43 protein-coding genes (2 of these 43 only partly in view) are annotated in these 57,671 nt (G+C 67.0%); 12 read left to right on the top strand and 31 right to left on the bottom strand.

The features are described 5' to 3' along the window. The 13 genes from C3E99_RS01295 to C3E99_RS01235 form a co-directional block, all read right to left on the bottom strand. On the bottom strand, positions 1-6,573 hold the 5' portion of the coding sequence (locus tag C3E99_RS01295) for an autotransporter-associated beta strand repeat-containing protein (RefSeq protein WP_104959312.1). It extends 1,149 nt beyond the left edge of the window; 6,573 of the gene's 7,722 nt are visible here — the first part of the coding sequence; its start codon is at positions 6,571-6,573; its stop codon lies off the left edge, out of view. 58 nt (positions 6,574-6,631) lie between these two features. Beyond that, positions 6,632-8,332, bottom strand: a complete 1,701-nt coding sequence (locus C3E99_RS01290) for an N-acyl-D-amino-acid deacylase family protein (RefSeq protein WP_083675187.1) — start codon at positions 8,330-8,332, stop codon at positions 6,632-6,634. Positions 8,333-8,358: 26 nt separating this feature from the next. Beyond that, on the bottom strand, positions 8,359-9,255 hold the full coding sequence (locus tag C3E99_RS01285; RefSeq protein ID WP_076073920.1) for a D-alanyl-D-alanine carboxypeptidase family protein: 897 nt from the start codon (positions 9,253-9,255) through the stop codon (positions 8,359-8,361). Between the two features lie 41 nt (positions 9,256-9,296). Next, entirely contained in the window at positions 9,297-12,371 is a 3,075-nt protein-coding gene (locus C3E99_RS01280; RefSeq protein ID WP_158682040.1) for a TonB-dependent receptor domain-containing protein, read from the bottom strand. Between the two features lie 309 nt (positions 12,372-12,680). Beyond that, the gene (gene tgt / locus C3E99_RS01275; protein WP_076073917.1) at positions 12,681-13,805 is read right to left on the bottom strand and encodes a tRNA guanosine(34) transglycosylase Tgt; all 1,125 of its coding nucleotides are present in this window, start codon (positions 13,803-13,805) and stop codon (positions 12,681-12,683) included. Positions 13,806-13,864: 59 nt separating this feature from the next. Next, positions 13,865-16,039, bottom strand: coding sequence for an EAL domain-containing protein (locus C3E99_RS01270; RefSeq protein WP_104959310.1), 2,175 nt, complete (start codon positions 16,037-16,039; stop codon positions 13,865-13,867). A gap of 133 nt (positions 16,040-16,172) precedes the next feature. Next, entirely contained in the window at positions 16,173-17,774 is a 1,602-nt protein-coding gene (locus C3E99_RS01265) for an arylsulfatase (protein WP_076077531.1), read from the bottom strand. A gap of 55 nt (positions 17,775-17,829) precedes the next feature. After that, the gene (locus C3E99_RS01260; protein ID WP_158682039.1) at positions 17,830-20,184 is read right to left on the bottom strand and encodes a TonB-dependent receptor; all 2,355 of its coding nucleotides are present in this window, start codon (positions 20,182-20,184) and stop codon (positions 17,830-17,832) included. A 189-nt stretch (positions 20,185-20,373) separates the two neighbouring features. Continuing rightward, positions 20,374-21,429 carry a tRNA preQ1(34) S-adenosylmethionine ribosyltransferase-isomerase QueA gene (gene queA, locus C3E99_RS01255; RefSeq protein WP_076073909.1) on the bottom strand — a complete coding sequence of 352 codons (1,056 nt, stop codon included), beginning with the start codon at positions 21,427-21,429 and terminating at the stop codon, positions 20,374-20,376. A 90-nt stretch (positions 21,430-21,519) separates the two neighbouring features. After that, complete coding sequence (locus tag C3E99_RS01250; protein ID WP_104959309.1) at positions 21,520-22,341, bottom strand: peptidylprolyl isomerase; 822 nt, start codon at positions 22,339-22,341, stop codon at positions 21,520-21,522. A 92-nt stretch (positions 22,342-22,433) separates the two neighbouring features. Then, a complete protein-coding gene (coaD, locus tag C3E99_RS01245; RefSeq protein ID WP_067108184.1) occupies positions 22,434-22,940 on the bottom strand; it encodes a pantetheine-phosphate adenylyltransferase in 507 nt (168 codons plus the stop codon). Beyond that, the gene (locus C3E99_RS01240; protein WP_076073906.1) at positions 22,940-23,863 is read right to left on the bottom strand and encodes a polyprenyl synthetase family protein; all 924 of its coding nucleotides are present in this window, start codon (positions 23,861-23,863) and stop codon (positions 22,940-22,942) included. The genes coaD and C3E99_RS01240 overlap by 1 nt, the downstream gene beginning before the upstream one ends. Before the next feature lie 3 nt (positions 23,864-23,866). Then, a complete protein-coding gene (locus C3E99_RS01235) occupies positions 23,867-24,217 on the bottom strand; it encodes an exodeoxyribonuclease VII small subunit (RefSeq protein ID WP_420877539.1) in 351 nt (116 codons plus the stop codon). Here C3E99_RS01235 and C3E99_RS01230 point away from each other — a divergent pair. From C3E99_RS01230 to C3E99_RS01220, 3 genes are all read left to right on the top strand, one after another. Next, the gene (locus C3E99_RS01230; protein ID WP_067181126.1) at positions 24,216-24,872 is read left to right on the top strand and encodes a hypothetical protein; all 657 of its coding nucleotides are present in this window, start codon (positions 24,216-24,218) and stop codon (positions 24,870-24,872) included. The genes C3E99_RS01235 and C3E99_RS01230 overlap by 2 nt on opposite strands. 73 nt (positions 24,873-24,945) lie before the next feature. Further along, on the top strand, positions 24,946-27,186 hold the full coding sequence (gene purL / locus C3E99_RS01225; RefSeq protein ID WP_076073901.1) for a phosphoribosylformylglycinamidine synthase subunit PurL: 2,241 nt from the start codon (positions 24,946-24,948) through the stop codon (positions 27,184-27,186). Continuing rightward, positions 27,183-27,923, top strand: a complete 741-nt coding sequence (locus tag C3E99_RS01220) for a DUF72 domain-containing protein (RefSeq protein ID WP_076073899.1) — start codon at positions 27,183-27,185, stop codon at positions 27,921-27,923. The genes purL and C3E99_RS01220 overlap by 4 nt, the downstream gene beginning before the upstream one ends. A 179-nt stretch (positions 27,924-28,102) precedes the next feature. Here the strand turns inward: C3E99_RS01220 and C3E99_RS01215 are convergent, their stop codons facing one another. Next, positions 28,103-28,927: a Coq4 family protein gene (locus C3E99_RS01215; RefSeq protein WP_076073896.1), complete on the bottom strand. Its 825-nt coding sequence runs from the start codon at positions 28,925-28,927 to the stop codon at positions 28,103-28,105. 355 nt (positions 28,928-29,282) lie between these two features. Here C3E99_RS01215 and C3E99_RS01210 point away from each other — a divergent pair, with 355 nt between their 5' ends. Beyond that, a complete protein-coding gene (locus C3E99_RS01210) occupies positions 29,283-30,542 on the top strand; it encodes a DUF418 domain-containing protein (RefSeq protein WP_076073893.1) in 1,260 nt (419 codons plus the stop codon). On the opposite strand, the gene C3E99_RS01205 is transcribed toward C3E99_RS01210, so the two are convergent. From C3E99_RS01205 to C3E99_RS01145, 13 genes are all read right to left on the bottom strand, one after another. Further along, entirely contained in the window at positions 30,536-30,931 is a 396-nt protein-coding gene (locus C3E99_RS01205) for an Hpt domain-containing protein (RefSeq protein ID WP_234002698.1), read from the bottom strand. The two genes, C3E99_RS01210 and C3E99_RS01205, sit on opposite strands and share 7 nt — an antisense overlap. Before the next feature lie 102 nt (positions 30,932-31,033). Next, positions 31,034-31,255, bottom strand: coding sequence for a sulfurtransferase TusA family protein (locus tag C3E99_RS01200; RefSeq protein WP_076073890.1), 222 nt, complete (start codon positions 31,253-31,255; stop codon positions 31,034-31,036). Then, complete coding sequence (der, locus tag C3E99_RS01195) at positions 31,245-32,615, bottom strand: ribosome biogenesis GTPase Der (RefSeq protein WP_076073887.1); 1,371 nt, start codon at positions 32,613-32,615, stop codon at positions 31,245-31,247. The genes C3E99_RS01200 and der overlap by 11 nt, the downstream gene beginning before the upstream one ends. Positions 32,616-32,657: 42 nt before the next feature. Next, positions 32,658-33,995: an outer membrane protein assembly factor BamB family protein gene (locus tag C3E99_RS01190; protein WP_076073884.1), complete on the bottom strand. Its 1,338-nt coding sequence runs from the start codon at positions 33,993-33,995 to the stop codon at positions 32,658-32,660. Position 33,996: 1 nt separating this feature from the next. Further along, complete coding sequence (locus C3E99_RS01185) at positions 33,997-34,767, bottom strand: tetratricopeptide repeat protein (protein WP_076073882.1); 771 nt, start codon at positions 34,765-34,767, stop codon at positions 33,997-33,999. 146 nt (positions 34,768-34,913) lie between these two features. Further along, the gene (gene panB / locus C3E99_RS01180; protein WP_067113598.1) at positions 34,914-35,777 is read right to left on the bottom strand and encodes a 3-methyl-2-oxobutanoate hydroxymethyltransferase; all 864 of its coding nucleotides are present in this window, start codon (positions 35,775-35,777) and stop codon (positions 34,914-34,916) included. A 379-nt stretch (positions 35,778-36,156) separates the two neighbouring features. Continuing rightward, the gene (locus tag C3E99_RS01175) at positions 36,157-37,092 is read right to left on the bottom strand and encodes an aldo/keto reductase (protein WP_076073879.1); all 936 of its coding nucleotides are present in this window, start codon (positions 37,090-37,092) and stop codon (positions 36,157-36,159) included. Continuing rightward, a complete protein-coding gene (locus C3E99_RS01170) occupies positions 37,089-38,165 on the bottom strand; it encodes a glycerophosphodiester phosphodiesterase (RefSeq protein ID WP_104959308.1) in 1,077 nt (358 codons plus the stop codon). Before C3E99_RS01170 ends, C3E99_RS01175 begins: the two co-directional genes overlap by 4 nt. Before the next feature lie 338 nt (positions 38,166-38,503). After that, the gene (locus tag C3E99_RS01165; protein WP_234002556.1) at positions 38,504-41,959 is read right to left on the bottom strand and encodes a TonB-dependent receptor domain-containing protein; all 3,456 of its coding nucleotides are present in this window, start codon (positions 41,957-41,959) and stop codon (positions 38,504-38,506) included. Positions 41,960-42,412: 453 nt separating this feature from the next. Then, positions 42,413-43,492 (bottom strand): FecR family protein, encoded by a 1,080-nt coding sequence (locus tag C3E99_RS01160; protein WP_076073874.1) that lies wholly within the window; start codon positions 43,490-43,492, stop codon positions 42,413-42,415. Continuing rightward, positions 43,492-44,034 (bottom strand): RNA polymerase sigma factor, encoded by a 543-nt coding sequence (locus C3E99_RS01155; protein WP_067107213.1) that lies wholly within the window; start codon positions 44,032-44,034, stop codon positions 43,492-43,494. Before C3E99_RS01155 ends, C3E99_RS01160 begins: the two co-directional genes overlap by 1 nt. Before the next feature lie 75 nt (positions 44,035-44,109). After that, positions 44,110-44,454: an ArsC family reductase gene (locus C3E99_RS01150; protein WP_076073868.1), complete on the bottom strand. Its 345-nt coding sequence runs from the start codon at positions 44,452-44,454 to the stop codon at positions 44,110-44,112. A gap of 76 nt (positions 44,455-44,530) precedes the next feature. Continuing rightward, positions 44,531-45,205 (bottom strand): Crp/Fnr family transcriptional regulator, encoded by a 675-nt coding sequence (locus C3E99_RS01145; protein WP_076073866.1) that lies wholly within the window; start codon positions 45,203-45,205, stop codon positions 44,531-44,533. 251 nt (positions 45,206-45,456) lie between these two features. Here C3E99_RS01145 and C3E99_RS01140 point away from each other — a divergent pair, with 251 nt between their 5' ends. Further along, complete coding sequence (locus C3E99_RS01140) at positions 45,457-46,830, top strand: class II 3-deoxy-7-phosphoheptulonate synthase (RefSeq protein ID WP_067186907.1); 1,374 nt, start codon at positions 45,457-45,459, stop codon at positions 46,828-46,830. Positions 46,831-47,065: 235 nt separating this feature from the next. Here C3E99_RS01140 and C3E99_RS01135 read toward each other — a convergent pair whose 3' ends face one another. Both C3E99_RS01135 and C3E99_RS01130 read right to left on the bottom strand, forming a co-directional pair. Continuing rightward, positions 47,066-48,565, bottom strand: coding sequence for a M28 family peptidase (locus C3E99_RS01135; protein ID WP_234002555.1), 1,500 nt, complete (start codon positions 48,563-48,565; stop codon positions 47,066-47,068). A gap of 290 nt (positions 48,566-48,855) precedes the next feature. After that, entirely contained in the window at positions 48,856-49,662 is an 807-nt protein-coding gene (locus tag C3E99_RS01130) for an HpcH/HpaI aldolase/citrate lyase family protein (protein ID WP_076073861.1), read from the bottom strand. A 67-nt stretch (positions 49,663-49,729) separates the two neighbouring features. On the opposite strand from C3E99_RS01130, the gene C3E99_RS01125 reads away from it, so the two are divergent. After that, the gene (locus C3E99_RS01125; protein ID WP_067107203.1) at positions 49,730-50,641 is read left to right on the top strand and encodes an SPFH domain-containing protein; all 912 of its coding nucleotides are present in this window, start codon (positions 49,730-49,732) and stop codon (positions 50,639-50,641) included. A 1-nt stretch (position 50,642) separates the two neighbouring features. Then, complete coding sequence (locus tag C3E99_RS01120; protein WP_234002554.1) at positions 50,643-51,089, top strand: NfeD family protein; 447 nt, start codon at positions 50,643-50,645, stop codon at positions 51,087-51,089. 239 nt (positions 51,090-51,328) lie between these two features. On the opposite strand, the gene C3E99_RS01115 is transcribed toward C3E99_RS01120, so the two are convergent. Together C3E99_RS01115 and C3E99_RS01110 are read right to left on the bottom strand one after the other, a co-directional pair. After that, positions 51,329-51,859 (bottom strand): GNAT family N-acetyltransferase, encoded by a 531-nt coding sequence (locus C3E99_RS01115; protein WP_067107235.1) that lies wholly within the window; start codon positions 51,857-51,859, stop codon positions 51,329-51,331. Positions 51,860-52,003: 144 nt separating this feature from the next. Beyond that, positions 52,004-52,894 (bottom strand): metal-dependent hydrolase, encoded by an 891-nt coding sequence (locus tag C3E99_RS01110; protein WP_076073856.1) that lies wholly within the window; start codon positions 52,892-52,894, stop codon positions 52,004-52,006. Between the two features lie 76 nt (positions 52,895-52,970). On the opposite strand from C3E99_RS01110, the gene C3E99_RS01105 reads away from it, so the two are divergent. The 5 genes from C3E99_RS01105 to sppA form a co-directional block, all read left to right on the top strand. Next, positions 52,971-53,579, top strand: a complete 609-nt coding sequence (locus C3E99_RS01105; RefSeq protein ID WP_067107232.1) for a TetR/AcrR family transcriptional regulator — start codon at positions 52,971-52,973, stop codon at positions 53,577-53,579. 68 nt (positions 53,580-53,647) lie between these two features. Beyond that, on the top strand, positions 53,648-54,691 hold the full coding sequence (gene obgE, locus C3E99_RS01100; protein ID WP_076073853.1) for a GTPase ObgE: 1,044 nt from the start codon (positions 53,648-53,650) through the stop codon (positions 54,689-54,691). 126 nt (positions 54,692-54,817) lie between these two features. Beyond that, on the top strand, positions 54,818-55,924 hold the full coding sequence (gene proB, locus C3E99_RS01095) for a glutamate 5-kinase (protein ID WP_076077523.1): 1,107 nt from the start codon (positions 54,818-54,820) through the stop codon (positions 55,922-55,924). Positions 55,925-55,964: 40 nt separating this feature from the next. After that, a complete protein-coding gene (locus C3E99_RS01090) occupies positions 55,965-56,882 on the top strand; it encodes an NAD-dependent epimerase/dehydratase family protein (protein ID WP_234002553.1) in 918 nt (305 codons plus the stop codon). A gap of 107 nt (positions 56,883-56,989) precedes the next feature. Next, positions 56,990-57,671, top strand: the 5' end (the start) of a protein-coding gene (gene sppA / locus C3E99_RS01085; protein WP_104959307.1) for a signal peptide peptidase SppA. It continues 1,298 nt past the right edge of the window; only the first 682 of its 1,980 coding nucleotides appear in the window; its start codon is at positions 56,990-56,992; its stop codon lies beyond the right edge, outside the window.

The following is a 57,671-nucleotide window of genomic DNA, read 5'->3' as shown; positions in this document are numbered from 1 at the left end:
GTTGGAGGCGCCGCCGCGGACTACCCCGCCGGCGGCCTCGATCAGCGTGTAATCGCTGGTGATCGCATAATTGCCGGCACCGGCCAGCACCTCGACCGTGCCGCCGTCGATCACGACCTGCCCCGTGGTGCGCAGCAGGTCGGCGGTGCCGTCGGGGTTCACCTCGACCGCGAACACCGATCCCGCCTCGAACGTCGCCGAGCGCGCGGTCAGCAGCCCGATGCTGTTGCCCGGGGCCAGCGTCCCGCCGCTGCGGACGACGATGTCGCCGAGCCGCCCGGTGCCGCCCAGCAGCCCGCCGGCGGCCGCGATCGCGGTTCCGCCCAGCGCGCCGTTGACGCGCAATTGCCCCGCATCGACGGTCGTGGTTCCGGTGAAGGCCGAGGAATCGGCCGTCAACGTCAGGGTGCCGGTGCCCTGCTGGCGCAGCTGCCCCTGACCGGTGATCGTGCCGCCATAGCCGATATCGTCCGACCGGTCGAAGGCCAGCGTGCCGCCGCCGATCAGGACGTTGCCGGGCAGCGCCCCGCTGGTGCCGCCCGCGCCGATCTGCAGCGTGCCCGCCAGGATGCGCGTGCCGCCCGTATAATCGTTCGCGCCGGTCAGGATCAGCGTGCCGAGGTCCTGCTTGGCAAGGCTGCCCGTGCCGGTGAGATTGGAGGCGATGGTCGCGCGGGTCGAAGCACCGCCCGCGGTGCCGTCGCCGACGCGCACGTCGACCGCGCCCGCCAGCGTCAGCGGGTCGCCTTCGACGCGATAGCCGTCGGTCGCGAACTGGATGCCGGTCGCCGACACCGCGCCCGCGGCATTGTCGATCGTGACCGTTCCGGCCGCGCCGTCGAACACGGCGAAGCGTCCGCCCCAGGCTTCGCTCGAAGCGCCGTCGGAGTCGGTCCAGTTGCTGCCGCTTCCGGCGCTCCACACGCCGTCGCCGCCCGCGATGGTGCCGTCGCCCGCGGTCTTCGTCCCGTTCCAGAACTGAATGGAAGAAAGGCCGCTGCCGTCGTCGACGACCAGATTGACCTGACCGGTGACCGAGGTCTGGACCGTCCCCGTAATGCCGGCGCCCAGCGGATCGACGTCGAGTCCGTTGTCGGTCAGCGCGCCGCCATAGGCGAAGATCCGATAGAGGCCGGCGCCGAAGCCGGTATCCGGGGTGACTGCGAGGGTGCCGTCGAGCGTCAGGTCGCCGAGCACCTCGAACAGGGTCGGGGCACTTTCGCTTCCCAGTGTCGCCGCGACGGTCGAACCTGCGCCGAGTTCAAGCGCCTGCAGCGTCAGCGTCTGGCCGGACAGGCCGGCGAGCGTGCCGTCGACGACCACATTCCCCGCCAGCAGGCCGGCACCGCCCAGCGATGCGCCGGCTTCGACGAGGACGTCGCTCGTCAGATTGCCGTCGACCAGCAAGCCGCCGCCGCGCACGGTGATACCGCCGCCGAGCGCGCCGGTGCCGCCATAGGTCAGCGTCCCGGTGCCGGTCTTGACGAGCGAGCCGTCACCCGACAGCGCGCCGGTATAGCTGGTGCTGAGCCCCGTTCCGCCGAGGGTGAGCGCGGCGCCGTTGATGTTGGTGGCGCCAACACCCGACAGACCGCCGATCTCCTGATCGAAGCCGGTGATGATATCGAGGATACCGGCGCTTTCGAGGACGACCTCGGAATTCGCCGACATCGCGTTCGTTGCGCCGCCGCGGAACGTGCCGTTCCTGACGATGGTGTCGCCGCTGTAGGTCGTGCCCGGAGCGCGCAGCGTCAGGCCGCCGGCGGCACCGGGCGAATCGACGATCAGCTGGCCGGTGCCGGTGATCGGCGCGGTGGTGAAGGCCACCACCTGGTTCGTGCGGTTGATGATCAGCCGGCCGTTGTTGGTGACCTGGCCGCTGACGCTGCCCGTCGTGCCGCCATTGCCCCAGCGCAGCGTGGCGCCCGCGTCGATCGTGCTGCCCTCGGCGGTGGCGACGAAGGATGCGGTCACGGTCCAGTCGCCGGACTGGAAATAATAGCCCTCGAAATTGGTCATGCTGGGCAGAATGGCCGAGCCACTGCCCGTCAGATAGACGCGGTCGGGTCCCGATCCGGTGGCCGAGGCCCCGCGAATTTGCCCCGTCACCGTCGCGCCGGTGTCGATATAGAGGTTGTTCGATCCGCCGAGGAAATTGACGGCATAGTTGGTGCCGCTGCCGGTGAAGGCGGTGGTGCTGCCAGCTTCCAGCCGCACCGTCGAACCCGCCGCCGCCTGGATGGCATCGCCGTTGGTGGCGGTGATCGAACCGCGGTTGATGACCTCGCCCGCATCCAGATAGACGCCCGACGCGCCCTCGATCACCCCGCCGCTTTCGTTGAGCAGCGACAGCGTCGTTCCCGCCGCGGCATCGATGGCCCGATCGCTCGCGGTGATCCGTCCCGCATTGACGAGCGTCACCGTGCTCGCCGGTGTCGAGGCGACGATGCCGACCGCCGGCGTCGTGCCGGTCGTGGCGAGCGATCCGCCCGCATCGATCCGCAGCGTGCCGTCGGCGATCCGCGTGCCCCCGGCATGATTGTTCGCGCCGGTCAGGGTCAGCGTGCCCAGATCCCGCTTCACCAGGCTGCCCGCGCCGGTAAGGTTCGATGCGATCGTCGCGCTGGTCGCCGCGCCGGCCGCGGTGCCGTCGCCGACGCGCACGTCGACCGCGCCGGTCAGCGACAGCGGGTCGCCCTCGATGCGATAGCCGCTGCTGACGAACTGCATGCCGGCGGGTGCGATCGCGCCCGCGTCATCGTCGACCGTGACCGTTCCGGCCGAACCGGCGAACACCGCGAAGCGGCCGCCCCAGGCTTCGGTCGATACGCCGTCGAGGTCGGTCCAGTTGGTGGCGGGCCCGGGGCTCCACACGCCGTCGCCGCCCGCGATGATGCCGTCGCCCGCGGTTTTCGTTCCATTCCAGAACTGGATATCCGAAACCGTCGAACCGGTGGACACGACCAGATTGACCTGACCAGTTGTCGCGGTCTGCAACGCGCCGCTCGTGCCGCTGCCGAGGGGCCCGACGTCGAGCCCGTTGTCGGTCAGCGTGCCGCCGTAGGAGAAGATCCGATAGAGACCGGCACCGAAATCGGTCGCCGGCGTCACGGCCAGCGTGCCGTCGAGCGTCAGATCGCCCAGCACGTCGAACAGCACCGGCGCGCTTTCGCTTCCCAGCGTCGCGGCGACCGTGGCGTTCGTACCGAGGACGAGCGATTGCAACGTCAGCGTCTGTCCGGAAAGGCCGGCCAGCGTGCCGTCGATGACCGCATTTCCTGCCAGCGTGCCGGTGCCGCCAAGTCGGCCGCCGCTCTCTACGAGCAGATCGCCAGTCAGATTGCCATTGAGGAGCAGGCCGCCGCCGCGCACGGTGACGCCGCCGCCGAGCGCACCGGTGCCGCCATAGGTGAACGTCCCGGCGCCGACCTTGATCAGCGATCCATCGCCGGCGAAGGCACCGGTATAGCTGGTGCTCGTCCCCTTGCCGCCGAGGGTGAGCGCGGCGCCGTTGATGTTGGTCGCGCCGACGCCCGACAGGCCGCCGATCTCCTGGTCGAAGCCCGCGACGATGTCGAGCATGCCGGCGCTTTTTAGAACGACCTCGGAAGCCGCAGACATCGCATTGGTCGCAACGCCGCTGAATTTGCCGTTCTCGACGATGGTGTCGCCGCTATAGGTGGTGCCGGGCGCGCGCAGCGTCAGGCCGCCCGTCGCGCCCGGCGAATCGACGATCAGCTGGCCGGTGCCGGTAATCGGCGCGGTGGTGAAGCCGACCACCTGGTTCGTGCGGTTGACGATCAGCCGGCCATTGTTGGTGATCTGGCCGCTGATGCTGCCCGTCGTTCCGCCATTGCCCCAGCGCAGCGTGGCGCCTTCGTCGATCGTGCTGCCTTCGGCGGTGGCGAGGAAGGACGCGGTCACGGTCCAGTCGCCCGACTGGAAATAATATCCCTCGAAATTGGTCATGCTGGGCAGCACCGCCGAACCCGTGCCGTTCAGATAGACGCGATCGGGGCCCGACCCGGCCGCCGACGCGCCGCGAATCTGGCCGGTCACCGTCGCACCGGTGTCGAGATAGAGATTGTTCGACCCGCCGAGGAAATTGACGGCATAATTGGTGCCGCTGCCGGTGAAGGCGGTCGTGCTGCCCGCTTCGAGCCGCACCGTCGAGCCGGCCGCCGCCTGGATGGCATCGCCGGCCGTCGCGGTGATCGAACCGCGGTTGGTGACCTCGCCGGCATCCAGATAGACGCCCGACGCGCCCTCGATCACCCCGCCGCTTTCGTTGAGCAGCGACAGCGTCGTACCCGTCGCGGCGTCGACGGCCCGATCGCTCGCGGTGATCCGCCCCGCATTGACGAGCGTCACCGTGCTCGCCGGTGTCGAGGCGACGATGCCGACCGCGGGCGTTGCCCCGGTCGTGGCGAGCGATCCGCCGGCGTCGATCCGCAGCGTGCCACCCGCGATCCGCGTGCCGCCGGCATGGTCATTCGCGCCCGCGAGGATCAGCGTGCCGAGGTCCTGCTTGACCAGGCTGCCGCTGCCGGTGATGTTGGATGCGATCGTCGCGGAGGTCGTTGCGCCAGCCGCCGTGCCGTCACCGACACGCACATCGGTCGCACCGGCCAGCGTTAGCGGATCGCCCTCGACACGATAGCCATCGCTGACGAACTGGAGGCCCGAGGTCGAAATCGCACCGGCGGCGTCATCGATCGTGACCGTTCCGGCCGGACCGGTGAACACCGCGAAGCGGCCGCCCCAGGCTTCGGTCGATGCGCCGTCGAGGTCGGTCCAGTTGGTCCGTCCGTCGGCGCTCCACACGCCGTCGCCGCCCGCGATGGTGCCGTCGCCCGCCACCTTCGTTCCATTCCAGAACTGGATATCCGAAAGCGTCGAACCGGTGGACACGATCAGATTGACCTCACCGGCGGTCACGGTCTGCAACGCGCCGCTCGTGCCGCTGCCGAGAGGTCCGACGTCGAGCCCGTTATCGGTCAGCGTCCCGCCATAGGAGAAGATCCGGTAGAGGCCCGCCCCGAAATCGGTCGCCGGCGTCACGGTCAGCGCGCCGTCGAGCGTCAGGTCGCCCAGCACGTCGAACAGCACCGGCGCGCTTTCGCTTCCCAGCGTCGCCGCGACGGTCGAACCGGCGCCGAGCTGGAGCGACTGCAGTGTCAGCGTCTGCCCTGACAGGCCCGCGAGCGTACCGTTGACAATCGCATTGCCGGCGAGCGAGCCGGTGCCACCAAGTTGGCCGCCATTTTCGACGAGCAGATCGCTGGTGAGGGTGCCGTCGAGGAGCAAACCGCCGCCACGCACGGTGACGCCGCCGCCGAGCGCGCCGGTGCCGTCATAGGTGAACGTCCCGGCGCCGATCTTGGTCAGCGATCCGTCACCGGCGAAGGCGCCGGTATAGCTGGTGCTCGTTCCCTTGCCGCCGAGGGTGAGCGCCGCGCCGTTGATGTTCGTCGCCCCGACGCCCGACAGACCGCCGATCTCCTGATCGAAGCCCGTGACGATGTCGAGAATGCCGGCGCTCTCGAGAACCACCTCGGAACTCGCCGACATCGCATTGGTCGCAACGCCGCTGAACGTGCCATTCTTGACGATGGTGTCGCCGCTGTAGCTCGTCCCCGGCGCGCGCAGCGTCAGGCCGCCGGCGGCGCCGGGCGAATCGACGATCAGCTGGCCGGTGCCGGTGATCGACGCGGTGGTGAAGCCGACCACCTGGTTCGTGCGGTTGACGATCAGCCGGCCATTGTTGACGACGTTGCCACTGATGCTGCCGGTCGCGCCGCCGTTGCCCCAGCGCAGCGTCGCACCCTCCGCGATGGTGCTGCCTTCGGCCGCGGCGGTGATCGAGCTGGTCACCGTCCAGTCGCCGGAATCGATGTAATAGCCGTTGAAACCCGAGATCGGCCCCAGCGTCTGGGTGCCGGTGCCGGTCAGATAGACACGATTGGCGCCCACACCGCCGGTTGCGGCCCGGATCGTGCCGTTCACCGTGGCGCCCGTATCGATGTAGATGCTGTTGCCGCCGCCGGTGAAATTCACCGCATAGCTGGCCCCGGTCGTGGCGGAACTTGCCGAGGTGACGCTCCCCGACTCCAGTCGCACGATCGAGTCCTGCCCGGCGTTGATCGCATCGCCGGTCGAGGTTCCCGTCATCGTCGATGCGATCGTGCCGCGGTTGATCAGTTCGCCGGTGGTGAAATAGACGGCACGCGCGCCCGTGATTGATGCGCCGGCTTCGTTGGTCAGGTTCAGGCTTATCGGGGAGGCCGGCCCGATGGTGCTGGTCAGGGTAGTGGTTGATGTCGACTCGATCCGCCCCCGGTTGACGAGGGTCGCGGTGCCGGTCCCGGTCGTGGACAGGTTGATCACCCTGCCGGCCGTGGTGATGCTGCCGGTCTCGGTGATCGTCACCGTCTCTCCGGCGCCCAGACCGACCTGCGTTGTCCGCGCATCGTCGATCGTGATGTCCTGCGCGGCCGCCGCGGCGGGCAGCACCCCACCGAAGACCGACGCGCACAGCAGCGCCCGTAGCGAGATGTTTGCGTGACGCTTCATCCTGATTACCCCTTGATATTCCGTCGTGACGCCGTTCCGGCGATGGTCGTGGTTGCGCCTATGCGGCGCGGGCGCCGGGCCCGCGCAGGACCTTGCCCGGCCGCGCCGGGGTCCGCTTGCGGGCCAGCATCGTCGGCGTGCCGTTCACGATCACATGTTCGATGCCCACGGGCAGCTGGATCGGATTCTCGAACGTGGCGACGTCGTCGATGCGCGCGTAGTCGAAGATGGTGACGTCGGCCCAGTTCCCCGGCTTGATCAGGCCGCGCCCGGCGAGACGAAGATTGGCGGCGGGCACCGAGGTCATCTTGGCGATGGCCTGTTCGAGCGTCAGCACCTTCCGGCGGCGGACATATTCTGCAATGATCCGCGGGAAACACCCATAAGACCGCGGATGCGGATAACCCTTGTCGCTTCCCGGTCCATAGCGGACCCCGGCATCGCTGCCGATGCCGATCCACGGAAACTTCAGCGCCGTTTCGATGTCCTTCTCGCTCATCATGAAATAGAAGGCGCTGGCGCGCTGCTTTTCCGCCAGCACGATGTCCCAAGCCGCATCGGCCGGATCCTTGCCCAAGGCCGCCGCGATGTCGGTGATCTTCATGCCGCGGAAGCGATCATATTCCTCGCTGAACGGCACGCCGAGCACCACCCGGTCCCATCCGCCGGCGTTGTAGACGAAGTTGGTCCAGTCCTTCTGGTTGCCCTTGGCGACCTCGGCCTTCAGCCGCGCGCGGATCGCCGGGTCGCGAAGCTGTTCCTTCGCGTGCGCCATGCCATCCTTGAACATCCAGTTGGGAACGGTCGTGCGCAGTCCGGTTCCCGCCGCTTCATAGGGATACATGTCGGCGAAGACGTTGAGGCCTCCAGCGCGCGCGCGGTCGATCTTGCGCCCCATCTCGCCGATCAGCTTGCCCCAGCCTGGCGCGAAGGCGGCCTTCAGATGATAGATATGGACGTCGGTTCCGGCGGCCTGCCCGATCCCGATCGCCTCGTCGATCGCTTCGAGGACGAATTCGCCCTCGTCGCGCATGTGGGTCGCATAGGTCCCCTTGTAACGGCCGACGGGACGCGCCAGTTCGATCAGCTCTTCCGTCGTCATGAAGCTGGCGGGCGGATAGATGAGCGCCGTCGACATGCCGAGCGCGCCGGCGCGCATCGCCTCGTCGACCAGGTCGGCCATCTCCGCGATCTGCGCCTTGCTCGGCCGGGCGGCGGACGATCCCGCCACGGCCCGCCGCGCCTGCGACGCGCTGTAATAGGTGCCGAAATTGACCGCCATGCCATTGGCGTCGAGATCAGCCAGATAGGCCGAGACCTGGTCGGCGGGAACCGGCGTTCCCATCTCGCCCGCGATCAGGGTGGTCAGGCCCATGCGAACCTTGCTGCCGCCCGACCCGCGATTGCGCACCGCGCGGCCGGACTGGTCCATCGTGTCGATCCAGCCCGGCGAAACCACCAGCCCGCGCGCGTCGATCTCCTGCTTGCCGCGGCGGCCGACCGCGCCGACCTCGACGAACCGGCCGCCCGATATCGCAACGTCTGCCTCGAAGCCGGGCGCGCCGCTGCCGTCGACGACGCGGCCGCCCCGAATGACGAGGTCATAGGGTTCGGTCGCCGCCGCTCCCTCGGCGCCGTCCGCCGCCAGGGCCGCATGGCTGGCGAGCAGCGCCCCCGCCCCGCCCGCGCCGAGCAGCCCCAGCAAGGCGCGACGATCGAGCGGCACCGCCGGATCGCGCGTTTCATTTTCCTTGGTCATCTTCTCGCCTCCCCGCCGGCCGGACATCAGTTGGCCAACGCCGCGATTGCCTTCGCGTCGGCGAACCGCTGCGACGAGGTTTCGCTTCCCAGCACGACGATGATGCGGTTGCTGCCCCCCTTCGACGTCGCCAGGATGATGCTCTGCCCCGACGACGGGGTGCCCGTGGTCGCGACACCGCCGATGTCCGGACCAAGCAGGCGGTTGCCGTTGTTCCATGACTTGCTGCGGGTCGTGCCGTCGGTGCCGATGATCGTCGCGCTATAGCTTTTGGCGCCGACGATCTCGCGCAGGATCGGGTCCGCCATCACTGCGACTCCCAGACGCGCGAGGTCGTGGGCGGTGCTGGCGCGTCCGTTCTCCCCGGCGTCGATATAGGCGGAACGGAAGACACTGTCCTTCATGCCCAGCTTGCGCGCGGCGCGGTTCATCTCGGCGATGAACGACCGGCTATGCGCCGGAACCTTTTCCAGCTGGCGAAAGTTCGATTCTGCGAAGCGATTGTTGAACGTCCGCGACAGCGCGAGCGCGGTGTCGCTCGCCGCCCCGACCAGCGTTGCATAGAGTGCGTCGCGCACGGTCATGCGCTCGCCGCCCAAGGCGCCCGACTTGGTCACCTGGATCTTCGTCATATAGGCCTGGATCTCGATCGTCTGATCGAGCAGCTTCGGGTCCTCCGCCGCGAGCCGCGCCACCAGAAGCGCCGTCATCAGCTTGGGAAAGCCGCCGACCTTGAGCCGTTCCTCGGCATTGTGCTGGGCGATGACCTTGCCGCTCGGATTGTCGACCATGATCCAGGACGGCGCCGAAATGCCCGCCGCATCCTGTTCGGCCGCATCGTCGGCCTGCGCCATCGCGGGGGTCGCGCAAACAGCGATCAGCCCGGCCGCCAGCGCTGTATAGAGCCCTTTGAACCTATGCATGAAAATCTCCTCTGGTAATGGGGCAGAGCGGCCGGCGGCGCTCAGAAGGACTTCGACAGCTGGGCGTAGAAGTGACGGCCGACCGAGTTGTGAAGCGAGCCGAGGTAGCCGAAGTCGGCGGCCGCCAGCGGCGGCGCCTTGTTGGCGATGTTGTTGACGCCGAACCGGACGCTCGTCCCCTTCATCGCCCCGCGCTTGAAATCATAGCCGACATAGGCGTTGACGGTGGTCCACGAGTCGACCTGCCACAGGGTGAGGTCGGCGAGCCGCGCGCCCGTCTGTTCGACCGAGCTGATGTAGCGCGCCGACATACCGGCCACGACAGGCCCGTTGCGCCAGGTCAGGCTTCCGGTCACCCGCCACCGCGGACGGCCGTTCTGGCGGAGAAGGTCGCCCGTCCCGGGAACGAGGAACTGCGAATCGATCTCTCCCGATGCCTGCGCGTCGAGCAGTTCCTGCGCCATGGCCGACGGCTCCTGCTGATATTTGAGCAGGTGGGCCGCGTTCAGCCGGACCGAAATATTGCCGATCGGCGTTCCCCGGACATCGTATCGCGCCGTGATGTCGAGCCCTTCGATCGTTTCGGGCTGAAGGTTCATGAAGCTGTCGAATATCTCGACCATCGAGCCGACCGGTTCGAGACCGGTGCCGTCGAAGGTCGCCAGCTGTTCCGGCGTCACCTCGTCGCGGATCACGGCGGGATTCGAGCTGCCGCGCAGGCGCAGGAGATAATCCAGCGCGGCGTGATTGGTGGCGCCGAACAGGCCGATCGAATTGATCTGGTGCACGCGCCAATAATCGAGCATCAGCGTCAGCCGCCCCCAGCCGCTCGGCAGCTTGGGCTGGAAGACAACGCCATAGGAAAAGGTTTCGGCATCCTCGGCCAGCAGGTCGGCGTTGGAGCGATAGTTGGTCAGCGTGGTTGCGCGGGCGCAGACGCCGAAATCGGGGATGCGGCCGGCGCGCTTGTCGGCCTCGCAGCGATAATAATCCTGATAGCCGCTGCTCGCCTGCGAGTCGGCGTTCGACACCTGCGCCAGGTCGGGCGCGCGGAAGCTCTGCGACCACGACCCGCGCACAAGCAGGCGGGGCGCGATTTCCCACGACGCCGCCACCTTGGGCTTCGCAATCCAGCCAAAGTCCGAATAGCGCTCAACCCGGCCGGCCAGCTGCACGTCGATCGCGCGGATCAGCGGCATGCCCATCTCGGGCGATACCAGCGGGATCGCCAGTTCGGCGTAGGCCGAAATGACGTTGCGGTTCGCCGCGGTGTTGGGAAGCGGCTGCGATCCCATGATGTCGCTGTCCGAATTGCCGTCGGTGCGACCGAACATGTCCTCGAACTTGATCGTGCCGTTGATCCGGTCGCCGCGGTCGTCGGCATAGGTTTCGCGCCGCCATTCGGTCCCCAGCGCGATACCGACGTCACCGGCCGGCAACTGGAACAGGTCGGGGGTCGACAGCCGGGCATCCCACGACGCCAGCGACGATTTCGAGGCACGCGTGTTGCTGACCAGGAAACTGGTCAAATCTTCCGAAGGCAGGGCGTCGGGGCCCGACGGATCGGTGGCGCTCGATCCGTTGAACGGGTTGTAGGCATCGGGCGTGGTGCGGGCCAGCGCCTGCTGGAACAGCGTCTTGCTGATCTCGGCGTGGCTGATGTCCTTCTTGTGCGCCTCGGAATAGACGAAGCCCGATTCCCAGTCGAACCGGCCGAACCGGCCGCGCAGACCCGCGACGACGCGATAATTTTCATCCTTCACCGTATAGGGCCGCGGGCCGACGTCCACGGGCGTGTAGGTCCGCAGATAGACGTCGAGCCCTTCCGCCGGCACCGTCGCTAGCGTCAGGCCGGGCAGGCGGTTCGGATTGGGGCTGCCGTCTGGCATGGTGAGCGGGCCGAACGGATTCCAGTAATTGCTCGCCGGAATCCGGATCATCGAGGTCGATGTGGTGCCGACCCGGTTGCGCTGCCCCTGATAGTCGGCGCGATAATAGTTGAACTCGGCAAAGCCCTCTAGATTCTCCGAGAATTCATGCTCGAGCGTGCTGTACAGATTGTAGCGCTCGCGTCCGCCGAGCAGCCAGCGCTGGTCGTTTTCGTTCCAGTAGAGGTTGCGGTCGGTCGTGGCCGACTGCAACCCGGTCTTCAGGCAGTTGCCGCCGGCGATGACGCTCGACCCCGAACAGCCGTTCTGCACCGGAACGATGTGGAACTGGCCGCTGCTGTTGGTCAGCGCCGTCGTGCCCTGGCGCACGGTGCGCGGGTTGACCAGGACGAGCCACGCCCAGGGGTTGGTGTTCGATCGCAGGTCGAAGTTGGTATCGCCTTCGAACGGCGTTCCCTCGACGCGCGGCCGCTGGTCCGAATTGGCCGAATAGTCGCGCTCGTCGGCGCGCATCGGGCTCGCCTTGTAATAGCTGCCGAACAGCGTCAGGTTCGTCCGCCCGTCGTTGAAGCTCCGCCCCCATTTGAAGGAAGAGCTGAAGCGATAATGGTCGGTATCCTCCGAAAAGCCGTAGCGCGCCGTCAGCTTCAGCCCCTCGTACCGCTTGTCGAGCACGATGTTGACCACCCCGGCGACCGCGTCGGCGCCATAGATGGCGGCGGCACCGTCGCGCAGAATCTCGACACGGCGGATGGCGGAGACGGGAATCTCGTTGATGTTCGCGGTCTGCACACGCACCAGATTCTCGACCTGGGTGCCGGGATGCTTGACCATGCGGCGGCCGTTGAGCAGCACCAGCGTGTTGCCCGTGCCCAGGCTGCGGATGTTGATCGACGCGACGTCGCCGCGCGAATCGGTCAGATTGCCCGACATCCGGCTTTCATTGAAACCGACGTCGCCCGCCTGCGCGACCTCGCGGAACAGGTCGTCGCCGGTATCGGCGCCGGTCGCCGCAACCTCGTCTTCGTCCATGTTCGTGACCGGAAGCAGCCCGGTCGGGTTGGCGCCCTGGATATGCGATCCGGTGACGACGATGTCGCCCGGATTCTCACGGGGCGATGCGGGGGCAGCCTGAACGTCCTCTGCGTTTGCCGAAGCATCGGAAGAAGAACTAGCTTGAGCGAAGGCCGGAGAGGACAAGAGCAGCGCGATTGCCGTACCCGTCATCAAATATCCGACAGAATTTTTCATCCCCCTCTACCCCTTTTTATTTATATATGAATTTTCATTACCTCGCACGACGTCATTCCCTCAAGGCGAACTGAGAGATTCGATTTATCGGCGGGTTTTTATCTGATCTTGTCTTGCCTATTCGCGGATCAAGCTATCAGACGAAGGAAGGTGCTCAACCCAAATCGGTTCGACAGGGTATATATTCAGGTTATGCTTCGCCTTCGAAGCGCGGCAGGGACGGGAAAGGCAGCACGCGCCGGCCGCAATTGCTCCATGCCCTCTCGAAGGGCGGGGGGTGGCGTCCTATTTGCGGTAGCGGGCCGTAAAATCGGTCCGGAAGGCGGCGAAGCGTCCGGCCGCGATCGCATCGCGCATCGCCTGCATCAGCGCCTGATAGAAATGCAGATTATGCTGCGTCATCAGCATCGCGCCGAGCATCTCGCCCGCACGGACGAGATGATGGAGATAGGCGCGCGACCAGGTCGTGCAGACCGGGCAGCCGCACGACGCATCGAGCGACCCCAGGTCCTCCGCATGCTTCGCGTTGCGGATATTGACCGGTCCATCCCAAGTGAAGGCCTGCCCGTTGCGGCCCGATCGCGTCGGCAGCACGCAGTCGAACATGTCGACCCCGCGCGCGACCGCGCCGACCAGATCGTCGGGCTTGCCGACCCCCATCAGATAGCGCGGCCGGTCGGCGGGGAGCTGGGCGGGCGCGAAGTCGAGCACGCCGAACATCGCCGCCTGCCCCTCGCCCACCGCAAGGCCGCCGATCGCATAGCCGTCGAAGCCGATTTCGATCAGCGCCTCGGCCGAACGCTTGCGCAGCCTTTCGTCGAGCGAGCCCTGCTGGATGCCGAACAGCGCGGCGCGCGCGGCGTGCGCCTCGCCCGCGTCGAACCCCGCGCGGCTGCGCGCCGCCCAGCGCATCGAGCGCTCCATGCTCGCCTCGGCGCGTTTCGCGTCGACCCCGGCGGGGGGGCATTCGTCGAATGCCATGACGATATCGCTGCCGAGCAGGCGCTGGATCTCCATCGAGCGTTCGGGGGTCAGCAGGTGGCGCGACCCGTCGAGATGGCTCTTGAAGGCGACGCCCTCCTCGCTCTGCTTGGTCAGCGCCGACAGGCTCATCACCTGATAGCCGCCGCTGTCGGTCAGGATCGGCCGGTCCCAGCCCATGAAATCGTGCAGCCCGCCGAGCCGCGCCATGCGCTCGGCCCCCGGGCGCAGCATCAGGTGATAGGTGTTGCCGAGGATGATGTCGGCACCGCTCGCGCGCACTTCGGCCGGGCGCATCGCCTTCACCGTCGCCGCGGTGCCGACCGGCATGAAGGCGGGGGTGCGGATTTCGCCGCGCGCCATGCGGATCACGCCCGTCCGCGCGGGCCCGTCGGTCGCGGCGACGGTGAAGGCGAATCTGTCGGTCATCGCGCGCGCCTATGGCGGGGGCGCCACCGAAAGTCGAGGGCGGCGGCGCCGGAGGCGCCTCAGGCAGCCTTCCAGTCGTTCGTCGTCGTGAAGGCGGGCAAGGTCATCGCCGATTCGATCTGCTGGTTCGCCGCCGCGATCAGATAGGGCGAAACGCGGTGGCGGGTACACAGCCCGCCGTTGCCGTCGCTGACGAGCGAATGCTCGAACTCGATGCCCTGCTGATGCTTCGTCGAGCGCCGCACGGTGGCGGTCACCAGCTGTCCCTCGCCGAAGTCGATCACGAACTGCGTGCCCACCGGCACGTCGAGCAGTCCTTCGATGAAGGCGCCGGTCGCCGACAGGTTGCGGATGACGACGGCATAACGATGATTGCCGTGGACCGCGCCGACCTTGCGGAACATCTGGAAACGGTCGTTGCGCTGCTTCGCCGGCCCCGACGGCTTGATCGTCCACGACCCCGCCTCGGCATGCTCGACCAGTTCGCCGTCGGCCACCGGCTTGCTGTAAACATAGCCTTGGACGTGGCTGACCCCCAGCTTGCGGATCAGGTCGAGCTGGTCGAGCGATTCGATGCCCTCCGCCGTCGTTTCCATGTCGAGCGCCTCGGCAAGTGCGACGATCGCCGCAATGATCGCCGCATTCCGAGACCCCTTCTCCGTCGCGCCGCGCACGAAGCTCTGGTCGATCTTGATCTTGTCGAACGGCGCCGACTGCAAATAGCCGAGCGAGGAATAGCCGGTGCCGAAATCGTCGAGCGCGAGCCGCACGCCGAGCCCCTTCAGCGCCTTGAACATCCGCGCAGTCTCGGCCGAATCGCCCAGGAATACGCTCTCGGTGATCTCGAGCTCGAGCCGGTCAGGCGACAGCCCCGTGGCCGCGAGGGCGTTGGCGACGATCTTGGGCAAATTCTCGTTCGCGAACTGGATCGGCGAGACGTTGACCGCGACGCGCAGCCCGCCCGGCCAGCGCGCGGCGTCCTCGCACGCCTTGCGCAGCACCCACTCGCCGAGCGGCCAGATCAGATTCGCCTCCTCGGCGATCGGGATGAACATCGAGGGGGAGATGATTCCGCGCTCGGGATGCAACCAGCGCACCAGCGCCTCGACCCCGGTCACCATGTTCGACTGCGAATGGACGACCGGCTGATAGCTGAGTTCCATCTGCCCGCGCGCCAGTGCATCGCGCAGATCCTCCTCCAGCGCGCGGCGATCCTCGGCCGCCTGATGGAGGTCGCTCGAATAGAAGCGGAAGCGCCCGCGCCCGCCCCCCTTCGCGGCATAGAGCGCGAGGTCGGCGTTGCGCACAAGGTCTTCGCTGGTCATGCCGTCGAAGGGTGCGATCGCAACCCCGACCGAGGTGCCGATGATGCAGCGGCTGCCCTCGACCGAATAGGGTTGCGACAGGTTGGCGATGATTTCGGCGGCAAGGTCGCCCAGTTTGCCGCGGTCGTCCTGATCGGGCAGGATGATCTGGAATTCGTCGCCGCCCAGGCGGCTGACCATCTCCTTGTCGCCGACGATCTTGAGCAGCCGTTCGGCGACCTGCTTGAGCAGCGCGTCGCCCGCCGGATGGCCGAGCGTGTCGTTGACCTGCTTGAAGCGGTCGAGGTCGAGCAGCATGATCGCGCAACTCCGCTGCTGCTGCGTGAAGGCGGCGAGCGTCGATTCGAGCTTCTTCGAGATGTGGAAGCGATTCGCGAGTCCGGTCAGCGAATCGTATAGGGCGAGACGCGAGGCATCCTCGGCCGAGCGGCGCTGCGCGGTGACGTCGGTGCCGCTGCCGCGATAGCCGGTGAACTGGCCCGCGGCGTCGAAGTGCGGGCGCCCCGAAACCGACCACCAGCGCTCTTCGCCATCGATCGCCGCACGCAGCGGCAGCTCGTCGAACTTCGATTGCCGGGTCAGCAGGAAAGGCAGCGTGCGCTGCCGCTCGCCATGGCTGTCGGCGGGGTGGAACAGGTCGGTGAGCGGCGTGCCGAGCAGGTCGGCGGCCCGCTTGTCCATGACTTCGGCGACGGCTTCGCTGATATAGGTCAGCGCGCCGCCGGCATCGGTCGACCAGAACCAGCCGCGACCGCTGTCCTCGTAATTGCGGAGCAGCAGCACCGCCTCGCGCGTATGCAGGCCGGGCAGCGGCGTCTCTGCGCGCTGTCCACCGAGCCGCGAACCGAGCTTGCCCAGAAAGCCGCGCTGCTCCGCAGCGCCCGCGTCCGCCGGATCGTCGGCACGCATGCGCGCGGACGATTGGGTCCCCCGATTCGTACTGATCCCCGCCATCAGACCGCTATGCCAATCAGGCCTTGCGATACGGTAAATGTCGCCACGCCGGACGAACCCGCGCAACGGCCCGCTCAGAAGCGCGGCATTACCGCCCCACGCCGGACGGTTCGGGCGATACGACGCCGTTCGCCGCCGCATAACGGCGCCAATATTCCGCCAGCCTTGCAGCCAGCGACGGCTTTGCGGCGGCGATATCCCGCGTTTCGCCGGGATCGGCGGCGAGGTCGAAGAGTCGCCACGCCGCCTGCGGCGAAGCCGGCCGACTCAGCTTCCAGTCGCCCTGGCGCATGGCGCGACTGCCATGCAACTCCCATCCGAACCGCTCCTCCTCCCGATGGACGCGCGGCTGGCGTCCGCGGGCATGAGCGAGGATGGATCGACCGGAATAGGAATCGGGCGCCTTCACGCCCGCCAACGCGAGCAGCGAGACGGGAAGATCGCGGATCGTCATCAGCGCCGCGCTGCGTTCGCCTCTGCGGATGCCGAGAGCCGGGCCGGCGACAATGGCGGGCACCTTGATACCGCCTTCGGCAACCGAGCCCTTCGACCCGCCATAGGGCGCCGCGCTCACTGCGGCCCAATCGGGCCCATAGGAAATATAGGACCCGGCGCGCCCCATATTGGCGAGGCTATTGTCGAAGGTTCGTGCGACCCACGGTGCATTACGCGGAAAGCGGTCGGGTTGGACGCCCTCCGCGCCATTGTCGGACAGGAACAGGATCAGCGTGTTCGCCAGATCGCCGCCGTCGGCCAGATGTCGGATCACGCGGCCAATTTCATCGTCCATCTGCTCGACCATCGCCGAATAGATTTCCATCCGCTTCGCTTCGACCGCACGGTCGGCCGGGGACATGTCCTGCCATGCGCGCGAAAAGTGCGCGGGCGCGGCCTGACCCGCATGCAGGATTCCCAATTGCATCATCCGCGCGAGGCGCTGGCGCCATATCGCTTCGTGGCCGGCATCGTAGCGGCCCTGCGCGCGCCGCAGATAGGCGTCCGGCGCCTGAAGCGGCCAGTGTGGCGCGGTATAGGCGAGATAGGCGAAGAAGGGCTTCCGCTCGCGCCGGCTCTCGTCGATCGCCGACAGGATATAATCGGTGTAGAAGCGGGTGGAGAAGAAGTCGGACGGCAGCCGTTCGACCATCCGGCCGTTTTCGCGGTAATGGGCGACGGGCTCACTGGCGAAGGTTCCCAGCTGGTCGGGAAAATGGCTGCCCGCCCCTTCGAGCAGGGCGAACGACCTGTCGAACCCGTTCGCGGCCGGGCTGTGCTCCTCTCCCGCGCCAAGGTGCCATTTGCCGGCCATCGCCGTCAGATACCCCGCGCGGCGGAGCAGCGCGGCGACCGAAACCGACCGCGCGTTGAGATAGGTCTCATAGCCCGGACGCCCGATCTGGTTGGGCGCGATCCGTTCCTCCATGCTGCCGAAGCCGACGCGATGATGGTCCTGCCCCGTCAGCAACATCGCGCGCGTCGGCGAGCAGCTCGGGCTGGCATAGAAATTGTCGAGCGCCAGCCCCTGCCCGGCAAGCCAGCTCAAATTGGGTGTCGGTATCTCTCCGCCATAGGGCGCGATGTCGGAATAGCCGAGATCGTCGGCAAGGATCAGCAGGATGTTGGGACGCTTTTCCGCCGCCTCTCCGGCAGCGGCAGCAGGCGCCGACAGTCCCAGAAAGACCGCCAGCATCAGCCAGCCCGCTCGGCGTGCCCCGTTTCTCTTCCGACCCCGCCGCGCCGCCATGTCAGAAGGACAGGCTGGCGCGCACGCCATAGGTGCGGGGCGCCGCATAGCGGGCCGCCAATCCATTGCCGAGATTCGTTCCCATGCTTTCGATCGCCTTGAGGACCTTGCTGTTGGTGAGATTGTTGACGAAGCCGGTGATCGACCATGCCCCGCCGGGCGCTCCATAGGTCAGCAACACATCGAGCTTCGCATAAGGCGCGCGGCGATAATGCGAGGCCGTATATTGCTGAAGATACATGGCCCCTTGGTAAGACAGGCGCGCGGTCGAGGTGATCGTCCCGCCATTGGCGAGGTCGAGCTTGTGATCGAAGCCGCCCGTCGCCGTGAAGCGCGCCGCGTTCGGCATCCGTGCTCCGCTGAGGTCCACCGTCTGCGGCGTCAGGCTGGTGGCGAGATAGGGGTCATAGGGCGCGTCGGCATAATCCTCAAACGTCGCGTCCAGATAGGCAGCGCTGCCGCTGAGCCTGAATTGCGGCGTGATCCGCGCCTGCCATTCGAGTTCCAGCCCCTTCACCTGCGCGCGCGCGGCGTTGACGATGATGAAGCCGACGAGATCGGGCATGAGCTGGCTGACCTGAAGCCCCGAATAATCATAATAGAAGGCCGAAAGGTTGAGCTGGAGGCGGCGATCGAGCCATTCGGTCTTGGCGCCCACCTCATAGGCGGTGATCGTTTCGGCACCATAGGGCTTGTCGACCGCGGTGAAGGAAATGCCGCCGGGCTTGAAGCCCGTCGAAACCGAGCCGTAGACCATGGCGTCGGGGGCGACCTTCCAGTCGAGGCCCAGCTTCCACGTGACCTTTTCGAAGGTCGCCCGGTTACTGTCGTTGGTCAGCGCGGCCGCGGGGATGGCGAAATTATTATAGTTGGTCCGCCGCGCGAACTTGCGGTCGCGATTCCACCGCAGGCCACCGGTGATATTCAGCGCGTCGGTCAGCGGATAGGTCATCTGCCCAAACAGGGCGAGCGAGGCATTGTCGATCCTTTGTCCGACGACGATCGGGCCCGAGAATTCGGGCGGCAGCGTTACCCCCGGGCCGACCAGATTTTCCAGCGGCGGATAATGGATGTTGAGGATCTGCAATCCGCCGAAATTATCGCTGAGCGGCCCGCCGGTCGGCCGGTTCTCCTCGTCGAAATAATAGGCGCCCGCGACCCAATAGAGCCGCGACCCCGACGGCGACGCCAGCCGGACCTCGAGCGTCCTTTCGCGGGTCTTGCCCCGGAAATATTTCGTCCCGGCCGCGACGTTGGTGTAGTCGCTGTCGTAATGCTGGAAGATCGAATCCTCGATGATCGCGCCCAGAACGGTCAGATTGGCCGGCCCCGCATCCCAGTTCAGTTCCGCCGACACGGTCTTCTGCGTATTGCGGATACGGCTGGGGAAATCATAGGCAACTTCCCAGGGGTCGTTGCTGATCGGGATCAGGCCGTTCCGCTGGTAATAGCCGAGGTCGTAATTGCCCGCCTTGGGAATCCGGCCGAAACCCGTACCCGGAACCATCACATAGTCGGGATTCCGATCCCCCGCGCCTGGATTGGGCGCGCCGTCGGGCAACACGGCCGCATCGGCGATCAGCTTGCTCGCGCTGCCGACGCCGCCGCGCTTGAAATAATTGCCGCGCAGCAACAGTGACAGGCGGTCGCTCGGCTCGATCAGCAGTTGCAGCCGCATCGACAGATCATCTGCGTCGTCGAGATTCGGCAGGTTGTTGCCCGCCACATTGCGGGCATAGCCGTCGTGCTGGTCGCGAAAGATGCTGGCTCGCATCGCCATGACGTCGGTCAGGATCGGGACGTTGACGGCGAGGCCGCCGACAAAGGCGTCGTAATTGCCATAGGACAGCGTCGCCTCGCCGCCGAATTCGTTCATCCGCGGCCGCTTGCCGATGATGTTGACCGTGCCGCCGGTCGCATTGCGTCCGTAAAGCGTGCCCTGCGGGCCGCGCAGTACCTCGACGCGCTCGATGTCGAAAAAGGAGGCGTTGACCCCCTGCGGCCGCGCATAATAGATGCCGTCCTGATGAAAGGCGACGCCCGCCTCGCCGTTGAGCGTCACATTCTGGGCGCCGATGCCGCGTAGCGTGACGCGCGTGGCGTTCGGCGTGCTGACGTCGCCCGCGATATCGAGATTGGGAACGCGGTCGTTGAGACCGGCCATGCCGCTGATGCCGGAGCGCGTGACGTCATCGCCCGTCAGCACCGACACCGCGATCGGAGTATCCTGCAAATTGGTCGCGCGCTTTTCGGCCGTGACGACGATTTCATCCATGCCCGGCGCCGGATCGGCCGTCTGGCCAGCGGCATTTCCCGCCACCGCAAGACAGGACAGGGGCAGCAGAATTCCCCCCAACGACGACGCCCTTACAGCCATCACAGCCTCCCCTATTCCATTTTTATATGCGTATCGGAATTGCTGGGTGGCAGACCGGATTATATCATAATAATAAAAAAACGCGTCCTCGCTATTCCTCATTTGCATAATGATGGCGGCGCTATCCGGCTTCTCGCTGGATGCGGATGCGCCGGGACGGCTTTCGCCTTATCCAGCCGGCAGCAGCAGGCTGGAGTCGCCATAGCTGTAGAAACGATAGCCTTCCGCAATGGCATGGTCGTAGGCCGCGCGCATCGCGTCGAGCCCCATCAGGGCGCTGACCAGCATGAACAGCGTCGAGCGCGGCAGGTGGAAATTGGTCATCAGCCCGTCGATCGCCCGAAAGCGATAGCCGGGCGTGATGAAGATCGAGGTGTCGCCGGTGAACGGCTCGATCGTCCCGTCGGCGCGCGCCGCGCTTTCGAGCAGGCGCAGGCTGGTGGTGCCGACCGCGATCACCCGGCCGCCAGCGGCGCGCACCGCGTTGAGTCGCGCCGCGGCGTCGGCGTCGATGCATCCCCATTCGGCGTGCATGACATGGTCCGCCGTGTCGTCGGCCTTCACCGGCAGGAAGGTGCCCGCGCCGACGTGCAGGGTCAGCGTCTCGCTGGCGATCCCCGCCTCGCCGAGCGCGGCGAGCAGCGCCGGGGTGAAATGCAGCGCCGCCGTCGGTGCCGCGACCGCGCCGTCGGTCCGGGCGAACATCGTCTGATAATCGGCGCGGTCGGCCTCGTCGGTCGCGCGCTTGCCCGCGATATAGGGCGGCAGCGGCATCGTCCCGGCGCGGTCGAGCAGCAGTTCGACCGGCTCGTCCCCCTGAAAGGCAAGGACGAAGCTGCCGTCGGGCAGGCGCTGCTCGGCGACGGCGATCACGCCCGCGCCGAAATCGACCGTTTCCCCGACATGCAGCCGCTTCGCGTTGCGCACGAAGGCCTGCCAGCGGCGCAGGTCGACGCGTTTGTGCAGCGTCGCGCCGATCTTCGCCCCGGCGGCGCCATCTCTGTCACGGCCGCCGCGCACGCCTTCGAGCCGGGCGGGGATGACGCGCGTGTCGTTGAAGACGAGGCAGTCGCCGCGGCGCAGCCACGCCGGCAGGTCGCGCACCCCCGCGTCATGCAACCCCCTGCCCGCGACGACCAGCATGCGCGCCGCATCGCGCGGACGCGCCGGACGCAGCGCGATGCGATCGGGCGGCAGTTCGAAATCGAAGGCATCTACGCGCATCGGCTAAAGGCCGACAGCTTCGGAAGGATTCCCCTGTCCGTTCGTGTCGAGCGAACGGAATAAACCGGAGTCATCCTTCAAGGAAGCAGCTCAGCGCCCGATCGGCGCGTTGAGCTGGTCGGGCGTGATCTCCGCCGCGGGGGCAGAGGCGGGTGCCGGATCGGTCAGCATCGAGGCGGGCGGCATCGGCCGGTTGTCGGCGGCGACCGACGCCTGCACCATGCGCGACATCACCGCGGGCGGCTCGCCCTTGTGGATCGCGTCGACATATTGCATCCCCGACACGACGCGGCCAAAGACCGTATAGTGGCGGTCGAGCGCGAAGCGCGGCTGGAGCATGATGAAGAACTGGCTGTTCGCGCTGTCCTCGCTCTCGGCGCGCGCCATCGACACGGTGCCGCGCAGATGCGGCATCGGATTGAATTCGGCCTTCAGGTCGGGAAGCTGCGAGCCGCCCTGCCCGGTCGCGGTCGGATCGCCCGTCTGCGCCATGAAGCCGTCGATCACGCGGTGGAATTTCACCCCGTCGTAAAACCCCGCGCGCGCCAGTTGCTTGACGCGCTCGACATGCTGCGGGGCAAGGTTGGGATACAGCTGGATCACCACCCTGCCGCCGGTCGAAAGGTCGAGGTTCAGCATATATTCGGGGTTGCCGATATATTGATCGGGGGTCATCGCCGGTGCGGCCGGCGCTTCCGCCGCCGGGGCCGCATCGCCCTGCGCGGGTGCGGGAGCGGGGGCCGGCGTCGGAGCGGGCGCGGGGTCGATGGGCGGAACGGTTTCGCTTTCGGTCGGCGCGGGGGCCGGGGTTCCGTCGGGCGACGGCGCGGGCGGCGCCTCCTGCGCGACAGCCGACACCGCGAGACCGAGCGCCATGGCCGACAGGATCAGGGGGCGGAATGTGATGGTCATGCTGGATCGGCCTCTATCGTGGAATATCTGTGCGCCCCGCTTGCGCGCGACCTAGCGGGTAAAAGCTGAACGCTCAATGAGGAAGCGTTGCGTCATCCCTCACCCTGGCGCAGGCCGCGCTCGGCGATGCGCGCGACGACCGCATCGCGCACCGCGGGGGTGACGAACTTGTGGATCGCGCCGCCGAAGATCGCGATCTCCTTGACCAGCCGCGACGCGATCGGCTGCAGGCTGACATCGGCCATCAGGAAGACGGTCTCGACACGGTTGTTGAGCTGCTGGTTCATCCCCGCCATCTGATATTCATATTCGAAGTCGGCGACCGCGCGCAGCCCGCGGACGATGACGCTCGCGCCCTCGCGCTCGGCGAAGTCCATCAGCAGCGAGTTGAAGCCGACGACACGAATGTCGCCGCCCAGCGCCGCGACCTCGCCCCGGACCATCTCGATCCGCTCCTCGTCGTCGAACAGCGGCGATTTGGCGATGTTGGTGGTCACGCCGACGACCAGCCGGTCGACCAGCTTCGCCCCGCGCCGGATGATGTCCATATGCCCGAGGGTGATCGGGTCGAAGGTTCCGGGATAGACCCCAATCCGCATCAACGGTCCCTTTCCACAATATAGTGCGCGATTTCACGCAGCAGCCTGGCCTCGTCGCCGAAGCCCGCCAGATGGGCGGTCGCCTGATCGACGAGCAGGCTGGCCTGCGCCCGGGCGCGGTCGATTCCCATCAGGGTCACGAAGGTCTGCTTGCCCGCCGCCGCGTCCTTGTTCAGCGCCTTGCCCGCCAGTGCCTCGTCGCCCTCGACGTCCAATATGTCGTCGGCGATCTGGAAGGCGAGCCCGATGTCGCGCGCATAGGCGCGCAACGGTTTGCGCCCCTCGGGCGGAACGCGCGCGAGGATCGCGCCCGCCTCGACCGAAAAGCCGATCAGCGCGCCGGTCTTGAGCTGTTGCAGCCGCGTCACCGTCGGCAGGTCGAAGCTGATCGTCTCCGCCGCCAGGTCCATCATCTGCCCGCCCGCCATGCCCGCGGGGCCCGCCGCCAGCGCGAGTTCGCGCACCAGTTCGCTGCGCACGAAGGGGTCGGCATGCGTCGCCGGATCGACGAGCCATTCGAAGGCGAGCGCGTGCAGCGAATCGCCCGCGAGCACCGCCGTCGCCTCGTCATAGGCGCGGTGGACCGTCGGCTTCCCGCGCCGCACGTCATCATCGTCCATGCACGGCAGATCGTCGTGGATCAGCGAATAGACGTGCATCGCCTCGACCGCCGCGCCGACGCGCAACGACAGCGCGCGATCGACATGGAACAGGTCGCCCGCGGCACGGACGAGCAAGGGGCGCAGCCGCTTGCCGCCGCCCGTCGCGGCATGGCGCATCGCGCGATAGAGCCGCTCGCGCGGATCGGAGGGAATGGCCAGACGCCGGTCGAACAGGGCGTCGATCCCCGCCGCGACCTCTGCCTGCGCGGCGTGCAACAGCGACGCCTCTACCACGGTTTCGCCATCGGCGCGCGCGGCCATGGATCAGCTCTCGCCGAAGGGCGTGGTTCCCGCCGGCCGGCCGTCGGCACCGAAGCCGACCTGTTCGATCCGCGCCTGCGCGGCGGCAAGGCGCGCCTCGCAATGCGCGCGCAGCGCATGCCCGCGCTCGTAGAGCGCCACCGATTCCTCGAGGCTGACGTCACCGCTCTCGAGCCGCCGCACGATCGTTTCGAGCTCGCCCATCGCGGCCTCGAACGACAGCGACGCGATCTCGGGGGCCGGGGCCGGCGCGGCAGCGGGGTCGGGCGTGTCGGTCATCCCCCTGCTTTGGCGGCTCGCCCCCATGCGGTCAAGCTTGACGTCGCCCGGCACCGCGATAGGGTCGGGCCGCATGTTCGTCGGCCATTTCGCCCCGGCGCTGATCGTCGCCGCCCGCCCGCGCGCCGCCGGGCTCGGAACGCTGTTCGTCGCGGCGCAGCTTGTCGACATCGGCTTCGCGGCGCTGCTGATCCCGGGGGTGGAGGCGATGCGGATCGCGCCCGGCATCACCGCGATGAACCCGATGGACCTTTACCACATGCCCTATACGCATAGCCTGCTCGGCGCGGGATTGTGGGGATTGCTGTTCGGCCTGATCGTCTGGGCCGCGACGCGGCGGCGCGAGGCGGCGATCGGCGCCGCGATCGTCGTCGTGTCGCACTGGTTCATCGACCTGCTCGTCCACATCCCCGATCTCACGCTGTTCGGCGCGCCTCCGAAGATCGGGCTTGGCCTGTGGAACCATCCGCTGGTCGCGATGCCGCTGGAGGTCGCGCTGGTCGGCGGCGCTCTCGCTTATTACGCCAGCCGCACGCGCGACCCGGCCGGAAACGGCCGCCTGTGGGCGCTCGCCGCGCTGCTTGCGCTGGTCCAGGCCATCAACTGGTTCGGGCCGCAGGAAAGCGCCTATTCGCTCGCGATCCCCGCGACGATGCTCTTCGCCTACGCGCTGCTGTCGCTCGCCGCCTGGTGGGCGGGACGGACCCGCGCGCCGCTTTCCCATAGCTGAGGCGGCATCTTGTGAGCGGTGCCGGCGATATTGGGGTCTGTTCCTATCGCGCCGGCCCGGCTAAAGGCGCGCCATGACCCAGTCCGCCGTAGCCCCCTCGCCCGCTATCACCCCCGAAATCGTCGCCGAGCACGGCCTGTCGCCGGAGGAATATCAGCGTGTCCTGAACGCCCTCGGCCGCGAGCCGAATCTCGTCGAGCTCGGCATCTTCTCGGTCATGTGGTCCGAGCATTGCAGCTACAAGAGCTCGCGCATCCACCTGAAGAAGCTGCCGACCGAAGCGCCATGGGTGATCTGCGGTCCCGGCGAGAATGCGGGCGTGATCGACATCGGCGAAGGGCCGGGCGGCAAAAAGCTCGCCGCCATCTTCAAGATGGAGAGCCACAACCACCCGTCGTATATCGAACCCTATCAGGGCGCGGCGACCGGGGTCGGCGGCATCCTGCGCGACGTCTTCACGATGGGCGCGCGGCCGGTCGCGAACCTCAACGCGCTGCGCTTCGGCCGTCCCGACCATCCGAAGATGAAGCATCTAATATCGGGCGTCGTCCGCGGTATCGGCGGATACGGCAATTGCGTCGGCGTCCCCACGGTCGGTGGCGAGGTCAATTTCCACAAGGCCTATGACGGCAATATCCTGGTCAACGCGATGACCGTCGGCGTCGCCGAGCAGGACAAGATCTTCTATTCGGCCGCAAGCGGCGTCGGCAATCCGATCGTCTATGTCGGGTCGAAGACGGGCCGCGACGGCATCCACGGCGCGACGATGGCATCGGCGGACTTCGGCGAGGATGCCGAGGAGAAGCGCCCGACCGTTCAGGTCGGCGATCCGTTCACCGAGAAGCTGCTGATCGAGGCGTGCCTCGAACTGATGGCGTCGGACGCGATCGTCGCGATCCAGGACATGGGCGCCGCGGGGCTGACCAGTTCGTCGGTCGAGATGGCGTCGAAGGGCGGGGTCGGCCTCCACCTCAGGATGGACGACGTGCCGCAGCGCGAAGCCGGCATGACAGCCTATGAGATGATGCTGTCCGAAAGCCAGGAACGCATGCTGATGGTGCTGAAGCCCGGCAAGGAAGCCTTCGCGGAGGCGATCTTCCGTAAGTGGGAACTCGACTTCGCCGTGATCGGCACCGTCACCGACACCGGCCGCATGGTGCTGGAGCATCATGGCGAGATCGTCTGCGACATCCCGCTCGCGCCGCTCGCCGACGACGCGCCGCTCTATGACCGGCCGCACGTGCCGACGCCGAAGCAGGCCGAGCTTGCGAATGTCCCCGAAACGCAGGACGTCGCGGCGGACCTCAGGACGCTGATGGGCAGTCCCGACATCGCGTCGCGCCGCTGGATCTGGGAGCAGTATGACAGCCAGGTCGGCGCCGATACGGTGCAGACCGGCGGCGACGCGGCGCTCGTCCGCATCCACGGCACGAACCGCGCGCTCGCGATGACCACCGATTGCACCCCGCGCTATTGCCATGCCGACCCGGTCGAGGGCGGCAAGCAGGCGGTGGCCGAGACGTGGCGCAACATCACCGCGGTCGGCGCGACGCCGCGCGCGATCACCAACTGCCTGAACTTCGCCAATCCGCAACGGCCCGAGATCATGGGCCAGATCACCGGCTGTCTCGACGGCATGGCGCAGGCGTGCCGCGCGCTCGACTATCCGATCGTGTCGGGCAACGTCAGCCTCTACAATGAATCGAAGGCGACCGGTGGCGGCAGCGCGATCCTGCCTACCCCCGCGATCGGCGGCGTCGGCGTCATCGACGACCTGAGCAAGGCCGTCGGCATCGGCTTCAAGCGCACCGGCGACATCGTCCTCGCGGTCGGCGAGCGGATGGGCCATCTGGGCCAGTCGATCTGGCTGCGCGAGATTCACGGCCGCGAGGAAGGCCCGCCGCCGCCGGTGGACCTGAAGGCGGAAAAGCGCACCGGTGACTTCATCCGCCATGCGATCAACCAGGGCTGGATCACGGCCTGCCACGACGTGTCGGATGGCGGCGTCGCCGTCGCGCTCGCCGAAATGGCGCTCCGGTCGGATATCGGCGTTCTGGTGAGCGAGGAACAGCCCTTCGGCATCGCCGAAAGCTTCTTCGGCGAGGATCAGGGGCTCTACATCGTCACCGTCTGCGACACGTGCCTCGCCGACTTCCTCGACGCGGCGAACCGCGCCGACGTACCGGTCGACCCGCTCGGCCGCACGATCAGGGACCGCATCGTGTTCGAGCTTCCGGAGAGCGACCACCAGGTCACGCTCGCGGAACTGCGCGAAGCGCACGAGGGCTTCTTCCCGAAGCTGATGGAAGGGTGAGCATCCACGTCGGCATCGGCGGATGGACCTATGAGCCGTGGCGCGGCACCTTCTACCCGCCCGGCCATCCGCAGAAGCGCGAACTCGAATATGCCGGCCGGCATCTGACCGGGCTGGAGATCAACGGCACCTATTACGGCAGCCAGAAGCCCGAAAGCTTCGCCAACTGGGCGGCGGCGGTGCCCGACGGCTTCCGCTTCAGCGTCAAGGCGTCGCGCTTCGCGACCAATCGCAAGCTGCTCGCCGACGGCGCGGCGTCGGTGGAGAAATTCCTGACGCAGGGGCTGACCCGGCTCGGCGACCGGCTCGGTCCGATCCTCTGGCAGTTCATGGCGACGAAAAAGTTCGACCGCGACGATTTCGCACGCTTCCTCGATCTGCTGCCCGCGACGCAGGACGGTCTGCCGCTGCGCCATGCGCTCGAGGTGCGGCACGAAAGCTTCCGCGATCCGGCGTTCGTCGACCTTGCACGCGAACGGAACATGGCGATCGTCTTCGCCGACAGCGAAGAATTTCCCTGCATCGACGAGGATACGGCCGATTTCACCTATGCCCGCCTGCAGCGAACGGTGGAGAGCGAACCTGCCGGCTATGACGAGGCGGCGCTCGACGGCTGGGCCGACCGCGCGCGCGACTGGGCGAAGGGCGGGCGCGACGTCTACCTCTTCTTCATCGCCGGCGCGAAAGTCCGCAACCCCGCGGCAGCGCAGGCGCTGATCGCGCGGCTGGAGAGCTGACGCTCGTTTACCATCTACGGCTGGATCGTCATCGACTTTGGATGAATCAATATAGTGTTCCCGCGCAGGCGGGGAGCCAGAGCGGAAAAGTGCACGTTCGTGTATAACGCTCCGGGTCCCCGCCTGCGCGGGGACGCGTCACTATAACTTTCTCCGGTCCAGTCCTACCGGCGACGGAGTCAGGCCGCCTTCGCCAGTTCCGGCTGCGCGGGTGCCGCGGCGGTTTCGGTCGCCTTCGTCCCCAGCAGGTCATAGGGGTCGATGCCGTCGGCGCGCATCATCGCATGGACCTGCTTGTAGATCGTCGGTTCGACGATCCCCAGCCGCTTGCGCGCCGCCTCGATCGGCTCGGCGAGCAGCGCCTCGATATCCTGATGCGCGATGTGCCGCGCGGCGCGGCCGTTACGCTGGCCTTCGCGCACCGCCGCATAGATGGGATAGCGACGACCGAAGCCCTTGCGGATCTCGCGCGCGCCGGCCCAGGCGATGAACAGCGTGCCCCAACTCGGCGTCTGGCTGTAGGAGAAGGCGAGCACGCACTGTTCGCCCAGCGCGTCGCGGCCATAGCCGGTCAGGATGTGCGACAGGTCGTGCGTGTCGCGCAGCCGGTCGCCGAATACCTCCATCATGTCATCGTAGCGCGGCTTTTTCTCGCGGAATTTCATCGATTCGTCGACGAGGCCCTGCGCGGTCAGCCCCTCGCGCTCCATGAAATCGACATAGACGCGCCCGACGGTTCCCTCGGGCAGGGCCTTCAACCGGTCGTGATCGTCGAGCAGCGTCGGCAGATAGGGGCGCTCGGCCAGAACCTTCGCCCCCACCGCGGTCGCAAAGAACGCTTCGACCGACCGCGTGAAGCGATTGTCGCGCAGCGCGTCGATGATGTGGAACACCTGTTCGGTGTCCTCCTTGTCGGCGATCAGCTTGCGGAAATGGTGCCACGCCTTCAGCGGGCGGAACCCGGTGTCGGCACGGTCGGGATGGCAAAGGGGAAGAGCGGTCATGGCGAATCTCTCATGCTTCGGCTTCGTGGCTCGCAATAGCATTATTGACATACATGTCAATAGGTGTCGCCTGTTCCCGTCACCCCGGATCAAGTCGGCAATTATCCCTTTTCGACAAGGAGCTGTTCCCCGACGAAAGCCGGGGTCCAGATGGCACAGCGCTGCTTCACATGGACCCCGGCTTTCGTCGGGGAACAGCTCCTGACTTGCCTGAAGGACATATATGCCGACCAGGTCCGCAGTGACGAAGAGGCAGGCGCCTTCAAAACCAAAGGGCGTTGCCACCGCGCCGAGAGGGATATGATCCCGAAGCGAATGCCCTATAGCCTTCCGGCGGGACGCAGCGGAGGCGCGAATGGAGAAGCAGGACGGCGCATCGGCGCAGCGGCTGGTCACGCTCGACGCGCTGCGCGGCTTCGCGGTGATGGGCATATTGGCGATGAACATCGTCGCCTTCGCAATGCCCGAGGCGGCCTATATTTCGCCGAAAGCCTATGGCGGGGAGACGCCGGCCGATCTGGCTGGCTGGGCGATCGGCTTCATCCTCTTCGACGGCAAGATGCGCGGGCTGTTCTCGATCCTGTTCGGGGCGAGCATGCTGCTGATCGTCGAGCGCGCAAGGGCGTCGGGACAGGATGCCGCGACGGTGCATTACCGGCGCATGGCGTGGCTCGCGGTGTTCGGGTTCGCCCATTATCTCTTCCTCTGGTGGGGCGACATATTGTTCCTCTATGCGTGCATCGGTTGCATCGCCTTCGCCTTTCGCGACTGGGAGGCGCGGCGGCTGATCCGCTGGGCGGTCGGGCTGTTCGCACTCGGCACGCTGTTGATGACGTTGCTCTTCGGCGCGCAGCTCGTTCTCGCGCAGGCAGCGGACGATTCCGGCGCGTCGGCGGCGATGGCCGCGGCGGGGCGCGACGTGATCGCCGGATATGCGGGGCTTGGCGATGCGGTCGACGCCGAACTGGCGCTCTATCGCGGCGGCTATCTGCCGATCCTCGCCGAGCGGCTCGGCCATGCGGACACGCCGTTGCTGATGGTGCTGATGAGCGCGCTCGAAACGCTGCCGCTGATGATGATCGGCATGGCGCTGCTGCGCAGCGGCTTCCTTGCGGGGCGCTGGGAGTCCGCCGCCTATCGCCGCACGGCGCTCCGCTGGCTACCGCCGGGACTGCTGCTGACGATAGTGCTGGCATGGGTCCAGTGGCGCGGCGGGTTCGATTATCTGCTGTCGCTTAACATCTTCCTCGCTTGGGCGCAGCCCGCACGGCTGATGATGACGATCGGCTATGCCGCGCTGCTGGTCCTGCTGATCCGGCGTCATGCCGCGTGCGGCTGGATCGCCCGCATCGCGGCGGCGGGGCAGGCCGCCTTCTCCAACTACATCGGCACCAGCCTCGTGATGACGAGCCTCTTCTACGGCTATGGCCTCGGGCTGTTCGGCACGGTCGGGCGCCTGCCGCTCTATCTGTTCGTGATCGGCGCCTCGGCGCTGATGCTGCTATGGTCGAAGCCGTGGCTCGCGCGCTTCCGCTACGGGCCGCTCGAATGGCTGTGGCGCAGCCTCGCACGCGGGGCCGTGCAGCCGATGCGGCGGGCGTCCCCGGCTCAGTAGCCGACGGCGCGGCCGAAGCTCGGGCGGCCGCGCTGGACGAGCGGATTGGCCTCGCGCTCCAGCGCCGCCAGCGTTTCCTCGAACAGCGGGCGCAGCGTGACGACGCGCGGCAGATATTCCTCGGGGCTGATCTGCGCCTCGACGCAGTGGCGCGCGAACATCTCTATATCCTCGGCCAGCGTGCCCAGCCGCTCGCCGCCGAACTGACGCGCCTCGCTCTTCAGCGTGTGCGCGGGCATGACGAGCCCGCGCGCGTCGCGGGCGCGCATCGCCTCTTCGATCGCGGCGACCGACTTGATGCCGTCCTCGCGGAAATAGCCCAATATGCGGATGAACGCCGCGCCCAGCTGGGTGCGCGTCGCGCGGAATTCATTCCAATCGACCAGCATCTCGTCCAATGTTCCGTCCCTTGGCATGCAATTCGGCCGGTGGTCCCGAAGCCTGCATGCCAAAAGGCGGTTAATAGGCGGTTACGGCGGCGGACGGCTGGTTCAGCGCGTCACCATCCAGCGTCCCGAACCGGACGCGCCCGGGTCGGCGGCGAGCGTCCACCCCTGTTCGGCGGCGAGCGCGGCGACCTCCCGCTCCGCCTTCGGATCGTCGGCTATCAGCAGCACCTGCGCCTCGGCCCGCATCGCGCGCGCCAGCCGCAGCGCCGGCCAGGGGCAGCGCATCCCGCGCGCGTCGACGACGACGGGCGCCTCAATCGTCATAGGGATTGCGCGTGTTGCGGAAGTTGAGCCGGATCGGCACCCCCTGGAACCCCAGTTCCTTGCGCATGCCGTTGGTCAGGTAGCGCTGGTAGCTGGCGGGCAGGGCGTCGGTGCGGCTGCCGAAGACGACGAAGGTCGGCGGCCGCGTGCGCGCCTGGGTGATGTAGCGCAGCTTGATCCGCCGGCCCCCCGGCGCGGGCGGCGGATTGGCGGTGACCGCACCCTCGAACCAGCGGTTCAGCTTCGCGGTCGACATGCGGCGTGTCCAGATGTCGCGCTGTTCGAAGGCGACACGGACGAGCGTGTCGATCCCCTTGCCCGTCGCGCCGGAGATGCTGAGCAGCGGCACGCCCTTGACTTGCGACAGCCCGTCGTCGAGCGCCGTGCGCACGCCGTTGAACAGCGCCGACGGATTTTTGGCGACGTCCCATTTGTTGAGCGCGACGATCAGCGCGCGCCCTTCCTCCAGCACCCGGTCGGCGATGCGCAGGTCCTGCGCCTCGAGCCCCTTCGTCGCATCGAGCAGCAGCACGACGACCTCGGCGAAATCGACCGCGTGGAGCGCGTCGGCGACCGACAATTTCTCCAGCTTGTCCTGCACCTTCGCGCGCTTGCGCATTCCTGCGGTGTCGAACAACTGGATCGGATGGACTTCGCCGTCCTTTTCCCATTGCCAGTCGACGCGGATCGAATCGCGCGTGATCCCCGCCTCGGGCCCGGTGATCAGCCGGTCCTCGCCGATCATGCGGTTGATCAGCGTCGACTTGCCCGCGTTGGGCCGCCCGACGATCGCGAGCTTGAGCGGGCCGAGCGGCTCCTCGTCATCCTCGCTGGTTTCGGCTTCCTCGGCTTCCATGAACGGTTCGACGATCGGGCGCAGCGCGTCGAACAGGTCGACCAGCCCCTCGCCATGTTCGGCGCTGAGCGCGATCGGGTTTTCGAAGCCGAGCGCATAGGCCTCCATCAGCCCCGCCTCGCCCTGCTTGCCCTCGGCCTTGTTCGCGCAGAGGATGATCGGCGTGTCCTCGCTGCGCAGCCAGCGGGCGATCTCTTCGTCGAGCGGCGTCACGCCGGCGCGCGCATCGATCAGGAACAGCGCGGCATCGGCCTCGCGCACTGCCTTTTCGGTCTGGACGCGCATCCGGCCGGGCAGCGTCGCGGCGTCCTGATCCTCGAACCCCGCGGTATCGACGATGCTGAACGTCAGGCCGAGCAGTTGCCCGTCGCCCTCGCGCCGGTCGCGCGTCACCCCCGGCTGATCGTCGACAAGCGCGAGCCGCTTGCCGACGAGCCGGTTGAACAGGGTCGACTTGCCGACATTGGGCCGGCCGACAATGGCGATCGTTGCGGATCGCGCCATCTGCTTATCCTATCATGCGGGGCCGCGCGGCGCCCCATCCCGTCATCGCCAGGCGGTGATCTGTCCGTCGTCCGCCAGAATATACAAGATATTGTTGGCGACCACCGGCGTCTGCGACAGCGGCGACTTGAACTCGGTCGAGGCGAGCAGCGAGCCGTCGGTAGGCGAATATTCGGCGAGCGTGCCCTCGGTATTGACCGCGATCAGCCTGCCGCCGGCGAGGATCGGTCCGGTCCAGCGGATCGGGTCCTTCTTCTTCTTGTCGGTCTCGACGCGGAAACGCGCAAGCTGCTGAATCCAGCGCACCTTGCCCGAACCGCGCGCGACGCACAGCAGCTTGGCATCGTCGGTCATCGCATAGACCCACTCGCCGACGACATAGGGGGTCGAGATGCCGGCGATCGAGATTTCCCAGGTCCGCTGGCCGGTGACGAGCTCATAGCTCGCCATGCGGCCACCCTGCCCGAGCGCGAAGACGCGGCCGCGATCGATCACCGGATCGGCATCGACGTCGGACAGCGTCGACACCGACAGCGCCATCGAGGTGCGCGCGAGCGCATCCTCCCACAGGTCGCGGCCGTTCTCGTAGCGATAGGCCTGCACCTCGCCCGACGAGAAGCCGGCGACGATCGTGCCCTGCCCCGCCGCGGGAGAGGCGGCGCCGAAGACGCTGCCGGGTTCGAGCGACGCGGTCGCCTGCCACTGCACCGCGCCGTCGGCGGCACTGAGCGCGATGATCTGATTATCCTGGCTGATGACGTAGACGCCGCCGAAGGCGATGGTCGGCGCGCCGCGCAGCGGACCGGCCGGCTTCACCTTCCAGATCACCGACCCGTCGGCGGCGTTGAGCGCCGCGACATCGCCCGACCCGCTGGTCGCATAGACGACCGAGCCGTCGACCGCGGCACCGCCGCCGAACAGCGAATCCTTGTAATCCTTGCCCGTGCTGCCGATCGGCGTGCGCCACAGCGAGGCACCGGTGTCGGCCGCGAAGGCCGAGACGACCGCGTCAGTATCGACGACGAACAGGCGATTGTCGGCGATGACCGGCGACGCGGCGAGGCGCTGCTTCTTGGTGCTGCCGGCGATGCTGGCCTGCCACAGTCGCGCGCGGGTCGCGCCCAGCGCGACATGGCCCATCGCCTTCGAGGCGTTGCCGCCCGACTGCGCCCAGCTTGCGTTGACGACGGGCTCGGGGAGCACCACCGCGATCTCCGCGGTCGCCGGATCGACCTTGATGCTGTTGTCGTTCGACAGGATCGACACCCGCTCGCCGACCGTCGGCGTCTTGGGTCCGCCCTTGTCCTTGAACGCGCCGCAGCCCGACAGGGGCAGCGCCAACAGGGCCGCGCAGAGAATATAATGCCGCTTCTTCAGCATATTATTTGGTTTCCTCAGTCTTTTCGGTTGCCGCCGTCTGCGACCCGGCGGCGTCCTTGCGATCCTTGTCCGCGCTTTCGCCGGCACGGTCGGTGACGGCATCGACGCCCAGCATGCCCGCCATCTGCACCGCGCGCGACTGGAGCGATTTCGGTACGTCGGGCAGCTTGGCGACACGGCCATAGAGTTCGCCCGCCCGATCGTACTGGCCGAGCTGATAATAAGCGATGGCGCTGAGTTCGGCGGCGCTGGCGAACCAGCTCGACGCGGGGTCCTTCGCCTCGACCAGCGGCTTCATGCGGTCGATCACCGCCTGCGGCTTCAGCGTGTCGAATTCGAGCGCGGTCTGGCGAAGCAGCGCGGCGTTGCGCAGCGCCGGGTCGATCTTCTTGTCGCCCGCGACCTTCGCCATCAGCGCGGCAGCGCCCTTGCGGTCGCCGGCCTGCGCCTTGATGTTCGCCTGCTGCATCAGCGCGGCCGAGCGATAGGCGGGACTGCCCTCCGCGACGATCGTCTCGAGATCCTTCGCCGCGGCGTTCGGCTGGCTCGCCGCCGCCTTTTCAAAGGCCGCGACCAGCGCTTCGGCCTGCTCGCCGCGCTGCACCTGCTGCGCGTGGCCCCAATAGAGCCAGCCGCCGAAGGCGACCAATGCCGCGACGATCGCGCCGATGATCCACCAGCCATAGCGCCGCCAAAGCGTGTCGAGCCGGTCCTTGCGGACCGCCTCGTCGACTTCCAGCAAAAAGGCGGCATTGTCCGGGCTCAGGGCCAATCAAACCTCCATCGTCTCGCTACGGGCGCGGGGCGCATGGCCCGCCGGTCGCTTTCCTTAGCGGCGAGGCCCGGAAAGGCCAAGCGATTCACTCACCCGGCCGCGGCGGCGCTCCGCCGGGCTGCGCCGCGCCCATTCGTCCGGCCTCAACCGGCGTAGATCTGTTCGGATGTCGGGAATGAACGGGACCTGACTTGCTCGGCATAGTCCCGGACCGCGCCGTCGATGACGCTCGCCATGTCGCTGTAGCGCTTCACGAAGCGCGGCACGCGCTCGAACATGCCGAGCATGTCGTCGGTGACGAGCACCTGACCGTCGCACTGCGCGGAAGCGCCGATGCCGATCGTCGGGCAGGCGACCTTGTTCGTGATCTCGATCGCGATCGATTCGAGCACGCCCTCGATGACGATCGAGAAGGCGCCGGCCTTCGCCACCGCGACCGCGTCCTCGACGATCGAGCGCGCTTCCTCGTCACTCTTGCCGCGCACGCCATAGCCGCCGAGGATGTTGACCGCCTGCGGCGTCAGGCCGACATGCCCCATCACCGGAATGCCGCGCTGGGTCAGGAATTCGATCGTCGGGGCAAGCACCTTGCCCCCCTCGACCTTCACCGCGGCGGCGCCGGTTTCCTTGAGCAGGCGCGAGGCGTTGGCGAACGCCTGCTCGGGGCCGGCCTCATAGCTGCCGAAGGGCATGTCGACGATCACCGCGGCATGATAGCTGCCCCGCACCACCGCGGCGCCGTGCAGCGCCATCATCTCCATCGTCACCGCGACGGTATGCGGCAGGCCATAGATCACCTGCGCGAGCGAATCGCCGACCAGCAGCATGTCGCAATGCGGATCGAGAAGCTGCGCCTGGCGCACCGTATAGGCGGTGAGCATGACGATCGGCTCGCCCCCCTTGCGCTGGCGGATGCGCGGCACCGTCAGGCGCTTCATCGGCTGCGGCGTCGGGTTGGCGCGACTGGTCGAGGTGTCGAGGGTGAGCGTCTTGGGGAGCGTGGACATGGGACGGGAGCCTAGCGATTTATGTTGCGCTGCGAAAGACAGAGTTTCGTCGGGAGGCAACGCAACTCGAACAGGCGGTATGCCGTCTCCCCTCCCGCTCGCGGGAGGGGCAGCAAGGCTAGAGCATGATGACATGAGTTGGAATCGTCATTGCGAGGAGCGAAGCGACGCGGCAATCCAGAGTATGCGCAATCCGCCCTGGATTGCTTCGCTTCGCTCGCAATGACGAGTGGGTCAATCCAATGTGGAAGCTTGCGAACTCGTTTGCCAGCCGCAGCGGGGCGGGCCTTCGCGACGGCGCCGACCCCCCCCCCGCCCCCTCCCGCAAGCGGGAAGGGAGACAGACAGTCGCACGCCGTCCCCCGTCCGTTGCCGCTCCTCAGGCCCCCGCTTCGGTCAGCGCGGCCAGTTGTTCGCCGGTCAGCCGCAGCGCCATGCTGTCCATGATGTCATCGAGCTGCGCGACCGTAGTCGCGCTGGCGATCGGTGCGGTGACGCCCGGCTGCGCCGCCACCCAGGCGAGCGCGACCTGCGCCAGGCTGGCGCCCGTTTCGGCGGCGATGCGATCCATGACCGCGAGTACCGCGGGCCCCTTGCCCGCCATATAGGCCTTGGCCTTGTAGCCGCGCGGGCTCTGGCCGAGATCGTCGGCGCTGCGATATTTCCCCGACAGATAGCCGGCGGCGAGGCTGTAATAGGGAATGACGCCGAGCCCCTCGGCGATGCAGAGCCGCTGGAGCGCACCTTCATATTGCGCGCGGTCGAGCAGATTGAGCTCGGGCTGCATCGCGGTGAAGCGCGGCAGCCCCTTCGCATCGGCGACGCGCAGCGCCTCGCCCAGCCGTTCGGCCGAATAGTTGGACGCGCCGATCGCGCGCACGATCCCCGCGTCGCGCAATTCGCCGAACGCGCCCAGCACCTCGTCGAGCGGCACGTCGGGATCGTCCTGGTGCGCGAAATAGAGATCGATCGCGTCGACCCCCAGCCGGTCGCGCGAGCTCTGCGCCGCCGCGCGAACGGCATCGGGGCGCAGGCCGCCCTCCCCCATCCCGACCTTGGTGGCGATCAGCACCCGGTCGCGCGCGCCGCTTTCGCGGAGCCATGCGCCGATCATCGCCTCGGATTCGCCGCCCCGATGCCCTGGCACCCACGCCGAATAGACGTCGGCGGTGTCGATCATGCTGCCGCCGCGCGCCGCAAAGCGGTCGAGAATCGCGAAGCTCGCCGTCCGGTCGGCGGTCCAGCCGAAGACATTGCCGCCGAGTACGAACGGCCGGATCGACAGGCCGCTTTTGCCCAGTGCGCGTTCGGTCATCGTGACGCTCCTTCCTTCACCGCGGGCACCGCCTCGCGCGGGTTGTCGCTGAACAGCCCGTCGATCCCCGTCGCCAGATAGGCGGCGATCTCCGCCGCCAGGTCGCCGTGCCCCGCCGGATTGATCCCGCTCTTGTCGCCCAGCGGCAGGAAATAATTCTCGCGGCGGAAGGTCCACGGATGCACCTTCAGCCCCGCCGCATGGGCATCGCGGACGAGCGACGTCGGATCGCCCAGCGTGCCCAGCGCGCCGCGCGGGATGACCATCGCCTTGTTCGGCCCGATGCCGTCGGCATAGGCGGCGACCGCCTTCAGCCCCGCGGGCGACGCCATCGCGGCATAGCTCGTCCGCGGGTCATCGGCGGGCCCGCCCTCATCGTCCATCAGCTGGATTAGCGGCAGGTCGCTCTTCGCGCGGATCGCCTTGAGATTGCCGACCTCGAAGCTCTGGATGAACACCGGCGCCGTTCGGCCGCGATAACCGTATTTTTCGAGCAGCGCGAGCAAGGGCGCCTCGTGCGGCAGACCGATCGCGGCGAAATAGCCCGGATGCTTGGTCTCGGGATAGACGCCGACCGGATGGGTGCGCTCCATGTTCACGCGCGCGAGAAGGTCGAGAATCTCCTCGAAGGTCGGAACCTCGAACTTGCCGTCGTTGGCAGTGCCGCGCAGCCGCGGAATGCGCTCCTTCGCGCGCAGCGTCTTGAGTTCGGCGAGGGTGAAATCCTCGGTGAACCAGCCCGTGACGTCCTTGCCGTCGATCCGCCTGGTCGCCTTTCGATCCGCGAACTCTGGACGGTCGGCGACGTCGGTGGTCTCCGAAATCTCATTCTCGTGCCGCGCGACGAGCACGCCGTCCTTCGTCAACACCAGGTCGGGCTCGATGAAATCGGCCCCCTGCTCGATCGCCAGTTCATAGCTCGCCAGCGTATGCTCGGGTCGCTCACCCGACGCACCGCGATGCGCGATGACGATCGGCGGTTGGCCGTCGAGGGTGGGCACCGCCGCCATCGGCTCAGCGGCACAGCCGGCGGGCAAAAGCAACGCCAGCACGGCGGCGTACCAGCGCCTCATGCCGCAAGGCGGGCCTGCCGGTCATCGGCGGCGAGCAGCGGGAGCCTGACCACGTGCGGAAAATAGGCCGAACGCCGCCGCCTTGGCCAGCGGTTTTCGGGGTCCGGAGGAAAAAGTTTCACGTGCGGGCGCGGGCTTCGCCGCGCCCATCCCGCTCTTCGTCATGCTGAACCTGGTTCAACATCATGGTCCGCGCTTTCGTTGAGCGCCGCGTCCCGAGCATGATGGCACTGGGTCAATCCAAAGTCATCGGAGTGTAAAAAGACCGGGCCGACGTCGGCCTGGGAGTGAGCACGACATCGACCCGAGGTTTCCCCAGTGGAGTGGGCGGAGAAGATTTAGAACTTCATCGATGCGTTAAACCCGATGATGCGCGGGTCCGGCGTGAACACGTTGGTCGTCAGGCCATTGTCATCGCTGTTCACGAAGAACCCCGTGATCGGCATTTTCTTGAACAGGTTCTTGACATAGAGCTGAAACGAGAGACCCGATTCCGGCCTGGTCAGCATGACGGCGACGTTCATATTGTCCCACGCCCGCAACCTGTCGAACTCCGTGTTGTAAACCCGGCCGAAGCTTTTCGACTGGAAATAATAGTCGCCGCGGAAGGTCAGTTCCCAATCGCCGCCTTCGAGGAAGAATGTATATTGCGAACCGATATTTGCGGTCAGGCGCGGCGCGTTGGGCAGCTCATTCCCCTCGAGGTCCGCATAAAATCCGCGGCCACCATTGGGCGCGCCGCTCGACCCCCCGATCCAGGCTTCGGGATTGGCGGGATCATAGGGCACGAGCGCACCGACAGTTGCGGGATTATAGGGCGCCAGCGGATCATAGGTGAAACCATAGGCCGGATTTACAAGCACGTTCCCCCGGTTGGGATTCCAGTAATTGAGGGTACCGACCCTGACCGGCCTGGCGGGATTCCAGCTGCCAAAACGGTCCGCGCCCGGGCATAGGGTGGCCAAAACTTGTGCGGTGGTTCCCGGCGACGGAGGTATCAACTTACCAGCCTCCACGCGCAACAGCTGTTCCACCAGGGCGCGCGGGGCGATGCAGTTGGACGGCACCTGCAGCCAGGGCCGTAGCACGACCCAATCGGGGTCGCCCTGCGTCCGGTCCATCACGTCGATCGATTGCGCGCCCTTGCCCAATCGTGTCCGGAGATAGCCCAGATTGCCATCGACCCTGAAAGCACGCGACGGGCGCCATGCCGCCTCCAGTTCCAGGCCCCAGCTCGTCGCATTGAAATTCTCATTATAGGCAATACGGTCGACGATCTGCGAAACCTGAAAATCCTTGTAATCATAGAAAAACCCAGTGGCGTTCAATGTGAAGCGGCCGCCGTTGAAGCTATGTTTCATGCCCACTTCCAAGGCATTGACATATTCCGGACGGAAGGTCTGCGGCAGGAATTGGAACTGCACCACATTCGGGTTGAAATCGATTCTAGGCGGATTTACGCCGCCGCCCTTATAGCCACGGGATATCGAGGCATAGATGAGGCTGTCGTCGGTGAAGCCGATATCCGGCTTCCAATCGAGCACCACGCGCCCAGTGAATTTCCCCCATGACTGATTGATATCATCCTGAGCGGGATAGCCGCTGTTGACACGACCACCAGTGATATCTCCAATAAACTGGGAACCATATGGATCATCAGGGCCACCGTTAGCTACGGTACTTGGATTATTCCTTCCTCCACCCAATAATAGCTGACTGGGAATTTGATCTGCTTTTTTCTTATCCTTTGTATAACGAACGCCAACGGTTAATTTCAAATTATCATTGATGTTATGATATAATTCACTGAAAAGTGCTCTCGATTTAATACGAACACCGTTCTGGCTAAGAAAGTAATTGTGACCCTGATTGTTTAAACTGTCGATTTGGTTAGGATCAACATAGGGACATTCTCGATCTTCATTGCCCAATTCGCAGGGCCGTAATACCCATCCATAACCAGCAAAACCAGGTGCAGCAGCTATAGTTGGTGCCCTACTATATTGCCACTGAGCGATATAGGTGAACATATTGTTGAAGACATAATAATCGTCCTGCGATTTGAAATCGAGATAATTGGCACCGACCAGGAAATTGAGCGGCCCGTCAAAACTGGATTGAAGGCGGAATTCCTGGGACCATTGCCGGTTTCTCGACCGGCTCAAATCCGCCGACACCATGCGATCCGAACAGCCCAATTGTGGATCGCAATACACACCGCCCGGTGTCGGCCCCGGAAATTCTTCCGAATCAATCAATCTCGAACCTGCATACATAGGCGGAGCTGAGCTATCCGCAAACATCGGTTCCGTAAGGAACCGGTTATAATCCTGCGATGAATAGAAGCGATCACGGGAATAGGCGGTTTGCGAGATAAATTGCAGGGTTTCGGACGGCTTATATTCCCAGTTGAACTGGACGACATCATTTTTGGCACGGAATATCGGATCCCAGTTGGATTCGATTTCCCGCAAGTTCCTGGATTGCATACCGCCGCCCATCGGATCAGCGGTGACCGCGCGTACAGGAATCTGCGTACGGCCCTCCAACCGATTTCCGACAGTCAAATAATAATGTGGAAAGTAAAGATAAACGAGCGCATTGCTATTGGGCTTGCCAAAGGCCGCATCGTCATAAAGCGATCCGGGCAGGCACCCCTGGCCGATACGGCCGCGAAGACTGAGGTCGGTAATTTCCACATCGCCAATTCGGTCGATTCCGGGATCGGTCGTGCACAATTGCTTGGCCGACCGCGACCGATTGTCGTCTTCCGAAAAATGCTGCCAGATGACATTGGCCTTGAAACGGTCGCTGGGCTCCCACTGGGCCGACACGCGCGTCGACCACAGGTCGCGCCCGTTGATGCGGGTGCCGAGGAAGTTGTTGTAATCGAAACCGTCGCGCTTGGTCCACGCGCCGGCGGCGCGAACGGCCAGCGTGTCGGACAGCGGCACGTTCAGCATCCCGCTGAGGCGCGTCGTGCTGTAGTTGCCGACTTCGCCCTTCACTTCCCCCGCGAAGGCGCGCGTGTCGGGAAGGGCGGGAATCATGTTGACGACACCGGCCGTCGCATTGCGGCCATAGAGCGTGCCCTGCGGCCCGCGCAGCACTTCGATACGCTGCATGTCGAAGAATTCGGCTTCGAACAGGCGATTGCGGACGAGCGGCGTTGAGTTGAAGCTGACGGCGACCGCCGGATCGCTCGTTGCGGAAATGGACTGCGTCCCGATCCCGCGGATCGAGAAATTATACATGCTGAAATTGGTCTTGGTGAAACTGACGTTCGGGACGGCGCGCAACAACTCCGCCCCGCCTTCGATCTTCAGATCGTCCAGCCGGTTCGACGACAGCGCCGTCATCGCGATCGGCACGTCGATGATCTTCTCTTCCTTCCGCTGCGCCGTGACGACAATTTCCGACCCATCGTCGATCTCGTTGCGCGCGGCGGGCGGCGGGGTCGCGGCGCGTTCGACGACATAAGCTCCCTGCGCGGTATGGCGGGCGCGCAGGCCGCTTCCCCGCAAAGCCGCGTCCAGCGCCTGACCGGCGGTCAGCGCGCCGCGCACCGCTGGGGCGTTGCGTCCCCGCACGTCGCCCGCCTGAAAGACGACCTCACTGCCGGTCTGCCGCCCGATCTGGGTCAGCGTGTTCGCGAGCGCCTGCGCCGGAATGTCGAGTTGCTTCGCTTCGGCCGCCTGCGCCTGCGCCGCGCCGGCCGCGCTCACCGCCAGCGTGGCGACCCCCAGATACATCGCCGCCTTGAACGAAAATGCGGTGCGTGTAGCGAATGCCATGCTTGCCCCTCCCTCTGTGATGCTCCGCGCCGGTTGACGGCGTCGGACATCAGAACGTGAGCGGGCGAAAAATCCGCATCGGAAATGTGCAGAAAATTTCCGCACAGCCCGCAGTGCTGCCTTACCGTAGCGTCATGGCGCTCCTTCTCTCAGTCCCTCCGCTTCGCATTCTCCCTCCGTCGTCACCCTGAACTTGTTTGGGATATATACCCTTCAGGCAAGCTAGGAGCTGTTCCCCGGCGAAAGCCGGGGTCCAGATGGCACGGCGCTGCCCCGCATGGACCCCGGCTTTCGCCGGGGAACAGTTCCTTGTCGAAAAGGGATAATTGCCAACCTGTTTCAGGGGCCATCGCCTGCCCTCGAATAAACGCGGCCTTGAAGGAGAGGCCTGGCCTTGGATGCCGAAACAAGTTCAGCATGACGGAAGAAGAGAGACCGGTTGCGGGCGAGAGATCAACGCCCGGCGCGCAATTCGACCCCACCGTCGGGCAGCGAGCGCTGGCGGACAGGCAGAAGCTCGCCGACGATGGCGGCGAAGCGTTCGGGGCTGCCGGTGCGGAACACGCCGCTGACGCGCAGATTGCCGGTCGCGGGATCGTCGATGACGAGTTGCTTGCCCGAATAGCGGTTCATTTCGGCAACGGCCTCGGCCAGCGTCGCGTCGTTGAACTCGACGAAGCCCTCGCGCCAGCGAAGCTGCTGGTCGATGTCGGCCTTGAACTTCACGGGCCGCGCGCCGTCGGACACGAGCAGCGCCTCGCCGGGGGCGAGAACGGCGGGGATCATGACAGGCGCATCGGCGGCGGGCCGATCCTCGCCCTCGTCAACGACGACCTTGCCCTCGACCAGCGTGACCTTCATGCGGTCGGAGTCGAGCAAGCGGACCTCGAAGATCGTGCCGAGCGCGGTGACCTGCTTCGCGCCCGCCTGAACGACGAAGGGACGATGCGGGTCCTTCGCGACCTCGAACAGCGCCTGCCCGCGCAGCAGGCGGACGAGGCGGCGGTCGGCGACGTAGCCGACGCGGATCGCGCTGTCGGTGTTGAGGGTGATCGCGCTGCCGTCGGCAAGGCGGACGGTGCGGCGCTCGCCCCTGGCGGTGGCGAACTCGCCGCTGTCGGGTGCCTTGGGGGCGGCGGCGGTCGCCGGGACGGATCGGGCCGCGACCTGCGGGGCGTCGGTCTTCTGACCGAACGGCAGATAATCGGTGCCCAGCGCGACCGCCGCGAGCAGCGAGGCCGCGATACCGACGCCGATCCCGGCCCACAGGCCGCGCCGCGGTTCCTTCCCGGCCGCGAGCGCCGAGGCGCGCAGGGCGTCCAGCGCGGGGTCATCCGGCACGCTGTCGAACAGGTTCCATGCGGCTTCGGCCTTGGCGAAAGCGGCGGCGTTCGCGGCCGATTCCGCGCGCCAGGCGTCGAACTCGTCCTGTTCCTCTGGGCCGAGCGGTCCCGCGTCGATGCGGACGAGCCACGCGGCGGCGGCCTCGTCGGGCGCCAGTCCGCGCAGGGTCGAGGGAAAGGGGATTGTCATCACTCGAAGTCGATCCTTCGCATGATGTGGGTGATGGCGCGCTGCATATGCTTCTCCACCGCGCTCACGGATATTCCGAGCCGCTTCGCTATGTCGTTCAGGCGCATGCCTTCGAGCCGTCTCAGCACAAATATCACCCGGGTCCGTTCCGGCAGTTCGAGCAGCACGGCGGTCGCCCGCGCAAGCTGTTGCCGATCCATCAGAACGTGCTCGGGCGAGAAATCCGCACCCCCATGCCGATTTTGATCGAATGGTTCGTGGGCGTCCGAATGGCGCGTCACTTTCTTGCGCAGATGATCGGTCAGGACGCTGCTGGCGGTCTCGAACACATAGGCGCTGAGATTCTGGCGTTCGAGTTCGGAGGCGCCGCCGCGCTTGATAAGGCGCTCGAACACCTCCTGCACCATGTCCTCCAGATCGGCGCGGTCGCGCGTGCGGCGGCCGAACCAGCTGAGCAGCGAGCGGCGGAAATCGCGGTCGAGCCGGTCGAGCGCCGCCCTGTCTTCCTCGCTATATTCGTATCGGCGTTGTCGTCTGACCATGTCCCTCACCCTCGCGCGCGAGGATGATTCACAATTTCCATGGCCGCAAGACGGGTTGTGGGTGGACGGGGTCCGCTACAGCGCCTGCTCCCATTCGGCCGCGTCGAAGCCCAGCAATACCCCGCCATCATGGACCACGACCGGGCGTTTGATGGCCGAGGGATTCGCGATCATGATCGCTATCGCCTTCGCGGCGTCCAGATCGGCTTTCACCTCGTCGGGCAGTTTCCGGAACGTCGTGCCGGACCGGTTGAGCAGCTTTTCCCAACCGAATCGGCGGGTCCAGTCCTCCAGCTGGTCGGCGTCGACGCCGCTTTTCTTGTAATCGTGAAACGCATAATCGACGCCGCGATCCGCAAGCCAGGCGCGAGCCTTCTTGACGGTGTCGCAGTTGGGAATCCCGAATAGGGTGACGGGCATTTTCACACCTTCAAATTTCGAATCGGAACAGCGCGTTATTTAATCTTCAGCGTTGCAATGAACGCGCAGTTCAGGGTCATAGCGGCGTCCGGTCGGCAAGGCGAGTGTTCGCGCTCGCCAATTTGCCGCGCAGGGCGCGTGCGAAGCCTTCGTGCAGCGCCGCCGCGATCCCGGGGTTCGCCGCCAGATAGGATCGCAGCGCCTCAGCGGGCACGAACCACAGCCGGGCCCGGGTAGCCAGCGTCACCGTTCCCGTCGCATTCGCTCCGTCGAGCACCGTCGCCTCGCCGATCAGCGCACCGTCGGACAGCAGGCCGACATCGGCGCCGTCGCGCTGGATCGCCGCCTCTCCCTCCGCCAGATAGAAGAGGCTGGGGACGGCCTCGTTCTCGCGGATCAGCACCTCGCCGCGGCGCGCCGAAATCCAGTGCCCCTGGTCGATCAGGCGCCGCGCCTCGACGGGACCGAGGCCGCCGAAATGCAACTGGCGCAACTGCTGCTCCTCGGGCGAGAAAGCGATTCGCGTGTCGCGGATCCAGCCGCGAAGGCCGAGGCCGAAATTGACGAGCGCGAGCAGCGCGAGGAGCAGGGCCACCCCGCCGGGGCCGCGACCGAACAGCGCCATGGGCAGGGCGAGCAGCGCCGCCAGCGCGATTCCGATCCGCACATGATCGATGCGGACGGCAAAGCCTGTCGCGAGCAGCAACAACAGGGCGGCATAGCCGAACCAGGCGGAATCGAAGTGTGCCATAGCCTTCGTTTCGCGTTGTGGTCCCGTCGAGACACTTAGGTATGAAACGGTTACCAATTTCCGAACGGCGCGCGGCGGTGCGCCCCCGATCGCGCCTGCCGAAACCGCAGCAAATTACCAGTTTCCGCGGCGCAAGAAAAGCGCGGGTGCATAAATGGGCCGATGATGCTAATTTCCTGTCCTTGCTTCCCTGGCCCATCCGAGCCAAGGCGGCGCGCGAGATTCGATTTTGGAAGCAGAAGACGCAAAAGATGACGCAACCATGGCAACCGCATAGCTGGCGCTCGCACGAGGCCCGCCAGCTTCCGACCTACGCCGACGAGGCCGCACTGAACGCGGCCGAGCGCGAGCTCGCGAGCTATCCGCCGCTGGTCTTCGCGGGCGAGGCGCGGGCGCTGACGGACGAACTCGCGCGGGCGGTCGAAGGCAAGGCTTTCCTGCTGCAGGGCGGCGATTGCGCCGAAAGCTTCGCCGAATTCCATCCGAACAACATCCGCGACACCTTCCGCGTCCTGCTCCAGATGGCGGTCGTGCTGACCTTCGCGTCAAAGGTGCCGGTGGTGAAGGTCGGCCGCATGGCGGGTCAGTTCGCCAAGCCGCGCTCGGCCGACATGGAAGAAGTGAACGGCGTCGAGCTGCCGAGCTATCGCGGCGACATCATCAACGACATCGCGTTCGAGGCGGTGGGACGCGAGCCCGACCCGCGGCGCATGGTCCGCGCCTACAGCCAGGCGGCGGCGACGCTCAACCTGCTGCGCGCCTTCGCGCACGGCGGCTATGCGAACCTGCATCAGGTCAACGCCTGGACGCACGATTTCATGGACCGCAGTCCATGGGCCAAGAAATATCAGGAAACCGCCGCGCGCATTTCCGAGGCGCTCGCTTTCATGGAGGCGTGCGGCGTGACGCCCGAAACGGTCCCGCAGATCAAGGGCACCAGCTTCTACACCAGCCACGAGGCGCTGCTGCTACCCTATGAGCAGGCGCTCACCCGGCAGGACAGCCTGACCGGCGGCTGGTACGACACGTCGGCGCACATGCTGTGGGTCGGCGACCGCACCCGCTTCGAGGGGTCGGCGCATATCGAATATCTGCGCGGCATCGGCAATCCGGTCGGCATGAAATGCGGCCCGACGCTGGAGCCCGACGCGCTGCTGCGGCTGCTCGACACGCTCAACCCGAACCATGTGCCGGGGCGGATGACGCTGATCACCCGCTATGGTCACGACAAGATCGAAGCGCATCTGCCGAAGCTGGTGCGCGCGGTGAAGGAATCGGGTCACCCCGTCGTCTGGTCGTGCGACCCGATGCACGGCAATGTCATCAAGACTTCGACCGGCTACAAGACGCGCCCGTTCGAACGCATCCTCGCCGAGGTACGCGGCTTCTTCGCCGTCCACCGCGCCGAGGGAACGCACGGCAGCGGCATCCACATCGAGATGACCGGCCAGAACGTCACCGAATGCACCGGCGGCGCGATGGACGTGACCCAGATGGACCTCGCCGACCGCTATCACACCCACTGCGACCCACGCCTCAACGCCGGGCAGTCGCTGGAACTGGCGTTCCTGCTGGCCGAGATGCTGAACCAGGAAATGGCCGACCGGGCGAAGCAGGCGGCCTGATAGATAAACGTCGCCCCGGCGAAAGCCGGGGCCACGCACGATCTCGCGCCCGTCAGCCAGCGGCCGCGGCTTTCGCAGGGCGATGGTTTTCGATTGTCCGGTGCGTCATTGTGAACGGAGCGAAGCAATCCATGGCAGTTTACGTCTACTCTGGATTGCCGCGCGGCTTTGCCGCTCGCAATGACGAGAGCGGCGTACGTTCAGTCAGCATCATCTCAGATCAAGACTCGATGCACTAATTCGTCCCCGGCCACCGCTTGGTATCGGCAAAGGCCCGCCCCAGCGCGACGTGCAGGTCGGCATCCTCGGCCGCGCCGCCCAGCGGCACCTTGTCCGAAAATTCGTCGCCGGGTCCGTGGTAGTCGCTTTCCAGAAACGCCTCCAGCAGCCCCATGTCTGAAAAGCTGCCCCCCACCATCAGCGACGGCACGCCCTTGGCACCGAGCGCCCAGCCGTCCTGCCGCTGGATGAAGGGGTCGGCCTCTCCATCGTCGTCGATCGCGCGGCCGAGCGCGGACGCGACCTCGCGCACCAGCGCGTCGTGGGCGGGGCGCCCGCGACCGATCGTCGCGACGGGCGTGCCGCGCGGCGAGACGGCGATAGTGTCGATGTTGAGCGCGACGGTGATGTCGGTCAGCGGCAGCACCGGATGATCGGCGAACCAGCGCGCGCCGAGCAGCCCCTTCTCCTCCGCCGTCGTCGCCATGAAATAGATGTCGCGGTCGGCGCGCGGTCCCTTGGCAAGCCGCCGGGCGACCGCGATCAGCACCGCGATGCCGCTCGCATTGTCGACCGCACCGTTGCAGATGCGGTCGGCCGCCCCTTCGGGCGCGCAGATGCCCAGATGATCCCAATGGCCGAGGAATAGCACCGCCTTGCCGTCGGGTTTTGCGCCCGGCAGCTTCGCGATGATATTATGGCTGTCGACGCTGCGGACGGTCGCCGTCGCCGACAGGTCGGCCGTGACCGGCAGCGCCAGCCCGCGAAAGTCGGCCGCCGCGGCCGCCGCCCGCGCCGTCGCGCCGTCCTCCCCCGCCTTGGCGAACAGGGCGTCGCTCGCCTCGAGCGACAGGAAGCCGCCAATCGGCGGGCCGGCCTTCGCGTCAGCGAGGCGCGTCGTCCGACTGCCCAGCGCATCGCGAAGCTGTGCCCAGGGCAGCGCGTCGGTCGCGATCACCAGCACCGCCGAGGCGCCCGCATCGGCGAGCAGCTGACGCCGTTCGCGATAGCGCGGCAGGTCGTCGCCGAACGGCGCATTGCCCATCAGCATCATCGCCAGCTTGCCGCGCACGTCGGCGTTGACCCGGCCTTCGCCGTCGACGCCATAGCCGACGAAGACCGCCGGCAGGTCCGACAGCGACGCCGCGGCATCGCGGCCGGTCAGGATGACGCCATCCTCCTCGATCGCAAAATCGCGCCCGCGCACCTTGAAATGCGCCTGGCTTCCCGTGGCCTGCGTCTCGACCAGCGGAACCGGCTGGAGCCAGGGGGTGGCGCTACCCTGCACCGGATTCAGCCCCGCCTTCGCCCACTCGCCGACGATATAGGCGATGGCGCGCGCTTCGCCTCCGGTCCCCGGCGCGCGCCCCTCGAAGGCGTCGCCCGACAGGGTGCGGATATGATTGGCAAGTTCGATCTCGGTGACCGGCGCATCGTCCCTGGCCTGGGCGGCGGGGACAGCAAGGGCGACAAGCGCCACGGCGGCAAGCGCGGCGCGGAATTTCGGCGTTTTCATGGATGCGCCGCATGGCATGCCCGCCCCGGGCAGGCAAGGCGCGTTCGTCGAACGACGAAAGGCATCGGCAGGTCATCTTGGCCGCAAAAACCTGCCTCCCCTCCCGCAAGCGGGAGGGGAGAACAGGTGGTCGCATGACAGGATTCACGCGGAGACACGGAGGTATGGAGAAATAGCCTTTTCCGCGCCGCAGCTATTTCTCTCAACCGCAGATTTCGAACCGAGGTCGCGGAATGAGGAAGCCTGTCGGCCTGAACCCTCCGCGATCTCTGCGCCTCTGCGCGAATCTCCTATCCGCGCCCCGCCCGCTCTAGCAACGCCCGTGCCGCAGCAACGTGCATGTCCTCGATCATCCGTCCTTCGTGTCGCTGCGCCCCGCCGGTCGCGGCTGCGACGAGCGCCTCGGCGGCGACGATCTCACGCGGCGACGGAGCGAAGGCGGCGTTGCACGGATCGACTTGTGTCGGGTGGATCAGCGTCTTGCCGTCGAAGCCGAGCCGCCGCCCGTCGGCCGCCTCGGCCGCAAAGCCCGCCGCATCGTCGATGGCGTTATAGACGCCGTCGAAGCACCAGCCGCCTTCGGCCCGCGCGGCAAGCACGATCGCCTGGATCGCGTGGCTCATTGCGCCGCGATCGGTCCCGTCGGGAAGCTTCAGCTCGTGCGCGAGGTCGTTGAGCCCGGCGATCAGCCCGTGCGTCGCCGGGTCGGCGGCGATGTCGCGCGCGGCATAGATGGCGGCGGGCGTCTCGATCATCGCGAACAGCGGCAGGCCGAGTCCGCGCGCGGGAGCGAGATCGGAGGGTGCATCGACCTTGGGCAGCACCACCGCGTCGAGCGCCAGCCCGGCAAGCGCATCGAGATCGGCCGCCTGATGCGCGCTGCCGGTACCGTTGATCCGCACCGCGACGCGCTTGCCGGGAAAGCCCGCGGCGACCGCGGCGCGCATCGCCTCGCGCGCTTCCGCCTTGCGGTCCGCCGGCACCGCATCCTCCAGGTCGACGATCAGCATGTCGGCAGCAAGCCCGCGCGCCTTTTCAAGCGCGCGCGCGTTGGAGGCGGGGACGTAGAGCAGCGAGCGGGGGGCAAAGTCGATCATGCGCTTTTCTGTGGCGCACCCGCGCCATTGCCGCAATAAGGGAAAGGATTTGCAGGAGGGACGACCGATGGAATTCGCACTCGCACTGGTGGTTCTGGCGCTGGTGTTCCTCGTCTGGGCACTGACGCCCGTGCGGCAGGGCTATGCCTATACGATCGAGCGCTTCGGCCGCTACACGCACACCGCCCAGCCCGGGCTCAACTTCATCATGCCGATCTTCGACCGCGTCGGGCGCAAGGTGAACATGATGGAGCAGGTGCTCGACATTCCGGGGCAGGAAATCATCACCAAGGACAATGCGATGGTCGCGGTCGACGGCGTCGTCTTCTTCCAGGTGCTCGACGCCGCCAAGGCCGCCTATGAAGTCAGCGACCTCTACCTCTCGATCATGAACCTGACGACGACCAACCTGCGCACCGTGATGGGGTCGATGGACCTCGACGAGACGCTGTCGAAGCGCGACGAGATCAACACGCGGCTGCTGCATGTCGTCGACGACGCGACGACGCCCTGGGGGGTCAAGATCACCCGCGTCGAGATCAAGGACATCCGCCCGCCCGCAGACATCTCGAACGCGATGGCGCGGCAGATGAAGGCCGAGCGCGAAAAGCGCGCCGCGATCCTCGAGGCCGAAGGTCTGCGCGCCTCCGAAATCCTGCGCGCCGAGGGCGAGAAGCAGGGCCAGATCTTGCAGGCCGAAGGGCGCCGCGAAGCCGCCTTCCGCGACGCCGAGGCGCGCGAGCGCGAGGCGGAGGCAGAGGCGAAGGCGACGCAGATGGTGTCGGACGCGATCGCCAGCGGCAACGCGCAGGCGATCAACTATTTCGTCGCGCAGAAATATGTCGAGGCGGTCAGCCAGTTCGCGACCAGCCCGAACAGCAAGACGATCCTCTTCCCAGTCGAGGCGACGCAGCTGATCGGCACGCTCGGCGGCATCGGCGAACTGGCGCGCGACGCCATCGAACGCAAGGGCGCCTGACGTGCCGGGCTGGCTGTCGCACATGGACCCGCATTGGGTGTGGCTGTCGCTCGGCGTGCTGCTCGCCGCGGCGGAGATCGTCGCGCCGGGTTTCTTCCTCATCTGGCTGGGCGCCGCCGCAATCGTCACCGGGGTCGTCGCCTGGATCGTGCCGATCTCGGTGCCGCTGCAACTTGGCGTTTTCGCGATCCTGTCGTTCATCGCGCTCTACACCGCGCGGCGCTGGCTGAAGGCCAACCCGATCGCGTCCGCCGATCCCCACCTCAACCAGCGCGCCGGGCGGCTGGTCGGCGAGGTGCTGACGGTGACGCGGGCGATCGAGGACGGCCGCGGCCGCGCGAAGGTCGGCGACGGCGAATGGCCGGTCCACGGCCCCGACGCCGCCGAGGGCGCCAAGGTCCGCGTCGTCAGCGCCGATGGCGGCGTGCTGGTGGTGGAACCGGCCTGAAACCGCGTCGACGGCCTGCGATCTGCGGGAATCCCGGTTTCCGCATTGTCCTTTTTCCGTCGTGCTGAATTTGTTTCAGCATCCGTGACCCCTGTTCCCCGGCGCAAGCCGGGGTCCTGATAGCTTGGCGCTGCCTCGCGTGGGCGCCGGCTTGCGCCGGGGAACGGCCCCTTGCCAGCATGAAGCAGGCGAAATCCGCACTGGATCGCTTCGCTACGCTCGCAATGACGAAAGCGGGGCTACCCCCCGCGCGGGCGGCTGTAAATCGCGACGACATGGCCCAGCGCGTCGCTGTCGCCGATCAGGCGGAAGCCGAGCTTCTCCGCCACCCGCTCCGACGCCTCGTTGCCGGGATCGATGATGCAGCGCACTTCGGCCGCGTCGAGCGTCGCGTCGGCCCAGCCAAGAACCGCGCGCATCGCCTCCGTCCCCAGGCCCATGCCCCAGTGGTCGGCGTCGAACGCCCAGCCCGCTTCCGGCTGCCCTTCCAGTTCGGCGATGCCGCGGCAGAAATAGGACAGGCCGCCCTGCCCGACCAGCCGGTCGGTCGCCTTGTCGGCGAACACCCAATAGCCATAGCCGAGCACCGGCCACATCCCCGCCGAGCTCAGGAACTTGCCCCACGCGACATCGGGCGCGCGCGGCTCGCCGCCGATGAAGCGCGTCACGCGCGGATCGGCCCACATCGCGATATGGACATCCTTGTCCGACAGGCGATGCTCGCGCAGGCGCAGACGGTCGGTCTCGATGACGGGGGGAGCACTGATCATGGATGCGCCATGCCGCATCGCGCCGCGGACGGCAATCGCCGTCATGCAAGCCCGCGATTTCCGCGAAGGCAGCCGGACGACCGGGAGAGAGAAGACCGGTCCGGCCGCCTTCGCGAAACGCTCTGCTTGCGAAAGCCCGACGCTTCAGGCGGCAGCGGCCGCCGCGGGCGCCGCCGACGAATGCGCGGGCATCAGCGCGTCGGCATAAGCGCCCTCATAGCGGCCGATCAGCGCGCGATCGTCATGGTTCCAGGGGTGGAAGCCCGGCAGGAAATAGGCAAGCCAGGGCCGCAGGCTCTTGCGCAGCACCCCCGGCTTGCCGAGCAGGTACCACCAGATGCGCGCGGTCACCCGCCAGCCGGTCAGCCCGTCCTGCCGTAGCAATATCTTCATGCCGCGGACGCGTTTCGGCCAGAAGCGCGCCGTGACGACGAGCATCATCAGCGACTTCGCCTTCCAGCGCCGCCAGCGGCTCCAGTCCTTCGTCGCGTGAAGCCAGGTGTCGTAGGCGACGCCCTTGTGCTCGATCTCCTCGATCGCATGCCATTTCCACAGCGCGCCCCACTCGGGCTCGGCCCCCTGATACATGGCGGGATCCTTGAGCATGATCGCCGCGAGCATCGCGGTATAATGTTCGAGCGCGATCGTCGCCATCAGGTTGACGATCGGCGGTCGCTGCTTGATCAGTTCCATCACCGCGTCGACATCGGCCTCGAGTTCGGAGAGGTCGTAGCCCGCCTCCTCCGCCTTGCGGTTGAAGACGACATGCTCGCGGCTGTGGATCACTTCCTGCTGGGTGAAGGCGCGAATCTCGCGCGCCAGCTTGTCGGGCACGCCATCGCGGTGGGCTTTCACCGCCTCGATGAACATCGCCTCGCCCTTTGGAAAGGTCACCGACAGCGCGGTGTGGAAGGTCGAGGCGATCGGATCGCCGTTCAGCCACCAGCGCCCCTGCCGGTCGTCGCGACCGAAGCGCATGTCGCGCGGGGTGATCGCCAGATCATGCGGCGTGGGGGAGAGCGAAAGGCTGGACATATCTTCCTCACCGGCGAATAGGGGGTGAAGGCGCGGGGGCGCCTCAGGGGCAAGTATCTAGGAATTACTTACAGTGGTGTCAATAGCAAAGAAGCGACTGAGCCCGGAGGAGAGCCGGTCGGTCGCATTGGAAGCAGCCCGTCAGATATTGATCGAACTGGGGCCGCAGGCGGTGACGCTGAAGGCGGTGGCGGGACGCATCGACCGCACCCACGCCAATCTGCTCCACCATTTCGGCAGCGCGGCAGGCCTGCAAAAGGCCTTGGCCGCCTATCTGGCCGAAACGGTGTGCGACACGATCGCCGCAAAGATGACCGCCTCGCCGCCGGGCGAACGCAACGTGCGCGAGATCGTCGACCTCGCCTTCGACGCTTTCGACAGCGGCGGCGCGGGGGCGTTGGCGACGTGGATGGCGGCGACCGGCAACGACGATTCGCTCGACCCGATCATCGCCGCGATCCACCGGCTGATCGACGGCATGGCCCCCGACGCGCACGAAAAGCGCCTGATGCACGAGGACACACTCGCGCTGGTACTGATGGCGATGGGCGACGCGCACCTCGGCGGCCCGATGGCCGAGGCGCTGGGCCTGCCGCGCGACACCGCGCGCGCGCTGGCGACCGAACTGATCGCCGGGCGGATCGGAACCTTCTGGGCCGAACAGGGCGGGAAGCCGGGCTGCTGACTATCGCCCGGCGCAAGCCGGGGCGACGATCCCTAGCCAAGTCCCCGCCTTCCCCGTAAAGGGCGGCGATGCATTTCCTCGATCAGGCCAAGATCTTCATCAAGTCGGGCGACGGCGGCCCCGGCGCCGTCAGCTTTCGGCGTGAGAAATATATCGAATATGGCGGCCCCGACGGCGGCAACGGCGGCAAGGGCGGCGACGTCGTGTTCGAGGCGGTCGCCGGGCTGAACACGCTGATCGACTTCCGCTATACCCAGCATTTCAAGGCGAGGCGCGGAACCCCCGGCGCGGGCCGCGACCGCACCGGCGCGGGCGGCGACGATCTGGTGATCGAGGTGCCGGTGGGCACGCAGATCCTCGCCGACGATGACGAACGGACGCCGCTCGCCGATCTGACCCGGGCGGGCGAGCGCGTCGTCTTCCTGCGCGGCGGCGACGGCGGGCGCGGCAATGCGAGCTACAAGAGTTCGACCAACCGCGCGCCGCGCCAGCATGGCCCCGGCTGGCCGGGCGAGGAGATGTGGGTGTGGCTGCGGCTGAAGCTGCTCGCCGACGCGGGGCTCGTCGGCCTGCCCAACGCCGGCAAGTCGACCTTCATCAACGCCGTCACCAACGCGCAGGCCAAGGTCGGCGCCTATGCCTTCACCACGACGCGGCCGCAGCTCGGCGTGGTCAGCCACAAGGGTCGCGAATTCGTGATCGCCGACATTCCCGGGCTGATCGAGGGCGCCGCCGACGGCGCTGGGATCGGCGACCGCTTCCTCGGCCATATCGAACGCTGCCGCGTGCTGCTGCACCTCGTCGACGCCAATGATGAGGATGTCGCGACCAGCTATCGCATCGTGCGCGATGAACTAGAGGCCTATGGCGCCGGGCTGACCGACAAGCCGGTGATCGTCGCGCTCAACAAGGTCGACATACTCGACGACGAACTGATCGCGGCGCTATCGGCGGAACTCGCCGAAGAGAGCGGCAAGCCTGTTATGGCGCTCTCGGGCGCGAGCGGCGCGGGGGTCGAGGCAGTGCTCGACAAATTGCTCGAAGCGATCGATCATCCCCAACCAGGCAGCGACGAAAGAGAAGACGCCGGCGGCGACTGGTCGCCGATCTGAACGACCTGACGGGCGAAACCGCAGGCCAGCCGGTTTCGCCCGAAAAGGCGCCATTCCCATTTTTCCCTGTGCGACTCGGGGATATTCGCATTGGCGCGCCGCGCCGCGCGCGCTATCGGCGGCGGCATGATGCTGTTCCCTCCCGCCTCCTGTCCGCGGCTGATCGTCAAGATCGGATCGGCGCTGCTCGTCGATCCCGATGGCGCGGTGCGGCGCGACTGGGTCGCGGGGATCGCCGCCGATATTGCCGCGCGCGCGCGGTCCGAGCAGCAGGTCGCGGTCGTGTCGTCGGGCGCGATCGCGCTGGGCGCGCGGCGGCTGGGGCTCGCCAAGGGCGGGCGCGCGAGCCTGGAGGATGCGCAGGCCGCCGCCGCGACGGGGCAGATCGCGCTGTCGCAAGTTTGGGCCGAGTTGCTCGGTGCCGAGGGGCTGACCGCGGCACAGATGCTCGTCACCCTCGACGACCTCGAACATCGTCGCCGCTACCTCAACGCCGCGGCCACGCTCGACCGGCTGCTCTCGCTGCGCGTCGTGCCGATCATCAACGAGAATGACAGCGTCGCGACCGCCGAAATCCGCTTCGGCGACAACGACCGGCTCGCGGCGCGCGTCGCGCAGGCGGCCGGGGCGGACGGCGTCGTGCTGCTGTCCGACGTCGACGGGCTCTACGACCGCAATCCTGCGATCCCCGGCGCACGTCATATCGCAAGGGTCGAGCGCATCGACGCGCAGATCGAGGCGATGGCCGACGCCGGGTCGGCTTCGGGCATGGGATCGGGCGGCATGGTGTCGAAGATCGCGGCAGCGCGCATCGCCAACGCCGCGGGCGCGCATCTCGCGATCGCATCGGGCCGCATCGACCGGCCGCTGTCGGCCGAGGCGCGGCATACGCTGTTCCTCCCCAAACGGGGGGCCAGCGCGCGCAAGGCGTGGCTCGCGGGACGGCTGACCGTCAAGGGCCGGCTCGCCATCGACGCTGGCGCGGTCCGCGCGCTACAGGGCGGCGCCAGCCTGCTCGCGGCGGGCGTCACCGCCGCCAGCGGTGATTTCGCGCGCGGCGACATCGTCGATATCGCGGGGCCCGACGGGCGCATCGTCGCGCGCGGCCTGTCCGAATATCCGGTCGCCGACGCCGCGGCGATCCTCGGCCTCGGGCGTGACGCGCAGGAGGCGGCGCTCGGCCATACGCCGCGCAGTGCAGTCGTCCATCGCGATCATATGGTGCTGCTGTGATGACGCGCGACCAAATCCTTCCCGTGCCGGGGCGGCTCTGATGCAACCCACGCTGGCGATGACCGGCGCAACCGGCTTCGTCGGGCGCGCGACGCTGCGCCAGGCGGTCGAAGCCGGCTGGCACGTCCGCGCGCTCACCCGCCGGGCGCAGGAGGCGCGCGACGGCGTCACATGGATCGCCGGCGCGCTCGACCGGGCCGACAGCCTTACAGAGATGGTGGCCGGGGCCGATGCGCTGCTCCACATCGCGGGCGTGGTCAACGTCCCGACCCGCGCAGCGTTCGAGGCGGGCAACGCGGTCGCCACGGCGAATGTCGTCGAGGCCGCGCGCGGCGCCGGGGTGCGGCGCTTCGTCCACGTTTCCTCGCTCGCCGCGCGCGAACCCGGCCTGTCGCACTATGGCTGGTCGAAGGCGCGCGCCGAGACGATCGTCGAGGCGAGCGGACTCGACTGGACGATCGTACGCCCGCCCGCCGTCTTCGGCCCCGGGGATACCGAGATGCTCGACCTGTTCCGCATGGCGCGGCGCGGCCTGATGCTGATCCCACCGCGCGGCCGGATGTCGGCGATCTACGTCGACGAACTGGCGCGGCTGCTGGTCGCGCTCGCGGCAGAGCGCCATGCCGGCGTCGGGCAGACCTACGAACCCGACGACGGCCAGCCCGGCGGCTGGTCGCATCGCGGCTTCGCGCGCGCCATCGGCCGCGCCGTCGGGCGCGATCGCGTCGCGACGCTCGCTGTCCCGGCGCCGCTGCTGCACGCCGGAGGCCGACTCGACATGCTGGTGCGCCGCCACCGCGCCAAGCTGACCGCCGACCGCGCCCGCTATATCGCGCATCCGGACTGGGTGGCGGCAGAGGGCGCCTGTCCGCCGCCCGACGTTTGGCGCCCCGCCGTCGACACCGCCGATGCCCTCGCCGAAACGGTGCGCTGGTACCGGCAGGAGGGATGGCTGTGACGCCGTCTCCCCTCCTGCAAGCGCGAGGGGTGATGGGATCGCATTGCCGTCTTCGGCTCTTCGCAATGACGGTTCCATCTCGGATCATCACGCACTAGATTCGCACAATGACCGACACCCCGACCTCCGCCCCGAATCCCGTCGGCCCCTGGGCCATCCCCGTGCGCCGTCGGCTGCCCGGCGACGATGCGCCGCGCGGCACGATCAGCTTTCCGCGCCGGGTCTGGCGGCTGCTCGTGGCGATCAAGGACGGGCTGGCGCTCGTCTTCCTGCTGCTGTTCTTCGCGGCGCTGTTCGGCCTGCTCGCGGGCCGTCCTAACGCCTCGCTGCCGGTCAGCAAGGGCGCGCTCCTCCTCCAGCTCGACGGCATCGTCACCGAACAGCCGGCGGAAATCGACCCGTTCGCGGCGCTGTCGGGCGGCGCGCAGCTTCGCGAATATCGCGTTCGCGACATCGTCCAGGCGCTCGAAACCGCCGCCGACGACAAGCGCGTGACCTCGGTCGTCCTCGATCTCGACCGCTTCCTGGGCGGCGGGCAGGTCTCGCTCGCAGAGATCGGCGCCGCGATCGACAAGGTGCGCGCGAAGAAAAAGCCGGTGCTCGCCTTCGCCACCGCCTACACGACCGACAGCTATCAGGTCGCGGCGCACGCCAGCGAGATATGGGCCGACGACATGGGCGGCGTCGCCATCGCCGGGCCCGGCGGGTCGCGCCTCTATTACAAGGGGCTGATGGACCGGCTCGGCATCACCGCCCACATCTATCGCGTCGGCACCTTCAAGAGCGCGG

Origin of the sequence: Sphingopyxis sp. MG, from assembly GCF_002953155.1 — a bacterium.
GTDB classification, from domain to species: domain Bacteria; phylum Pseudomonadota; class Alphaproteobacteria; order Sphingomonadales; family Sphingomonadaceae; genus Sphingopyxis; species Sphingopyxis granuli.
The sequence above is the reverse complement of the archived record's forward strand: the minus strand, read 5'-3'. Positions and strand labels throughout refer to the sequence as shown.

Excerpts from the sequence above, each read along its gene's own strand:
- C3E99_RS01290 (WP_083675187.1), bottom strand. The coding sequence starts at position 8,332 with ATGACCAAGGAAAATGAAACGCGCGATCCGGCGGTGCCGCTCGATCGT.
- C3E99_RS01285 (WP_076073920.1), bottom strand. The coding sequence starts at position 9,255 with ATGCATAGGTTCAAAGGGCTCTATACAGCGCTGGCGGCCGGGCTGATC.
- C3E99_RS01280 (WP_158682040.1), bottom strand. The coding sequence starts at position 12,371 with ATGACGGGTACGGCAATCGCGCTGCTCTTGTCCTCTCCGGCCTTCGCT.
- tgt (WP_076073917.1), bottom strand. The coding sequence starts at position 13,805 with ATGACCGACAGATTCGCCTTCACCGTCGCCGCGACCGACGGGCCCGCG.
- C3E99_RS01270 (WP_104959310.1), bottom strand. The coding sequence starts at position 16,039 with ATGCGTGCCGACGATCCGGCGGACGCGGGCGCTGCGGAGCAGCGCGGC.
- C3E99_RS01265 (WP_076077531.1), bottom strand. The coding sequence starts at position 17,774 with ATGCTGGCGGTCTTTCTGGGACTGTCGGCGCCTGCTGCCGCTGCCGGA.
- queA (WP_076073909.1), bottom strand. The coding sequence starts at position 21,429 with ATGCGCGTAGATGCCTTCGATTTCGAACTGCCGCCCGATCGCATCGCG.
- C3E99_RS01250 (WP_104959309.1), bottom strand. The coding sequence starts at position 22,341 with ATGACCATCACATTCCGCCCCCTGATCCTGTCGGCCATGGCGCTCGGT.
- coaD (WP_067108184.1), bottom strand. The coding sequence starts at position 22,940 with ATGCGGATTGGGGTCTATCCCGGAACCTTCGACCCGATCACCCTCGGG.
- C3E99_RS01240 (WP_076073906.1), bottom strand. The coding sequence starts at position 23,863 with ATGGCCGCGCGCGCCGATGGCGAAACCGTGGTAGAGGCGTCGCTGTTG.
- C3E99_RS01230 (WP_067181126.1), top strand. The coding sequence starts at position 24,216 with ATGTTCGTCGGCCATTTCGCCCCGGCGCTGATCGTCGCCGCCCGCCCG.
- C3E99_RS01235 (WP_420877539.1), bottom strand. The coding sequence starts at position 24,217 with ATGCGGCCCGACCCTATCGCGGTGCCGGGCGACGTCAAGCTTGACCGC.
- purL (WP_076073901.1), top strand. The coding sequence starts at position 24,946 with ATGACCCAGTCCGCCGTAGCCCCCTCGCCCGCTATCACCCCCGAAATC.
- C3E99_RS01215 (WP_076073896.1), bottom strand. The coding sequence starts at position 28,927 with ATGACCGCTCTTCCCCTTTGCCATCCCGACCGTGCCGACACCGGGTTC.
- C3E99_RS01210 (WP_076073893.1), top strand. The coding sequence starts at position 29,283 with ATGGAGAAGCAGGACGGCGCATCGGCGCAGCGGCTGGTCACGCTCGAC.
- C3E99_RS01205 (WP_234002698.1), bottom strand. The coding sequence starts at position 30,931 with ATGCTGGTCGATTGGAATGAATTCCGCGCGACGCGCACCCAGCTGGGC.
- C3E99_RS01200 (WP_076073890.1), bottom strand. The coding sequence starts at position 31,255 with ATGACGATTGAGGCGCCCGTCGTCGTCGACGCGCGCGGGATGCGCTGC.
- der (WP_076073887.1), bottom strand. The coding sequence starts at position 32,615 with ATGGCGCGATCCGCAACGATCGCCATTGTCGGCCGGCCCAATGTCGGC.
- C3E99_RS01190 (WP_076073884.1), bottom strand. The coding sequence starts at position 33,995 with ATGCTGAAGAAGCGGCATTATATTCTCTGCGCGGCCCTGTTGGCGCTG.
- panB (WP_067113598.1), bottom strand. The coding sequence starts at position 35,777 with ATGTCCACGCTCCCCAAGACGCTCACCCTCGACACCTCGACCAGTCGC.
- C3E99_RS01175 (WP_076073879.1), bottom strand. The coding sequence starts at position 37,092 with ATGACCGAACGCGCACTGGGCAAAAGCGGCCTGTCGATCCGGCCGTTC.
- C3E99_RS01170 (WP_104959308.1), bottom strand. The coding sequence starts at position 38,165 with ATGAGGCGCTGGTACGCCGCCGTGCTGGCGTTGCTTTTGCCCGCCGGC.
- C3E99_RS01165 (WP_234002556.1), bottom strand. The coding sequence starts at position 41,959 with ATGGCATTCGCTACACGCACCGCATTTTCGTTCAAGGCGGCGATGTAT.
- C3E99_RS01160 (WP_076073874.1), bottom strand. The coding sequence starts at position 43,492 with ATGACAATCCCCTTTCCCTCGACCCTGCGCGGACTGGCGCCCGACGAG.
- C3E99_RS01155 (WP_067107213.1), bottom strand. The coding sequence starts at position 44,034 with ATGGTCAGACGACAACGCCGATACGAATATAGCGAGGAAGACAGGGCG.
- C3E99_RS01150 (WP_076073868.1), bottom strand. The coding sequence starts at position 44,454 with ATGCCCGTCACCCTATTCGGGATTCCCAACTGCGACACCGTCAAGAAG.
- C3E99_RS01145 (WP_076073866.1), bottom strand. The coding sequence starts at position 45,205 with ATGGCACACTTCGATTCCGCCTGGTTCGGCTATGCCGCCCTGTTGTTG.
- C3E99_RS01140 (WP_067186907.1), top strand. The coding sequence starts at position 45,457 with ATGACGCAACCATGGCAACCGCATAGCTGGCGCTCGCACGAGGCCCGC.
- C3E99_RS01135 (WP_234002555.1), bottom strand. The coding sequence starts at position 48,565 with ATGAAAACGCCGAAATTCCGCGCCGCGCTTGCCGCCGTGGCGCTTGTC.
- C3E99_RS01130 (WP_076073861.1), bottom strand. The coding sequence starts at position 49,662 with ATGATCGACTTTGCCCCCCGCTCGCTGCTCTACGTCCCCGCCTCCAAC.
- C3E99_RS01125 (WP_067107203.1), top strand. The coding sequence starts at position 49,730 with ATGGAATTCGCACTCGCACTGGTGGTTCTGGCGCTGGTGTTCCTCGTC.
- C3E99_RS01115 (WP_067107235.1), bottom strand. The coding sequence starts at position 51,859 with ATGATCAGTGCTCCCCCCGTCATCGAGACCGACCGTCTGCGCCTGCGC.
- C3E99_RS01110 (WP_076073856.1), bottom strand. The coding sequence starts at position 52,894 with ATGTCCAGCCTTTCGCTCTCCCCCACGCCGCATGATCTGGCGATCACC.
- obgE (WP_076073853.1), top strand. The coding sequence starts at position 53,648 with ATGCATTTCCTCGATCAGGCCAAGATCTTCATCAAGTCGGGCGACGGC.
- proB (WP_076077523.1), top strand. The coding sequence starts at position 54,818 with ATGATGCTGTTCCCTCCCGCCTCCTGTCCGCGGCTGATCGTCAAGATC.
- C3E99_RS01090 (WP_234002553.1), top strand. The coding sequence starts at position 55,965 with ATGCAACCCACGCTGGCGATGACCGGCGCAACCGGCTTCGTCGGGCGC.